Here is a 57671-nt window from a genome sequence, read left to right as displayed (position 1 = left end):
CGCCGCCTGGCATCAGGCCCATGCCGGCCGAGTAAGGCACGACTTTACCGGTCAGGCCCAGGGTCATCATGGTACGGCCGTGGTAAGCGCCGGTGAACGCGATCACGCCGGCACGGCCAGTGGCGGCACGGGCGATCTTGATCGAGTTTTCCACAGCTTCGGAGCCGGTGGTCACCAGCAGGGTTTTCTTGGCGAAATCACCTGGCACCTTGGCGTTGATTTTTTCGCACACTTCTACGTACGGCTCGTAGGCCAGTACCTGGAAGCAGGTGTGGGTCAGCTTGTTCAGCTGCTCGGTCACGGCGGCGATGACTTTCGGGTGCACGTGGCCGGTGTTCAGCACGGCGATACCGCCGGCGAAATCGATGAACTCGCGACCTTCAACGTCGGTCACGGTCGCGTTCTTCGCGGACTCGGCGAAGATCGGGTGAATCTGGCCAACACCACGTGGAACTGCATTGGTACGGCGGGCCATCAAATCAGCGTTAGTCTTGCTCATTACATTCCTCATTCGCCGCTCATCGGTCGGCGTGGTTCAAGGATTAAGCGGCGGGGAAGCAACTGCAGCAGCATGCGATGATCGACTGCTACAGCGTTCCCGGCCACAGAGAAAATTCCTGTTTGAAACGGCGCAAAGGGACAGCGCTCTCGTGCCCTTTGCGTTTGAAGCAATCTCTTACCGGGCTTAGATGCCCAGGCAGAGGTATTTGATTTCCAGGTAATCTTCGATGCCGTACTTGGAGCCTTCACGGCCCAGGCCCGAGGCCTTGATGCCGCCGAATGGCGCGACTTCGTTGGAGATCAGACCGGTGTTGACGCCGACCATGCCGTATTCCAGGGCTTCTGCCACGCGGAACACGCGACCCAGGTCACGAGCATAGAAGTACGAAGCCAGGCCGAACTCGGTGTCGTTGGACATCGCGATCACATCGGCTTCGTCTTTGAAGCGGAACAGTGGAGCCAGTGGGCCGAAAGTTTCTTCCTTGGCCACGGCAGCATTGTTCGGCACGTTGGTCAGGATGGTCGGTTCGAAGAAGTTGCCTTCCATCGGCTTGCCGCCAGCCAATACGGTCGCGCCTTTGCTCAGGGCGTCGGCGATGTGCTCTTGCACCTTGGCCACGGCTTTTTCGTCGATCAGCGGGCCAGTGGTGGTTCCGTCTTCCAGTCCGTTACCGATCTTCAGCTTGGCCACGGCCACTTTCAGTTTCTCGGCGAAGGCGTCGTAGACACCGTCCTGAATGTACAGACGGTTGGCGCAGACGCAGGTCTGGCCGTTGTTGCGGTATTTGGAAATGATCGCGCCTTCGACGGCCTTATCCAGGTCCGCGTCGTCGAACACGATGAACGGTGCGTTGCCGCCCAGTTCCAGGGACACTTTCTTGATGTCCTTGGCGCATTCGGCCATCAGCTGACGACCAATTTCGGTCGAACCGGTGAAGGACAGCTTGCGCACGATCGGGTTGCTGGTCAGCTCGGTACCGATGTCGCCGGCGCTGCCGGAAACAACGCTGAACACGCCAGCCGGGATACCGGCACGCTGGGCCAGTTCGGCCAGGGCGAAAGCGGAGTATGGGGTTTGCGAAGCAGGCTTGAGCACCATGGTGCAACCGGCGGCCAGGGCCGGGCCGGCTTTACGGGTGATCATGGCCGCCGGGAAGTTCCACGGGGTGATGGCCGCGGTCACGCCGATTGGCTGCTTGATCACGATCAGGCGCTTGTCTGGCTGGTGGCCCGGAATCACGTCACCGTAGATGCGCTTGGCTTCTTCGGCGAACCACTCGATGAAGGAAGCGGCGTAAACGATTTCGCCCTTGGCTTCGGCCAATGGCTTGCCTTGTTCCATGGTCATCAGGCGAGCCAGGTCGTCCTGGTTCTCGATCATCAGTTCGAACCAGCGACGCAGTTTGCCCGCACGTTCTTTGGCGGTCAGTGCACGCCAGGCCGGCAGCGCTTTATCAGCAGCTTCGATCGCACGGCGGGTTTCGGCAGCGCCCATTTTCGGCACGGTGCCCAGGATTTCGCCCGTTGCCGGGTTGTTGACCTTGATCGTCTGACCGTTGTCCGCGTCTACCCAAGCGCCATCGATGAAGGCTTGCTGGCGGAACAACTGGGTGTCTTTAAGCTGCATGTCGGCTTTCCTTAACAGCACCGCGCACGCGCGGAGCAAATTATGATTGTAGAAAGGCGCCTCAGTAGGCTGCCGTCAGGGAAATCATTCACCGGGCTGAAGCACATAAATAGCGCACTGATTCAAATCGTGCGGTTCAGCACCCAGACAAGAGCGTTTGAAATCTCAAACGAATCCTAGGATCAAAGGGGGTAAAGGACAATAGCCTGTTCGAAAAAAAGAACGAAAACGCCGCATTTGCTGCTATTTTCTGATCAACGTAGCAAACGCAGGTTACGCTTTTAAAAAACGCATGCGATTCAGCAGCATGGACGCCCGCATTGCATATGCGTATCATGGCGCCCGCTGCACCAGTAGCTCAGCTGGATAGAGTACTGCCCTCCGAAGGCAGGGGTCGTGGGTTCGAATCCCGCCTGGTGCACCATACGTAGAAACGAGAAAGCCTCAGGCCGTAGGGTCTGGGGCTTTTTTGTATCTTTCAAAATGCTCCTGCACACTCTTGGAGCAGCTGGAATCACCAGTTCGCACCGCCAGACTGCGATGCTTGTTTCTCGAACTTGGCGCAGGCGTTGTAGGTATTGACGTCATCAACCACATTGGAAACGCATCGGCCATAAGCGATCAGCTCGTAAACCTGCAGGCCATGGCGCTTGGTCAGGTAATACTCCACAGGTAATAACTGTGCCATGTAGCCCACCTCCAGGTGCGAGTCTTCAATGGCCTTCGATACCTGCTTGCGGTCACCGCTTCGGTCGACCTCCTTGAATAGCATGTTGAACGTCCAGGCAGTGCGCCCAGTGCTCTGCAGGCTTGTGCGCAAATAGGATGCTGCACGCGCGGAGTCGCCAGTGATGGCGTAAGCCATGGCCAGTTTGTTGGTGACTGCGACATTGCCTTGCAGGGTCGCAGGCAAGGGCTGCGCCTCAATGCGAGTCAAATTTGCCTTGAGCTGCTCGCGATTACTGGAAACCAAATCGTTTAGCCGGAACAGGTAGTCGACCGAAGAGAAGTCCGGCAGCGGCCCACCCGGCCGACGACGGCGCTGCTCTGGTGGCAGGCTGGCGGCGAACTTCACGGTCGAATCCAGTCGCTGTTCGGACGATTGGTAGATACTCTCGTCCACATGGCTTAGCTCCTTGCTACAGCCCTTCAGGTTAATCTGGTAGTTACCGCCTTTGCCCGTCAAGCATCGGGCCGTTTTCGGAGCTTGCGCCAACAGAGCTCCTTCACCGTACTTGCCGAGTCGGCGGACAGCCATTTTGAGGCCATCAAGAGAATATCCGGCTTTCACCAGCAACTGCGCGGCGAAGCGATCTGCAGCGATTTCCTGTTCCTGATTCCAGTGCCGGTAGACGAAGCCTTTAGCCATATCATCGACAGTCTCGCCAAAGAGCAGACTGTAACCGCCGGCTCCAGCGGCCCAAGCGCCCAGCTTGGTCATATCCAATGCCGTCTGTTGCAAGCTGCCCTTCGTGGTATCGCCCTGATAGACATGCCCGAGTTCGTGGGCGATGACTGCTGCAACCTCATCTTCGGAGCTGGCTTGGGCTATCAAGCCGGCCGACACCACGATGGTTGTATTAGAGAGCGAATAGGCTTCATACCCGCTGAAGGAGTCCACAACTACTACGCAGTCGCACGATTTTCCCCAGGCACCTTCAAGGCGCTGGCGGACACGCTGCACATATTCGATCAGCGCCGGATCCAAGACCGGGGTGCGATCCATCTGCCGCAATAGTCTCACGTCGTCGATATTGATCTTGCGATCGGCCCCCTCCAACGGCTTGAACGCGCTGTACTTCGGGTCGACAGCGCAACCGGACAGCGCCGCAAGTGCGAGTGCAAACAGGCAGACACCCAGCCTGATCATTTGCATCCCTCGCCCGCGCCTTTAACGCTTGCAGATTTAGCATCGCCAGCCAGGGTCACAGGTATGGTGCTGCAGGCGTCGACCACCAGTTTTTCGTTTACCAACTCCACATCGGCACGAGAAACCCTCCAGGCAGCGGCGCCGTGGCGGAACTCCAGCCGGCTACCTTCCACGGCCTTGGCCGGCAGCGGAAAGGACAATTTGCCCAGCTGCGATATCATCCGATACTCACCACCATTAGTGGCCTGAGCCTCGACTTCTTCGGGATGGGGAATTCTCTGGATCTGCAGCGTATCTGCCGAAACCGGAACAATGTTCAAACTAGCAAGCAGGAGCAAGTGGATCGGAAACCACGTTTTCATTGGATACATCCTTGTGATAGTTCGGCTCACTCGCCGCGATTGCCTCCCACAGAAACGGGATGAAGGCGGATAACGACATCCAGCCTTCGGGAGCCACGCTCAGGCGGTAGCACAGGTAGAAACTCGACGTGACCAGCAGCATTGAGAGCACGGTTAAACCCAATGCTTTGATCACCTTTACGACAACCAAATCGCTCTTGGCATCAGCAGCGATCTTCTTCTGAACCTTCCAACCAAGAGTGCCGTGCCGCCACATCCAGAACAGAATCGCCAGAAACAAACAGAAAAAAATGAATTTTTCAGAGTCGCTTTGGCGTATGTAGTCCTGGCCCTTTTCACTTAAGTTCACCAACGCATTGGCATGCAGGTATACGCCCGCCACCTGCCCATAAAGTGGCGATGCAACGTAGTCGTTCAGGCTGGGCATAACGTTCCCCACCAACACCGCGAATGGTTCGTCGGGCTTGAGGTGGGGCGGCCTGAGGCTGACCGGATGCTCTCCATACAACTGAGACAGCCGCACCTGATGCACGGGCATGCATACAGCTGGCGGGTTTTTGGCCGCTGTAGCGAGACCAGCAAGGCGATAGAAAATTGCTACAACATCTCGCCACGCGCTCTGCGAGCTGGCCGGACAATCATCCCGGGGTGTGATACTCCACTGAATGGCTAGATCTGGGTGGTTTGGGGAGTCGATCCACTGACAATCATCACCGCGTGCTTTGCACAGTTCCTGGTAGAGTGCACTGGCTGCCGTCGCTACAGGTGTATCTCCCTGCGCACCTCCCAGCGGGGCCTGCAACGGGTAAAGGTCGCCAGCACCCTCCCAGGCCGAGACAGCCAGCGAAGCGGGCTGCAACTGCTCAAGGGACTGTGGAGACATCGGCACAAACCTCCCCCCACCGGCCAGATGAATCCTCGATGCAACTGGATTAGCGTCCAGTCGCTTCAAATTACGACCGAGTTGCCCCAAGTTTTCGCTCGTCGCACGCGGGCGCTCAAAGAAGATGTCGTAGAAAATAGCTGCAGGAGCAGCCTCACCGCCTCTAGGTAGAGCGAGGTCTCGCAAAATTCGGCCATGATCTGCGTATGTCAGAGGCCAGTCATTGGCCTCCATCCAGCCCTTTCCTTCATTGTTCAACCCTGCGATGCTGGGGTAATCGATGGCTACAACCGTTACTGGTGCAGGAGCGACGGGAAAAGCGAATGCTCGAAATCGTCCGATCTGATCCGACAATGCCTTGTCAGCAGCAGAAGACAGGCCAAACGGGTCACTGAACAACACCCAGGATGCAAAGCCTAGATAAAGCAATACACGAACCAGCGGGCACCGACGCAACCGCTCAATTGCGCAGTCCAACGCCTTGGTGACGCGCTCAAAGCCTGAGCAAATAAACGACCAGAAAGATAACAAGGTACATAAAGTTTTCACGCCATCACTCCGTGATGTCACTTGGCCATTCCCGGGCGAAGAATATCCAAAGGTTTCATGCTGTGTAAATTCAAATAAAAAATATGCCGCCAATACACCAGCGCAATGCCACGAAGGGTATTTAGGACGAACCCTGGATCAAATCGACTTCGCTAATTTCTTTTTGTCGTCGCTGGCTGCCGACGAAGGAGAGACGTATACCGCCGGATACTGCGGCGCGAGTCATATCCTCACTAGTTAGTATCAATGTATTCGGTACCAACGCAGATCCATGTACGGACCGGACACAGATCCAACACTGCCCCAAATAAAAAAACCGCCGAAGCGGTTTTTTCATTCTGTCGTCCAATCAAACTCGTCGTATTCATCATCCTCATCGTCCTCGGATTCTTCCACTTCAAGAACGTCTTCTTCCTCAGCATCACCCTCTTCCTGCTGGTTCAGCAGAAAATCCTTACGACTCTCGGTAATTGCCCGTCGTAATTCCTCGCCCTTTTCCGGGCAGTTGAGCATTTGGGCGATGCGGTCGATTTTTTTTGTCACGGCATCCTCCAACGCATCGACTATGGCCCGATAGTGCGCGCTTTCGGGCCTTGATGCCAAATTGTCGAGCGTTATGCCGGTCAGTTTTTCTGCAGATCCTTCAGTCGGGCGCTGAGGTTTTCGTCGGGGAAGCGTTTGTGCAAGTCGGCCAGCAGTTTATCGGCGGCTTGCTTGTGCCCGTTTTTTTGCAGGCGAAGCACTTCGCGCAATTGATCATCCAGGGATTTCACAGGGGCCCCGGCGCGCTTGCTGACTTTGGCTTCGTCCGCCATGTCGACACTGAAGGATTCTGCTTGCGCCGGGGCCATCGATTCCGCCATGGGTGCGGCGGGTGCAGGTGCGGAGAGCGCGCCAACCGGGGCCTTCAGGGAACGGGCCGGCCCTGGCGGCGCTGCTTCGGCTTCCTGTTTGACGACCGGTACCGAGGCTTTGGGCGCGGGCGCGAAGTCGTAGCCTGGCACTTGCTCAGGTGTGCGTTGCACCAGCGAGAGCACCAGCGCGATGCCGACGAGGCTGGCGAATGCCACTTGCCAGCGGGGTTGCTGGCAGGCGCGAATCCAGCGTTGCCACAGCCCTGGCTTCGGCGAGGGTGCGGCGTTGCGCGCGGCGGCCAGGATCAAGGCATCGAGATGCGCCGGTGGTTCGCCGGTGGCCTGCTCGCGGTAATGTTCGAGCGCTTGGTGATCCGTGGTGTGCTTGGCGTCAGTCATGTCAGTACCTCCTCGGCCAGCAGCCGACGCAGTTTTTGCTGGGCGTAACGCAAGCGGCTCTTGACGGTTTCCAGCGGAGTTTCGGTGAGGGTGGCGATCTGCGGTAAATCGAGATCGCTGTAGGCGCGCAGCAGGAACACTTCGCGCTGGTCGGCGGGCAAGGCTTGCAGGGCAGCTTCAAGGCGCTGGCTGTCGCGGCTCAGGCTCAGCAGCTGTTCAGGGTCGGCCGCCTCGTCGGGCAGGGCATGGGCCTGTTCGTCGTAGCTGTCGTGCAGCGGTTGATGGGCGCCGTGTTTGCGCCAGTGATCGATCAAGCGGTTGCGGGCAATCTGGTAGAGCCAGGTACGAAAAGTCGCCCGACCTTGTGGCTGACTGCCGCTGCGGATCAAGCTCAACCAGGTTTCCTGATAGACCTCCTCGGCGAGTTCAGCCCTGCCACTCAACCCCAGCAGAAATCGGTACAAGCCCTGACGGTGGCGCGCGTACAAAATCTCGAACGCCGCACCGTCGCCCTCGCGATAACGGGCCAGCAGCGATTCGTCGCTGCTGGCCTCAAGGCTGCTTGCAGGTGCAAACAGCTGGCTGATGAACCCTTTCAATCGGCTCACTATTCAATCCGTCGTTCGGTGGCAGTTGGATTCGACGCCGTGGTGGTGCGCAGGCTCTGCGCCAGTTCCACCAATTGTATGAACTCGCTGCGCAGGCCGAAGCGGTCATCGCCCCGAGCGCCTCGGGCCAGCGTTTCAGTGTCCTTGAGGCTGAATTCGCCGGTGTAGCGTCCGTCCTTGAGTTGTTGGGAAAACGCTGCCACTGCCGCGGCAAACCGCAGGTCATCGCTGGCTTTGCCAGTCGGGGAGTCAACGATCGGGCGCTCGATCAGGCGACTGTTACCACCCTCCGGCATTTGATAACGCACCCGCAGCATCGCCAATTCGCCATGTTTTTCGGAAACAGCGGAGTCCGCTTGAGCGTAGCGCAGCGGCTCCAGCCAACCCTTCTCACCCTTGGGGACAATTTCGTACAACGCAGTCACAGTATGTCCTGCACCGATCTCACCGGCATCGACCTTGTCATTGCTGAAATCCTCACGTTTCAATGCACGGTTTTCATAACCCAGCAGGCGATATTCGCTGACGTGCGCGGGGTTGAATTCCACTTGCAGCTTGACGTTTTTCGCCACGACGGCAAGGGTCGAGCCCAGTTGATCCACCAGCACCTTGCGCGCCTCACGCAGGTTGTCGATGTAGGCGTAGTTGCCATCGCCAGCATCGGCCAGTTGTTCCATCAGGTGTTCATTGTAGTTATCCACACCAAAACCCAGGGTGGTCAGGGATACGCCGGTCTTGCGTTTATCCACAGCCATTTGCTTGAGGCTGTCGAAGTCGCTGACGCCGACATTGAAGTCACCGTCCGTGGCCAGCAGCACACGGTTGATGCCCTTGGGGATAAATGCCTGTTGCGCCTGTTGATAAGCCAGTTCGATGCCCGAGGCTCCGGCGGTGGAACCGCCTGCAGTCAATTGGTCGATAGCTGTACGAATTTTCGCTTTTTCCCGTCCAGAAGTGGATTCGAGTACCACGCGCGATTCCCCGGCGTAGACCACCAACGAAACCCGATCCTGTTCACGCAGTTGCTCGACCAGCAATTTCAGGGTGCTTTTGACCAGCGGCAGGCCCTCGCGGCGATCCATCGAACCGGACACGTCCACCAGGAACACCAGGTTCGCCGGGGCCAGTTCAGCGACCACGCGATCCGAAGCCTTGATGCCGATGCGCAACAAGCGCGTGTGCGGGTTCCAGGGTGACGCTGCCAGTTCCGTGGTCACGCCGAAGGGCGAGCCGTCGGTGGGCAAGGCGTAGTCGTAAGGGAAGTAATTGACCATCTCTTCCAGCCGCACCGCCCCTTCCGGTGGCAGTCGCCCCTGGTTGAGCAAACGGCGGACGTTGGCGTAAGCGCCGGTGTCGACGTCGACGCTGAAGGTCGAGACCGGCGCCTGGGCGACGCTGTGGATCGGGTTGTCTGCCAGGGCCTGATATTGCTCGCGCTGTTCGTCACGGTAGCCCTGTGGATAAGCCTCTCCGGCCGGTATTGGCGCGAAACGGGCCATGGGCGCCGCGCTCACGCTGCGTTTGGCCACCGCGGCATCAGCCATGACGGTTTCATGTTGCACCAAGGCTTCGCTTTTCAGCTCAGACTGAGCCGGTGGCGGTACCGCTGCGGATTCAGGTTTCGAAGAAACGCCGCAACCGGCAATCGCCAGCAACAGCCCGGCGGTGAAACCCTGGGCGACCGGACGTAGAACATGCAGAGGGAGAGACATGGGGCTGACCTCAGGAGGAATTTGATCCATTCATCCTGTGAGACGGACAGCCCGATCGGTTCGGGTTAACCCTCGCTAAAAAACTTTTAGCGGTGGTAGCGCCGGACCACGCTGCTGTTTTTCAGTACGTGACCTTTGATTTTTTCCAGCAGCTGGGTGCGCGTCAGGCCGGCTGGCAGGGCATCGGGGGCCAGGTCCAGGGCGAAGATCTGGATGATGTAATGATGCGCGCTGTCGCCAACCGGAGGGCAAGGGCCGACGTACCCCGTAGTGCCTTTGCTGTTGGTGCCGCCGACACCCTCGAGCCCGGATTTTGTTCCGACACCTGCTGGAATCTGGTGCGTGCCGGCCTTGATGCCGTAATGCACCCAGTTGTCGACGCCCTGGCCTTTTTGGCCATCCGGGTCGTGCATGACGATGGCGTAGCTGAGCGTGCCTGCAGGGCCGGCGTTCCAGTTCAGCGCCGGCGAAACATTGTGTCCGCCACAACCCTGGGCGTCGCTGGCGGCGGCCGAGGTGAACAATCGGTCATCCGAGACGCCCGGGATGTTCAGGGTGAAATGTTCCTGGGCCGCCTGCGCCGGAAATTGCACGCAAAGGGCGACTGCTGCGGCCGCCAGCCAAGGGGTCAGAGAGGTCAATCGGGTCATACCGGGAGTACCTGGTGCGGGTGGGGCCGAGGTCGGCGAGCAAACTATAGCCGGACCGTTCGCGCGGTGGCAGTGGGAATTGGCTGAACCTCGAATTAAGCGCCAGACTCTTAATTGAAACGCCTGTCTGGAGAGCGATCATGACCCTGCATCGCGTTGCCCGTCTCGCCGATATACCCGAAGACCGTGGCCTGGAAGTCAGCATCCAGGACAGCAAAATCCTCCTGCTGAAAGTCGGCGATCAAGTACGCGCCTATCAAGGCGAATGCCCGCATGCCGGCGCGCCGCTGGTCGAAGGCGCGCTCTGCCATGGGCGGCTGACGTGTCCATGGCACAAGGGCCAGTTTCGGATCGAGGACGGCGGACTGTGTGAGCCGCCGGCCCTGGACAGCCTCAAGCGCTACCCGCTTGAAGTGCGCGGGGACGAAGTCTGGGTCGACGATCAGCCGCTGCAGGACGCTCACACGCCACCGGCCGATGACGAGCGCACCTTTGTGATTGTCGGTGCGGGTGCCGCGGGCACGGCGGCGGCATCGGCCCTGCGCGAAAAGGGCTTTGGTGGACGGGTGCTGTTGATCGACCGCGAAACCGGCGCCGGGTACGACCGCACGGTACTGAGCAAATTCGTGATTGCCGGTGAGACGCCGCTGGAGGAAGTCCCGGCCCTGCGCGAGGAAGACTTTTATCGCGAGCAAAGAGTCGAACGAATCAACGCTGAAGTGGCGAGCCTGGATGCCGCGAACAAAACACTGCGACTGGTCGACGGCCAATCGCTGAAGTACGACGCCGCATTACTGGCGACAGGCGGCATCCCCAATCGACTGCAATTGCCCGGCGCAGACCTGCCGCAGGTGTTCGTCTTGCGTTCCAAGGCGGATGCGCAACAGATTCTGCAGACCGCCAGGGCCGGTCAGCGGGCGGTGATCATCGGCGACAGTTTCATCGCCATGGAATCCGCTTCCTCCCTGCGCCAATACGGCCTGGAGGTCACTGTTCTGGCCCGCCATCCGGTGCCGTTTGCCAAACAGTTCGGCGACAGCGTCGGCAAGGCGATCCTGGCGCTGCACCAGGCCAACGGCGTGGTGTACCGGACCGAGGGGCAGGCAGCGCAGATCGAAGGGACTACGCGGGTCGAAGCGGTGCGCCTGGATAATGATCAGCGCTTGCCGGCGGACCTGGTGCTGGTCGGGATTGGCGTTACCCCGGCCACTGCGTCTTTTGCCGATCTGCCGAGGGAAAAGGACCAGTCGCTGCTGGTCGACGGCGGGATGCGCGTAGCCGACGGACTCTGGGCGGCGGGCGATATCGCGACGTTCACACTCAACGGCCAGCCCCAGCGCATCGAACACTGGCGCCTGGCGCAACAACAGGCGCGGATCGCGGCGGCGAACATGCTCGGTGGCGATGAGCGTTACCTCGACGTGCCGTATTTCTGGACCTGGCACTTTGGCAAAAACTACGACTACCTTGGGCACGCGCAAGCCTGGGACGAGGTCGAGTTCAAGGGTGATCCTGGCAACCCGCCGTTTATCGGTCTGTTCGGTAAAAATGGCGTGGTGACGGCGGCAGTGGCCTGCGATGAAGAGCGCACGATGGCGATGCTTGCGGAACGAATGAAGCAGCCGTTGTCCGTGGATGAGGCGTGGCGATTGATTCGCGGCTGAGGTGCACCTGTAGGAGCCAGGCTTGCCGGCGAAGAACGATAACGCGGTGTACCTGCTGCACCGCATTATCGTTCTTCGCCGGCAAGCCTGGCTCCTACAAGGTAGGGTGGGGGTTAGGGCTCTTGGACTACGCCTGGACCGCTGAACTTGTTCATCAGGAAACCGACAAACTCCTCGACGGTCATTTTCTGGCCGTTGAATTCCACCTGGTTATTGGCGAAGTGCAGTTGGGAGACAACGTTGTTGCCGTCCAGTTTCGCCAATTGCGAGCCGACCGCCATGCCGCTGAACATATCGGCGGTGGCTGTGGCCTGATCGGCGATGAGCTTGGCGTCGGTCTGGCCGTCGATTTGCGACTGCACGCTGAGTATGTCGACGAGCATCGGCTTGGACACTTTCAGGTTGACGTCCAGCAGCGCGATCATCTGGCGGACCAACTGGTCGGCCGGCAGGTCGATCGCTTGCGGCTTGGTCAGGTCGAGCACCAGGTTAGCGCGGCTTTCGCCATTGGCGGTGTTGAACGACAGGTTCTCCAGGGCCACCTGCGGACCGGCCGCCAGCAATTGTTCCAGGCCGGTTTTAAGCTGCGCTTCTTCTGCCGGGGTCAGGTTCAGCTCGGGCACCGGTTGACCGGCTTCGGCAGCCTCGGCCGCGGCCTGCTCATAGGGTTGCAATTTGGTCTGGTAGATCTGCATCAGCGACAACGTCGCCGGGATGTCGAGGTTCTTCAGGCTCATGGCCAGCTGGGCAGAACCCACGGCCTTGCCGTTCAGGGACACTTCACCGATCTTGTAATCGGCGCGCCCGGAAGCGCTGGTGCCTGATTCCTCGGTGTGGTTCTTCATTTCGAAGTTTTTGAAGCCCAGTACTGACTGCTTGGGGCCAAAAGTAGTTTTGCTGTTGCTCAGCTCGATAGTGTTGTCGCCGGTGTAATAGCCGTAGGTGCTTTTTGCCAGGTTGCTGGCCAGGGTGAGACCGCTCAACTCGACCTGCACCGGAGCCTGGTCTTCGGAAACCGTGGTCAGCTTGAGGCTGTCCATGTAGCCATCTGCCTTGACCTTCTGCGCCTGGGCGCTGGCCGCGACATCAACCTTCAGACCGGAAAATTTCAGGCTGGACTTGTCATCCAGCGCAGTTTCCAGCGGCAGCAATTCGAGCGTGCCGTTGGTGGAGTTGTCGTAGCCAATGTTGACCACGCCTTTGAGCGGCGAAGCGTCCTTGGTGGCGGCGAACCATTTTTCAGTGAGCGGGGTCTTTTCCAGTTCGTAGTGACTGGTTGCCATGACCGGCAACCACTTCAGCGACACCAGGCGCGAGAACGGCAGCGGGCCGTGTTCGATGTGGTCGGTAAACAGCAACTCGACCGGCGCCTCGCCGAACATTTCGCCTTCACCCTTGAGGCGGTAATGCGCAGTGCTGCTGAACACATGGCGTTCCAGGGACACCAGCTCCAGCGAGGCAGTGCCTTTGTAACCGACCATCGCAGCCTGCAATTGCTTGTTGGCATCCGCCAGGGAGGTGTTGAGCACACCTTCGATCTTGGTGCCGGTAAACCAGGCTCCGCCGGCGCTGATCGCACCAATGGCGACAACGATTCCCAGGAGCACGCCTGCTGATTTATTCATGAATGACCCGTTCAATGTCCGTTGTTGAGGTGTGGTCGTCTTCCCTGAACCCATGACGGGTTGTGGTCACGACTGCGCTGAAAGTGGGGTGCAGGTTAGCATCAGGCGCGACGGGTGGCCCAATGGTTAACGGTGAAAAAGTGTCTGTTTGAGTGCGCATGAGATCGCGTTCGCGGGCAAGCCTCGCTCCTACAGGTCAGCGTGAACCCTGTAGGAGCGAGGCTTGCCCGCGAAGGCGTCGGTACTGCCAACAGTGAATCAGGAATACTGCACTTCAATCTCATCAAGCTGATGATCAAAGGTTTTCAGCCGCGCCGTCCAGGTGTAGATCAACACTTCAAAATCCCGGTTGATCACCGCCCCACCTGTCACTTCCCCCCCGCGTGGGTCGCAGAAGTCCAGCTGATAGCGCTCGCGGGCCATGGCGGTAGCCACGTCGGCCAGCTCGCGGGCATTGTTGAGCCAGTGCCGACCGTCGTCGGCCACTTGTTTGTCCAGCTCAAGGCATTGTTTTTTCAAGCTCTCGAGGCTTTTTTCCAGCGGCGTGCCCGTGAGCTCGCCCATGACTTCCTGGAAGGTCCGGCCCGGTTGCCAGTAGCTGCCCCAGAAATACCGGTCGAAAACCGATTCGACACGCCGTAGCGCCACCTTAGTGTCCCAGATCATCACCAGGGTCTTGCCTTGTTCCAGCTGTCTTTTTTTGATTCGCTGGCCCTGGACCGAGGCCCAGGCCACCACCGCAATGGACATCACGGCGATCAACAGTGCGACGCTGTCGAGGAACGTCAGCGCCGTGTCGATCTGATGGGCCAGCATAATGCCGTAGAAATAGGTGCCCGTGAGCAGCACTAACGCCACAACGGCGCACCAGAAGCCGAGAGCATAAGGGTTTTTCATTATTGGTTTCCCCATGACCTGCGCATGCCTTGTGCGAATCCAGGGCGCTTTTTCAAGAACGCCCTTTCAACACTTCAAAGCATAGCAACGGCCTCAGGGTTTGCCGGGGTTCGACGCTTGCGTTCGTCCGCTTTCCCAACCGCCGCCCAGGGCGAGGAACAAATCGATCTGGCTGATGGCAACCTGGGTATTGGCAGCGGCCAGTTGCGCGGTGACGTCGATGTAGGTGCGGGTCGCCTGCAAGTCCGCCAGGAACGAGGCGCGACCGGCCTGGAAGAAGCGATGGGTCTGGTCGGCGGCGAGCTTCGCCGACTGCTCGGCGTCCGCCAGGGCCTCTCGGCGTTGCAGCAAGGCGGAGTACTGGGCCAGGCCGGTCTGGGTTTCACGAATAGCGTTGAGTACCACGCCATCGAAATGCGCCAGCGTGGCCTGGGTCACCGCTTCAGCCTCGCGAATCCGTGCCCGGGCGCCGTTGGTCGGCACGTTCCAGGTCAGCGACGGGCCGAAGCCCCAACGGTTGGTGGATGGCTCGCCAAGATTTTCCAGGATACCGACCGTGCCGATGGTCGCGCCGATGCGGATGTCCGGGTACAGCTCACCGGTGGCGATGCCGATACCGGCCGTCGCGGCTGCCAGTCGACGTTCGGCCTGCCGGATGTCGGGGCGGCGCTTGAGCAGCGATGCACCGTCACCCACCGGCACCAGTTGCGCGATTTTTGGCAGTTCGGCGCAGCTGTCGGTGCCGGCCGGTAGTTGATCCAGCGGCTTGGCCAGCAGCATCGACAAGCGGAATAGCCCGGCCTGACGCGCCGCTTCATAGCGCGGCATGTCGGCGCGCAAGGACTTGAATTGGGTTTGCGAACGGGTGACCTGTGTTTCATCGCCACGCCCGGCATCGCGCAAACGCTGGATGAGCGTGGTGCTCTGGGCTTGCAGGTCGAGGGAATGCTGGGCGATTTCCCGCTCCTCGTTGGCCGCGCACACCTGGGTGTAGGCCCGGACCACATCGGCCACCAAGGTGATGCGCGCCGTATCGGCGGCCGCCTGGGTCGCATCGGCATTGGCCTTGGCCGCCTCGATGCCGCGCTGCAAGGTGCCGAACAGGTCGAATTGGTAGGACGCGCTGATGCCGATATCGCCAATGTTGGCCACCGGCACCTTTTCCGGCAGCAAGAACGCTTCACCGGATTCCTGCAAACGCTGGGCGCCCATCTTCACCCCACCGCTCCAGCCGCCTGCGGCCTCGGCCGCGTCGACCTGAGCGCGAGCTCGCAGCAGGCTGGCGGCGGCCACGCGCAAATCAGTGTTGGATGCCAGGGCCTGCTGCACCAACTGGTCGAGCCGCGGGTCCTGATACAGACGCCACCAATCGGCAGGCACCGGTGCCGAGACCACCGGCTTGCCGTTCACTGCCAGTTCGCCCTGCAGGTCTTCGCGGTGGATGGCGGCGTCGTCTGGCAAGTGATAATCCGGACCGACCACCTGACACGCCGACAGCAACAAGCCTAATCCGGCAATCGCCAAACCCGAGGCCTTGCTCATTGCGCGGGCTCCCGGTTCTGGTCGTCGATGATTGATACCGTGGCGGTACGCCCGGCGATCATGCGGAAATCTTCAGGCACCTCATCGAACGCGATACGCACCGGAATCCGCTGCGCCAACCGCACCCAACTGAAGGCCGGATTGACGTTGGGCAGCAGGTTGTTGCCACTGGTGCGGTCGCGGTCTTCGATCCCGGCCACGATGCTTTCCACATGGCCGCGCAGGCGCGCGTTGTCGCCGATCACCCGGATGTCGACGCTCTGGCCGATATGGATGCCGTTGAGTTTGGTTTCTTCGAAATAGCCGTCGATATGAAAAGAATTGCTGTCCACGACCGACAATACCGGCCGCCCGGCACTGACGAATTCCTGGGTTCGCGGCGCGCGGTCGTTGACGTAACCGTCCACTGGACTGCGGATCACCGAGCGGTCGAGGTTCAACTGCGCGCTGTCTACTGCAACCTGGGCTTCCATCAACGCCACTTGTGCGCGGGCCACCCGGGACTGGCTTTCTTCCAGTTGCTCGCCCGGCACCAGATTGCCAAGGCCCTTGTTACGCTTGGCTTCGCGCTGGGCCTGGGCCAGGGTTTCCTCGCGGTCTGCCACCGCCGCTTTCGCCTGGCGCAGGGCCAGCTTGAAACGATCCTGGTCGATGCTGAACAGCACCTGGCCGCGCTTGACCAACTGGTTGTCGCGCACTTGCACTTGCTGGATCAGCCCGGAGACATCCGGCGCGATCTGCACGATGTCGGCCCGGATGTGCCCGTCACGGGTCCAGGGCGCGAACATGTAATACATCACCATGCGCCAGACCACGACAACGGCGAAGGTTACGATCAACAGGGTCAGGACCACGCGACCGAGGGTTAGAAACGGCTTTTTCATGTCATCAGGTATCGGCTGAGTGAATCCACGGCGCCAAGCAGCAGGGCGTAGAGGGCCACGTTGAACAATGCCCGGTGCCAGACCAGACGGTAAAAGTGCAGGCGCGTCAGCACCCCGTGCACCAACAGGTACAACACATAGGTAATGCCCATCAGCACCAGCAGCGTGGGCAGGAACACCCCGCTGATATCCAGATCACCGATCATAAAGGCGCTCCATCGATGCCATGGGGAAGCGGTTCTTCGGGCTCGGCAGAACCGACGAATTCGACGCCGGGCAACAACGCCAGGCGCAAGCCACTCAAGGCATGCAGCAAATGCAGGCGGGTTTCGTCATCACCCGCACTGCCCAACGCCCGGCGGGTGCGATCAAGGGTCATCAGCAACGGGCTTGGTGCCGGCAGACGCTCGCCAGCCTTGAGGCAGGCTTTGAAGTATTCGCCGACCTCGGTCACCACCTGACGCAGCAATGCCTGCGGTGCGCCGTGAACCCGCGGCGTATACGCCAGCAGGTCGAGCAGGTTCAGCGCCACACGAACTTCGCGCAAGGCGATGCCGGTGTCCTGGCCGGTCACGGCCAGCCGCGGCAAATGCTGCATCAGTCGATCCAGAACCTGCACGCCCAGGCGCCGGTGATCGGCCAGCGTGGCCGGCTCGGTGAGGCTGACGATGTCGCGCCAGGCGAAACGGGTCAGGCGCTTGGCCGCCAGCTCGGCACCGAACGGCCGGGCGATCAGGGTCCAGACGAACGCGAACAGCAACCCGATCGGGCCGGCCAGGTTGGAGTTGGCGAAGCTGAGGAAATCCGCGTCGTAGGCACCCTGGATACTGATGAACGACGAGGTGTTGACCAGGGTCAGCAACATGCCCAGGTAAAACTGCGGCTTGACCGTCAGGGTGCCGATGCAGATGAACGGCACCGCGAAGGCCAGCACCAGCATCGGGAAATCATGCAGGTTGGGCAGGACGAGAAACAGGTAGAGGCTGGCGAACACTACCGACATCGCGGTCCAGAAAAAGAACCGGTAAATCTGTGGTGCCGGGTCGTCCATCGAGGCAAAGAAGCTGCACGCCACTGCCGCCAGGATCACCGCACTGCCGCCATCGGTCCAGCCCAGCAGAATCCACAGCACCGAGGCGACAATGATCGCCGCGACGGTGGAGGCGGCGGAATAGAACATCAGGCCACGATCCAGAAACGGAGTCAGGCGCCCCAGGCGCCAATGCCGATAGACCGCGCGCCAACTGTCCTGGCTTTCGCACTGGATCGCGTGTTGCAGGCTGCGGCAGTCCTGCCACAAATCGACCCACTCGCCGAGGCGATAAATGGCGTTGGAGAACAGCAGTTGCTTGCGATCATCCAGCGCTTCGGCGCTCGGTTGCAGCGCTTCGAGTTGATCTTTGAGTGCCTGCCAGCGCTCGAGGTCAGCGCTCTTGTGACCGAGCCATTCAGTGGCGGCGGCCAGCAAGGGTGCGAACTTCTCCACCAGCTCAGGGGTGCGCCGTTCCAACGCGTAGAGCGCATCGTCGAGGGCATCGATCACCGGCAACAGGTGAATCATCCGCCCACGCAACTCCTTGGTGTTGCGCACTGTTTGTGGGCGCGCGCCTTCGTGGGGCAGCTGACCGATCATCAGTTCCAGGGTATTGAAGGTGGCAACCATCGAGGCGCGCAAGGCGCTGACTTCCTCGGGCTGCACGTTGCGACCGAGAAAGCGCGCGCTATAAGTCGACGCGTCGGCAAACCATTTGCTCACCGAATCGTTGAACACCGGGGCCAGCCGTCGCGGCCAGAACATCGCGCCAACCACGGCGGCGACGGCGATGCCGAGGAAGATTTCTTCGGTGCGCGCTTCGGCCACGTCCCACACGGCCAACGGGTTATTCACCACCGGCAGGGCGATCAACGGCAGGGTGTAGCCGGCCAGCATCAAGGCGTAATTGTTGGCGGTGCGCAAATGCATGGACAGAAACAACAGGATCCCGGTCCACAGCGCGATGACCAGCACCAGCACATAGGGACTCTGGACAAACATCGGCACGAACAGCACAGCTGCAGCGGCACCAAGAAAAGTGCCGACCGCACGGTACAACGCCTTGGAACTGGTAGGCCCGACAAAGGGGCTGGAAACGATATACACCGTGGCCATCGCCCAATAAGGACGCGGCATTTGCATGAGCAGGGCGATGTACAGCGCGATCATCGAGGCCGCGAAGGTGCGTACGCCGTAGAACCAGTCCCGTGCCGGGGGCATGCCGGAAAAGAAGCCGTTCAAGGGTTGGCTACCGGCAAATGACTGGCTGACTCGAAGGCCTTCAATACGCGCAGCGTCGCTTCAAGATCTCCCTGCTCGATGCCTTCCAGGACTTCATGACGCAAACGCACCAATTCAACCTCTACGGCTTGCACCAGGGTCCGACCGGTATCGGTCAGGCTCAGGCATTTGGCGCGCCGGTCCTGCGCGTCTTCGGTGCGGCAGACGTAGCCGCCCTGGCACAACTGATCGAGCAAGCGCACCAGGGACGGGCTTTCCATCCCCGCCGCCTGCGCCACCGTCACCTGCCGCACGCCCTCCCCCAAGCGCCCGATCATCAGCAGCGGAACGGCACAGGCTTCGGAAATTCCATAGTTGGCCAGCGTGGCCTGGCAGATTTTGCGCCAATGCCGGGCGGCCACCACCATGGTGCTGCTGATGTTCATTTGCAGAGCGTCGAGGTTATTCGGCACGAAGGAAGACACACACTGTTAGTTTGCTAACTATCAATATGACATTGGAAGGGATTTTCAGTCAAGTTTTGAAACAAATTGGCGGCCATCCGTCGTAGGGCTGTCCAAATTGGCCAGACAACGTACTGAAGAGGTATATACTTTTTAATTACCATGATTGAGGAGACAGACCGTGTCAAAACAAGCCGTTTTTACAATGAAACTCGAATCAGATTTGCGCGAACAATTCATGGCGGAAGCAGAAGCCGCTCATCGTCCTGCCTCGCAAATCGTTCGGGAAATGATGCGCCAGTTTGTTCAGGCGCAACGTGAATCCCGTGAGTACGAAGCCTTCCTGCAACGCAAAGTGGACATTGCTCGTGTTTCGATCAGCCGCGGCGACGGTCTGACAAACGATGAAGTGGAAGCAGAATTCGCCTCCAGGCGTGGACGGGCAGCCATACAGGAATGAAGATAATCTGGACGCGAGAAGCAGCACAGGATCGTGCAGACATTTGGGATTACCTGCACACCATTAAACCTCAAGCAGCCATCGACATGGATAACCGCTTCAGCGATGCGATGTCCCGGTTGGCCCAATACCCGCAAAGCGGCCCTGCTGGAATCATTACAGGCACTCGCGAGCTGATTCCACATCCGAGCTATCGCATTGTTTATGAGCAAGCGCTGAGCGCAATCTGGATACTTGCCCTGGTTCATACCTCTCGACAGTGGCCACCGGAGCAATGAACCTCTATACCCCCCGCCCCTTCCTCAGCATCACATCCAACTGATCCACCACCTCCGCCCAATCGGCGTCATCCAGAATTTCATCGCGCAACAGTTCCGCCTGGCTCGGGCTCCAGAAAAAAGCATCCGCCAGATGCAAATCCGGTTTGAGCGGTGAATGGGTGGCGATGAATTTGTCGATGCTCTCGGCGTCGTCAGGAAGGCCGAGTTGTTTGAACAGGGAAGGAAGGCTGTGGGTTGGGTTTTCCATGTCGGGCTCCTTGGTTATTCAAGTGACCGCTGCGCGGTCAATCCGGGCAAACCTCATATTGTAGGAGAGAGGCTTGCCCGCGAAGGCGGCTTCACTGGCGCCGCAAAAAATTAATCACTCAACTCCCGCACCTGCGCATGCGGCACCATTTTCAGGAATTGCGGCATGTCCATGTGCAACAGGTTGATGTGGTTGCCGGCTTCCAGATAGATGTCTTTCTGCCGGGTCAACAGCGGGTCGATGACCACGTCCAGTCCATAGGCTTCGCCCAGAGCAGGCACGGCACCACGTTCGCAGTCTTCAAACAGGTGCGGCAGGTTGCTTTCCCGGGAGACCTGCCATTCACCGGTGCTACGCACTTTGCTCAAGTCCAGGTGACGGCTGGCGGGCAGCACGGCCATCAGGTAATGCCCGTGGTGGTCGTCGAGGATGACCGACTTGGCCACCCGTTCCGCAGGAATACCCGCTAACCGTGCGGTTTCGAGGCTGCTGGCCGAGTGGGGATGGGTGACGATGTCATATTCGCATTGAGCCTTGTCCAGGCTTGTCTGCACGGTTCTTGCCATACGCATGATGCACCTCGGTGTCCGCAAAAACGCCTGGCGGACGATGGTTAAAGCTTTTGTATGTAGTAAAAGTCTAGGCCCGCCGGGGGCAATCCAGCGGGAAATCCGCCCATCGGGCAAGTCGACAACTGAGCAAAATTCATACAAGCGGCGCCTCAACTAGACTGTATACAGAACCACCTGCGACTCTCCCGGAGGGTCACGTGAACACTCGCTGTTGTGCAGTTGCGTTGCTGTTGGCCTTGAGCGGAGCCGCCCTCGCTGCGGACACCGGCGCCCTGCCCGGTCCCAACCCCGCGGGGATCTGGCTGATCACTTTCGGTATCGCGTTCCTGATCGCCGAGGCGGCGCTGCCCAACTATGGCGTGATCGGCTTGGGCGGGATCGTGATGTTCGTGATCGGCGCGGTGATCCTGACCAATGCCGAATTGCCCGTGCCGTTGATGATCGGCCTGGGACTGATCAGCGCGCTGCTGTTGATATTCCTGCTGATCCGCGCCCTCAAGACCCGACCGCGGCACACCGTCAGCGGTGATGCCGGCCTGCTGGGCAGCGTGACTCCGGTGCTGGCCTTGCAGGCCGGCGATGCGTGTCTGGGCTGGGTGCATTTGCAGGGCGAACGCTGGCAGGTATCGAGCGCCAAGCCATTACAGATCGGGCAAAAGGTCCGGGTGGTGGCGCGCAAGGGATTGTTGCTGGAAGTGGCCGCGGCTGACGCGGTAACGGTTGGAGGTTAGCCATGGGTCTGCAAATCGGTTTTGTCGCGCTGCTGCTACTGCTGATCGCATTGGCGGGGGCGACGTTCCGCATCCTGCGCGAGTACGAGCGTGGGGTGGTGTTCCAGCTCGGACGCTTCTGGCAGGTCAAGGGCCCCGGCCTGATCCTGCTGATTCCGGTGATCCAGCAAATGGTCCGTGTCGACTTGCGCACCATCGTCCTCGACGTTCCGCCGCAAGATGTGATCACCCGCGACAACGTCTCGGTCAAGGTCAACGCCGTGCTGTACTTCCGCGTGCTCGATCCGCAGAAGGCGATCATCCAGGTCGAGGATTTTCTCATGGCCACCAGCCAACTGGCGCAGACGACCTTGCGCGCGGTGCTTGGTAAACATGAGCTGGATGAACTGCTGGCCGAGCGCGAACGGCTGAATATCGACATCCAGCAAGTCCTCGACGCCCAGACCGACGCCTGGGGCATCAAGGTAGCCAACGTCGAGATCAAGCACGTGGACCTCAACGAATCGATGATCCGCGCCATCGCCAAACAAGCCGAAGCGGAGCGCGAACGCCGCGCCAAGGTGATCCACGCGGAAGGCGAATTGCAAGCCTCGGAAAAACTCATGCAGGCCGCCGAAATGCTTGGTCGCCAGCCCGGCGCCATGCAGCTGCGTTACATGCAGACGTTGAGCTCGATTGCCGGCGACAAGAGTTCGACCATCGTCTTTCCGCTGCCGATCGAATTGCTCAAGGGCATGGCGGATCTATCGGCAAAATCGTAAGTCGAGGCTGAAACTACAACAGGGCGTAGAAAACCAGAATCGCCACGCCCCAACAACACAAGCCAAATGTAAACCAGACACCATTGGCAAAAGTCAGTGTCGAGTTCGCCGTCCCGGCCACATCGTTCTCCAGATAATTGATTGCTTCCTGTACACGCAAAAAGGAGCAGACCTGCAAGAGCAGTATCAGAAGACTCAGCGCAAAGCTGATGTGCACATCCGGCAACCACATCAGCCCCATGCTCGCTGCAGCAGCCATGATCACGCTAATCGCCAGCAAGCGTGGGTACCAACGATAGTCCCGACCTGAAGCGCGTAATCGCCGATCAATGCTGGTGAACAGCGAGTACATGAAAAACACGCCCAGAAGTTCACGAGCTATGGGTATCACTTTGTTGCCCGTAGCGGCACGGTAAAGCTTCCAGTTTTTATACAGCCAATAGGTGACGTACAAACCAAAGGTCGAAACAATCATCAGCGCAAACTTGCTGGTACCCACAACAAAAAAGGCCGCGCGGGGTGATTCAGTGCAATCAAGTTCGGCCACTGGAGGCGCATAGGGATTGGCATTCATACGGACGCATAACCTTGGTCATGAAGTGGACCAAAATGCTAACCGCAGATAACCATCACGAATGCCCACACAAAATAATCAGGACGCGTCCTACGTCCAGCTTCACGATTTCACTCAATGTTGCGCAGTCAGCGGATAAACCGACTCCCATCCACCACCCAGCGCCTTGTACAAGCCGACTGCGGCCAGCGACACGCCAGTGGAACTCTCCACCCATTGCTCCTGGGTCGCCAGCAACGCGCCTTGCACGGTGAGTACGTTGACGAAATCCACCACGCCTTCAACGTATTGCCGTTGCGCCGTTTGCAGAGCGATCTGGTTCTGGCGCACCGCTTCGGCGAGGCTGTCGCGACGCAGTTGGCTGGCGTTGTAGGCGCTCAATTGGTCGTCGATTTCATGCCAGGCGCGCAACACGGTCTGCTGGTAGGCGATGGCCGCTTCCTGTTGCTGGGCTTCGCGCAGGTTCAGCACGCCGCGCAGGCGGCCGCCGTCGAACAGCGGCAGGCTGAACTGCGGACCGATGCCGAATGTGCGTGAACCCCAGGAACCGAAATCGCCCAGCTGCATGGCTTGCGAACCGACGCTGCCTGACAGGGTAATCCGTGGATAAAAATCACCCTTGGCTACGCCGATGCTCGCGGTCGCGGCATGCAGGCGCGCTTCGGCCTGGCGGATGTCCGGGCGGCGCTCGGCCAGTTGCGACGGCAGGCCGATGGCGACCTGGCGCGGGGTTTGCGGAACCGGCGCATCGGTGGATAACTCGGCCGCCAGCGCCTGGGGCGGTTCGCCCATCAACAGGCTCAAGGCGTTGATCAGTTGGGCCTGGCGCTGCTCCAATGCCGGCAGGCGCGACTCGATGGCGGCGACCTGGGCGGCGGCTTCGGCCACATCAAGGTCCGTAGCGACACCGTCAGCCAGGCGCAGCTGCGAAAGTTTCAGGCTGTGCCGGGCAACGTCGAGGTTTTGTTCGGTCACGGCGCGGGTGTTCTGCACTCCGCGCAGCTGAATGTAGTCCTGGGCGGTTTCGGCCAGCACCGACAACAGTACGCCGCGACGGTCGTTTTCCGCGACTTCAAGAGTGGCATCGGCAGCTTCGGTTTCGCGGCGCACGCGACCCCAGAAATCCAGCTCCCAGGAGGCAGAGAAGCCGGCGTCCCAGAGATTGAACGCCGAATTACCGTTATGCCCCGACGGGTCGCTCAGGCCTTCGCCGCTGTTGCGTTTACGGGCGTAGCTACCGCCGACGGCGCTGGTGGGATAACGATCGGCCGTCACTACCTGGCGCACCGCACGGCTCTGTTGCAAGCGGCTGCTGGCGAGTTTCAGGTCGAGGTTGTCGGTCAGGGCACGTTGAGTGAGGGCCGAGAGTTTCGGATCGTTGAAAACGCGCCACCATCGTTCTTCCATCGTTTCTGAGACAGCCTGGCTAACGGCGAATTGTTGCGGTTTCGACCATTCGGAGATTTGTGGTGCTTGGGGTTTGATGAAATCCGGGCCGACGGTGCATGCGCCAAGGCTCAGGACTAACAAGGCGCACGCAGTGAGTCGAGACTGATGGCCTCTTCGCGAGCAAGCCCGCTCCCACAAGGGATTGCGTTTCAATGTGGGAGCGGGCTTGCTCGCGATGGCGTCGGCACAATCAACGAAGATCTTCATCGCTGCGCAACCTCATTGGCCTTGGCGCCAGCCGTATCGATACTCGCCTCCACCGACATCCCCACCCGCAACCGTTCGGCCAGCGGCTGACCCGGTTCCAGCACGATCTTCACCGGAATCCGCTGCACCACCTTGGTGAAGTTGCCAGTCGCGTTGTCCGGTTTGATTGAAGCAAAGGTCACGCCGGTGGCCGGTGCGATGCTCTCGACCCGCCCGTTCAACGCGGCGCCGCCAAAGGTGTCGACACGCACCTGCACGTCCTGCCCCGGCTGCACACTCGTCAGTTGGGTTTCCTGGAAGTTGGCCACCACATAGGCCTGCGCCAGCGGTACCACCGCGAGCAGTTTGCTGCCCGGTGTGACATAGGCCCCGACACGTACCGCGCGCTCGCCCACCATGCCATCCTGCGGCGCGGTAATCCGCGTGTAAGACAGCTCGTAACTGGCGATTTCCAGCTTCGCCTGGGCTCGTTTCAAACCACCTTCGGCCCCGTCACGCTGGGCCGTGAGGATGTCCACCTGCTTGCGCTCCGCCGCCAGCACCGCTGTCACATTGGTCAACCGGGCACTGGCCTGGTCGATGCGCGTGCGCGCTTGCTGCGCGTTCTGCACCGTGCCGGCACCGACACCGGCCAGATGGTCGTAACGGTTCAGCTCATGTTGCGCAAAGGCCATTTCAGCCTTGGCGGACACCACCTGCGCCTGTGCCTGAGCGATCACCGAGGCCTGGCGCTCAAGCGTTGCCCGGGCATTTTGCAGTTGCGCCTGGGCCACCAGGGCTTCAGCGGCGGCCGCGTCGGCGGCGGCGCGCAGGTCGCGGTCATCGATCAGGGCCAGCAACTGCCCGGCCTTGACCTGTTGGTTGTCTTCCACCAGTACCTGCTTGATGAACCCGGCAACGCGCGGCACCACCAGTGTGTAGTCGGCGGAGACATAGGCATCGTTGGTGCTCTGCTGCGTGCGCTGACCGAACAAACCGGGCGCCAGCAGATAAATCAGTACGCCCATCGCGATCACGACGGCGACGCCAACGGCTACTTTTTGCTTGGATTGAGTCGTCATGAAAACCTTCTGTTTCAGTGATGCATTCAAGTCGGCGCACGGGGCGGATAGATCCGCGTCGGCAGCCAGAAAATCAGCAGGATCAGCGCCAATGCGAGGCCGGCCATGCATAGGTAAAGGTCCGAGGCGGCCAGTACCACGGCCTGCTCATGCAGCCGGTGGGCAAGGCCCGGGGTGTCGTTGTCGACCAGGGGCGAATTGCCAAGGCGGTCCACCAGCATGGTCGAGTGAAAGTGCAGGCGCTGGGTGGTCAGGGTTTCCAGCATGCCGGTGGCGATCACCGCCGCGAGGCCTTTTACGGTGTTGAACCAGGACGACGCGAAGGGGCCATCCATGGGGTTGATGCTGCCAGTCGAGAGCATCAGCAATGGCAAGACCGCCATGGGCTGACCGAAAATCTGCAGCAGTTGCAGGGCATAGAATTCGTCGCGAATCCACATCGAGGTCAGCTGCGAACCGCCGATGCAGGACAACACCAACATGCTCAGGCCGATCCCGAGGACCCAGCGGCAATCAACCCAGCGCAGGTTGCACAACGCCGCCACCAACGGCAGCGCGATCAACTGCGGGAGCGCCGCCAACAAGGTGATGGGTGCAGTCTGCACCGGGCGATAACCCTGGACCTGCGCCAGATAGCTGGACGGAATAATCACCACCGCCAGCAATACCACCAGCACGCCGGCCAGGGTGACCAACGCGAACGAAAGGTTGCGGATGCCGAGCATCTGCATCTTGAAAAACGGAATCGGCTGCGACCACTCGTTGATCAGGAACAGCACCAGCAACAGCGTACCGCCCACCAGCAATGCACAAATCAGGCTCGATTCGAACCAGTCCAGCCGATTGCCCTGCAGGATGCCGATCACCAGCATGCAGATCGCCGGAAAACCCAACAGCAAACCTCGCCAGTTGAACTGTTTGAGACGCTCCAGCCGCAGGGGGTCCTGAGGAATGCCGTAGCTCACCGCGACCATGGCCATCAGGCAGGGCACGACGATCTGCCAGAAGGTCCACTGCCAGCCGACATACTCAGTCCAGAGCCCGGCCAGCGGCGTGCCCAGCCCCGGGCCGAAGGTGGCGGTCAGGGCATAACCGGCCAGGCCGTAGAGTTTTACGTTGGCCGGTAGAAAGCGCAGGGCGACGGTCATCAACATCGGTGGCAGCGCGCCACCGGCCAAGCCTTGCAAGGTCCGCAGCACCAGCAGGCTTTCGTAGTTCGGTGCCCACGGGCACAACACCCCCAGCAGCGTGAAGGCACTGATAGCGCACAGGGTGAAGCGCCGCAGCGAGAACGTGACGGCGCACCATGGCGCAAACGCCATGGCAGCCACCGAGGTCGCGGCGTAGCTGGCAACCAGCCAGGTGCCTTCGTCATAACCGATGGCCAGACCGCCACGGATATCGGCCAGGGCCACCTTGGTCACCATCTCGTTCAGGCCCGACACCAGCACTGCGAGCAATACGCCCACCAGGCCGATGATGATCCGCGGGCCGAAGACCGGTGGCGCGGCGGCGGTCGGGCTGGCCGCGACGAGAGGCGCCGTGACCGTGAGGGAAGTCATTGCTGCGAGCTCCGGGATTTGAACATCGGAGCATTCTATGAAGCGTGTGACCTGACGAAAACTGACTTATCGGCAGGTTATAAGTGCGCTATACGCAATGATTGAGATCCCTGTAGGAGTGAGCCTGCTCGCGATAGCGGGGTGTCAGACACCAATGAGCTGTCTGTCACTCCGCTATCGCGAGCAGGCTCACTCCTACAGTTTTATCGCTCAACCCAAGTCCGGTTGTGCCGCCAGCCACGTCTCGTCACAACAGGTTTTCAGCGTTTCACGCAACCAGCGGTGAGCGGGGTCATTGTCGAAGCGAGGGTGCCAGGCCTGGTTCAGCACGATGGTCGGCAAGGGAATGGGCAGGGTGAACGAGCGCAACTTCAGCCCTAGCCGGCGAACACTCAATAGCGTCTCTCTGGGCACCGGCAGAATCAGGTCGGAATCGGGCAAGGCGAACATCGCCGCGTGGAAACTCGGGGCAATCACCGCGACCCGCCGCTCCAGGCCCAGGGCGTTGAGTGCCGCATCGATCGGTCCGCGGGCGATCCCGCGACGGGACATGCTGATATGCGAATACCCGGCAAAGCGTTCAGGGGTGATTTCTTGATCGAGCAAGGGGTGATCCTCGCGCACCAGGCCGACGAACTGGGTGGAAAACAGATTTTGCACCTTCACTTCCGGCATCAGCGGCCGGTTGTTGCTGACGCTCAGATCGATGCGGCCCTCGCGCAAGGCCTCATCATCGCCATCGCCCTCCGGTGCAAAACGCAACTCACAATAAGGGGCCTGACGCTCCATGGTGTCGAACAGCTTGCCGCCGTAGATGCCGATGAAAAAATCGTTGGCCCGGATACTGAACCGCCGCCGCAAGCTGCCCAGATCCACGACCCTGGCCGAGTGGAACAAGTGCGCGGCCTGCTCCACCACATCGCGCACCTGCTCGCGTAAGTCCAGCGCCTTCGGCGTCGGCACCAGACCACGACCGGCTCGCACCAGGATCGGATCGCCGATGGCCTCGCGGATGCGCGTCAACGTGCGACTCATGGCCGCCGGGCTGAGGTTCATCCGCCGTGCGGCTCCTACTACGCTGCCCTCGTCGAGCAGGGCGTCAAGGGCGACCAACAGGTTCATGTCTGGTAGTTGCATGGGGAGCACTCGTGCCTGAACAGGATTGATTCAGGCGCAATGCTACCAGATCCAAAAATCGTCCGAACGCAGCTCAAGTTTATGCGAGGACCCTAGCAGTTCTGATAGTTCCCACCAGAGAACCTGAGGTGTAAAACTAAATCCCTCGACCATACATCGGCGAAGCCATCAACATGACTCAACTCAAACCTGTTGATCAGGAAACTTCCTCTTGGCAACGCACGACGCTGTTGGCAACCGACAATAGCCTTTCAATCATTGGCGAAATTTTCGATGGCAAGCATAACCCCATCGCCTACACCGCTTACGGAGAGCAATCCGCGCAACAGGAAGACAGGATCCGGCTTGGCTTCAACGGCCAATTACGCGAACCAAAGATAGGTTGGTATTTGTTGGGTAACGGCTATCGCGCTTACAACCCGCGGTTGATGCGGTTCCATAGTCCAGACAGTTGGAGCCCGTTTGGTGGAGGTGGGTTTAATGCATATATGTATTGTATGGGGAATCCAGTAAATCATTCAGATCCAACAGGACATGTAGTTCAGTCGTTGCTCGCTGCATTCAACAATCTGATTGAGGCAACGAGGGATGTATTTTTCCGCACCTATAGAACGCAAGGAACGCTAGGCCTTGCCCCTAACGCTGATCTAGCGCTGTTCAGCAACGCCTTGAACAGGCGAAACAGTGCTTTGGTAAGCTCGATGTTTCCGTCTCGAACAGCCCCTCGACCTGCCGAGCGCCTTGCACAAGCCTATCGCCCTACAGCTCGTGTAACACCAACCGTACGACAGCCGATGGCAAATACAAACCCCACGCCCTCGGGGTCATCAGCACAGCGCTCCGTTCGACCCGATAGACCTATCGAAAGCGATGCAATGCGTGCATCAGCACCGCGCCCCGCTCGACCCGATAGACCTATCGAAAGCGATGCAATGCGTGCATCAGCACCGCGCCCCGTTCGACCCGATAGACCTATCGAAAGCGATGCCGACCTAGCCCTTGCTAACTCATCAATAAGAAGGCGTTCTGTCTAATACAACCGCAAGTAACTATTTATTTGAATCGAAGGGGGCTACCGCTGCATCCCCCACCGCTTCACCGTCACTCGCTCCAACGTATCAAACACCAGGTTCTCCACCAGCAACCCAATCAGAATCACCACCGCCAACCCGGCAAACACCTTATCCGTGTACAGCTCATTTCGGTTCTGGAAGATGTACCACCCCAACCCGCCCTTGCCACTGGTCGCACCAAACACCAACTCGGCAGCGATCAGCGTACGCCAGGCAAAAGCCCAGCCGATTTTCAATCCGGCGAGGATCGACGGCAGCGCCGCTGGGATCAGGATGAACAGCACGAAGCGCATGCCCTTGAGGCCGTAGTTACGCCCGGCCATGCGCAGGGTTTCCGAGACGCCGAGAAAACCTGCGTACGTGTTCAGCGCCAAGGCCCACAGCACCGAATGCACCAGCACGAAAATCAGGCTGTTCTGCCCCAGGCCGAACCACAGCAGCGCCAGCGGCAACAGTGCGATGGCCGGCAGTGGGTTGAACATGGAGGTCAGGGTGCTGAGCAGGTCGCGGCCGAACTGGGTCGAGACCGCCAAGGTGGTCAGGCCGAACGCCAGGACGATGCCGATCAGGTAGCCCTTGAGCAGCACCACCAGGGAAATCCACACCTTGCCCAGCAATTCGCCGCTGAGCAGGCCGTCGTGCAGCGCATGAGAGGTCTGCACGAAACTCGGCAGCAGCAGGTCGTTGTTCTGATAACGGGCAACGGCTTCCCAGAGTACGGCGAGCAAAATCAGGATCAGGCTTTTACGCAGCCAGCCCTGTTGCCACAGGCGTTGACCAAGCGGCAGTTCGCGCTCCAGCGCAACGCTGGTCAGTGGCTGCAATGCGGTTTCGAATTCTTCACGCGGGGATGATAAATGGCTCATCGGGCCCTCCTCTCAATCTGGCTCAATAAGCGATGCGGATGTCGGCGAAATCCAGTTCGCGCTCGGTTTCCGGCGACTGGCCTTCATCGAACAACAACCGATGGATGCGCCGCGCCGACTCCTGGAATGCCACGCCGCCCAGGCTGTGCAGGTCGTATTGATGGCTGTGGACTTCGGCACGTACCCGTCCCGGGTGCGGCGACAACAGCAGAATGCGATTGCCCACCACCAATGCCTCTTCGATGGAGTGCGTGACGAACAGCAGCGTGAAGCGCACCTCCTCCCAGAGCAGCAGCAATTCTTCCTGCATCTTGCGTCGGGTCAGGGCGTCGAGCGCGGCGAAGGGTTCGTCCATCAGGAGGATTTTCGGCTGCATCGCCAACGCCCGGGCGATGGCGACCCGCGCCTTCATGCCGCCCGACAGGGTATGCGGATAGGCATCGGCAAACGCCGCCAGACCGACCTTCTCCAAATAGTGCAACGCCCGCTCTTCGGCTTCTTTACGCTTGAGGGTCTTGGAGGCCAGCAGCGGAAACATCACGTTCTGCTTGACGGTTTTCCACGGTGGCAGTTGATCGAACTCCTGGAACACCACAATTCGGTCCGGCCCTGGCGCATCGACACGTTGGCCTTGCAGACGGATCTCGCCTTCCACTGGCTGGATGAACCCGGCAGCGGCCTTGAGCAAGGTCGACTTGCCGCAACCGGACGGCCCGAGCAGGACAAAGCGGTCCGCCGGATCGACCTCGAAGCTGACCTGGTGGGTGGCCCGCACCACCCGCTGGGGTGTGCGGTATTCCAGGCTGACGTTATCGACCGACAGCAGCGCTTGGGCTGCTGCGTTCGGTTTGCTGACCGTGTGGCCTTGCAAAGGGGCGTTCATGTCGGTCAGCTCCCTTGCAGCGGTTTGGCGTCCTGGAAGAAGTAATCCTTCCACGAATCCGGTTTGTTTTTGATCGCGCCCACACGGAAGAGGAACTCGGCCAGCGGGTAGGTATTTTTCGGCGTGACGCTGAACTCGAACTGCGGGTTGTCGATTATTTTCAGCAATTCGGCGCGGTCGATTTTCGCCTTGGTGACGCGGATGTAGGTGTCCGCCGCAGCGCCTTTATCGTTCTGGGCAAAGGTCGCGGCTTCAGTCAGCGCGTCGATGAAGGCTTTGTAGGTTTTCGGGTTTTCGTTGCGGAATTTTTCGGTGGCAAACAACACCGTCGGCGAGTTCGGGCCGAGCAGGTCATAGGTGTTCAGCACCACGTGCACGTTCTTGTTTTCCAGTGCCTGATCCTGGAATGGCGGGTTGGAGAAGTGCCCGGTCAGCTCGGTGCCGCCAGCGATCAACGCCGCCGTGGCGTCGGGGTGCGGAACGGCGATAGTGTACTTGTCGAGACGGTTGAACTCCTTGTCGCCCCACTGCTTGGCGGCGGCATATTGCAGGAAGCGCGACTGCACCGACACACCCACCGCCGGCACCGCGATACGGTCCTTTTCGGTGAAATCGGCGATGGTCTTGACCTTCGGATTATTGCTCACCAGGTAGTACGGGAAGTTGCCGAGGGAGGCCACGGCCTTGACATTCTGCTTACCGTGGGTGCGGTCCCAGATGGTCAGCAGCGGGCCGACGCCGGCACCCGCGATATCGATGGAGCCGGAGAGCAGCGCATCGTTGACCGCCGCGCCTCCCGACAGCTGGGTCCAGTCGACCTTGATGTCGATGCCTTCCTGCTTGCCGTACTTCTCGATCAGGTTCTGATCGCGCACCACGTTGAGCAGCAGGTAAACGATGCCGAACTGTTCGGCGATGCGGATTTCACCTTCGGCATGGGCCACGGTGGGCGCCACCAGGCTACCGGCGATCAGGCTGAAACCCAGGCCGATGGCCGCGGCCAGCGGTGCAAAGGGAAGACGTTTGGACATGGTCAAATCTCCGACAAATCAGAAAGGCGCGTCGCCCTGGATGGTGGTGCGAAACAACTTGCGGCGCAGATAGCTCGGGCATCCGGCGGCCAGGTGGATCAGCGAACGGTTGTCCCAGAACACCAGGTCATGGGGCTGCCACTGATGGCGGTAGATGTTTTGCGGCAACACGCTGTGGGCGTAGAGCTCGTCGAGCAATTGCTTGCTCTCGTCTTGCGGCAAGCCAACGATGCGGGTGGTGAAACCCTCGCTGACGAACAGCGCCTTGCGGCCGTTTTCCGGGTGGGTGCGCACGACCGGGTGAATGACTTCGGCGACCTGCGCCAGTTGCTCCGGAGTCAGGGTCGGGCGCCAGTTGCCTTCGAATTTGGTCTCGCTGTAGCGCGCCGTGTAGGAATGCGCCGCCGAGCGGCCTTCGACCGCTTTACGCAGCGCCTCAGGCAGGTTGTCCCAGGCTTTGTGCATGTCGGCGAACAGGGTGTCGCCGCCTTCCGATGGCAGCTCCTGGGCATGCAGCATCGAGCCCAGGCTTGGCAGTTCCTTATAGGAGAGATCGGAGTGCCAGAACTTGCCGGCATCGCCCAGGCCGATGTTCTGGCCGTTCTCGACAATGTTGGAAACGATGAGGATTTCCGGATGCCCCACCAGCAGGAACTGCTTGAGCACGTGGATTTGCAACACGCCGAAACGGCGGCTGAAATCGATCTGCTGTTGGGGGGTAATGCGCTGGTCGCGGAACACCACCACGTGATGATCCAGGTGCGCGCGGTGAATGCGGGCGAAGTCCTGGTCATTGACCGGGCGGGACAAATCGAGGCCGATGATTTCGGCACCGACGGCGCCACTGAACGGGCGGATTTCAAATAATTGCGGCGCGATGGTCGCGGCGCTTGGGGTAGCAGTAGCTGCAGACATAAATCACTCCCACGCACGGCACGCTCAAAGGCGCGCGCGTCGATCAGAAACTCACGGAGGTCCCGTGTTGGTTCAAGTCGTGCGGCGCGCCGATTGGTCGGCAGGTACGCAGGGGTGTGACTTTATAGATATAAGAAACTAAATTTAAATACCATTAGCGAATAAGGATATGGCTTTTAGGTTTGCGGTGGTTTTGCGGACGCCTTCGCCGGCAAGTCGGATCGCCGCCCCTGGCTCCTACAGCGAAGAGGCCCTCAGTCGCGCAAAGAATCACCGCTCATGCAACGCCTCGGCGCGAGCCCGGATGATCGGCTTGAGCAGGTAGCTCAGTACGGTCTTCTTGCCCGTGATGATATCCACCGACGCCACCATGCCCGGGATGATCAGCAGTGGCTTTTCATCTGTGCCCAGGTGGCTGCGATCCGTGCGCAGCTTGATGATGTAGTAGGTGGTCTTCTTGTCTTCGTCGGTGATGGTGTCGGCACCGATCTGCTCGAGCCTGGCCTTGAGCCCACCGTAGATGGTGTAGTCATAGGCGGTGAATTTCACGGTCGCTTCCTGCCCCGGATGCAGGAAGGCAATGTCTTGCGGGCGGATCTTGGCTTCCACCAGCAGGGTGTCGTCCAGCGGCACGATTTCCACCAGGTCGCTGCCTGGCTGAATCACACCACCAATGGTGTTCACCAGCAGCTTGTTGACGATGCCACGCACCGGCGATGTGACCATTGTCCGGCTGACGCGATCCTCCAGCGCCTTGCCCGTGGCCTGGGCCTTGTTCAGGTCGGTGCGCGCTTCATTGAGCTGGGTCAGTGCCTCGCTACGGAATTTGCCACGGGTCTCGTCGATCTTGCGCGCCACCTCCTTGATCGCCGACTCTGCACGCGGAATCGCCAGGGTGGTGGCATCCAACTGCCCACGGGTTTCAACCTCGGCGCGCTTGAGGCGCAGTACTTCCACAGGCGAAACGGCACCCTGGGCCACCAGCGGCTCGGACATGTTGATTTCCTGGCGCTGCAACCCCAGTGCGGTGCGGTACTGGGACTGTTTGGAGGTAAATTCGCGCAGTTCTTGCTGACGCTGGATCAACTGCTCCTGCAATCCGCCGATTTCATCGTGCAGTTGCTGACGACGGCTGATGTACAGGGATTCTTCACTCGCGGCCTGACCGGGAACCGCTTTCAAGACGTCAGCCGGGAAATTCAGTGGACGGTCGTCGACTTCAGCACTCAAGCGCTCCACCCGAAGCAGCATCGACAGCCGGTCGGCTTCGGTTTCGCCGACGTTGGAGGCGAATCGCGTATCGTCCAGGCGAATCAGTGGCGCGCCGGCCTCGACGATCTGCCCTTCAGTGACGAACATCTCGGCGACGATACCGCCTTCAAGGTTCTGGATCTTTTGAATCTTGGAGGAAGGAATCGCCTTGCCGTCGCCCTTGGTGACTTCGTCGATCACCGCAAAGTTGGCCCAAAGCATCAGGAAGACGAAGAAGCCGATAACTGCCCAGATAGTCAACCGCACCACACGCGGGGCGTCTTCGATAAGCGCCTTGTTGACCTCGGGCAGGGGCTGGTCCCTGAGCGAGTCGGAGCCTTTGAAGTAACGGCGGATAGAGCCTTTGACGCCGGACTTAAGCAACACTGATCTGCCCCTTCTTCAACGCTTCCATCACGACAGCTTTCGGGCCATCGGCGAGTATCTGCCCGCGGTCGATGACGATCAGGCGATCGACCAGCGACAGCAGCGAAGCACGGTGCGTCACCAGCACCACGGTCTTGCTTTCAATCATCGCGGCGAGGCGTTGCTTGAGGCGTTCCTCACCGGTGTTGTCCATGGCGCTGGTCGGCTCATCGAGCAGCAGGACCGGCGGGTTGAGCAGCAATGCACGGGCCAGGGCCACGTTCTGGCGCTGACCGCCGGACAGGTTCTGCCCACGCTCGCCTACTTGCAGTTCGTAGCCTTGCGGGTGCAGGCGAGCAAACTCATGGACGCCAGCCAGTTCTGCGGCCTGCAGCACCATTTCGTCTTCTACATAGCGTGCGCCCGAGACCAGGTTGTCGCGCAGCGTACCGGCGAGCAGCTGGATATCCTGGGGCACGTAGCCGATGTTGTGGCGCAGTTCGCTGACATCGATCTGACGGATGTCCACACCATCTACCAACAGCGCACCGTCATCCGGTTGGTAGAGACCCACGACCAGTTTGGCCAGGGAGCTCTTGCCCGAGCCGCTGCGGCCGATGATGCCAATCTTCTCGCCCGGCTTGATCGAGAGATTGATGTTTTTCAGCGCCGGGTTTTGCTGGTCCGGGTAGGTGAAATTCAGCTGGCGACATTCGATGGCACCTTGCAGCACCTTGCGACTCAGGGGGCGCTCTTCGAAATTGCGCTCCTGGGGCAACTCCATCATCTGGTCGACCGAAGTCATGGTGACACGCGCCTGCTGGTAGCGGGTCAGCAGGCCGGACAACGAGGCCAGCGGACTGAGCGCGCGACCACTGAGCATGTAGCAGGCGATCAGGCCGCCCATGCTCAGGTTGCCCGCGATGATCTGGTACACGCCAAAGACGATCATGATCACTCCGGCCAACTGCTGGATCAGCAACGTAATGTTCATCGCCAGGCCGGACAGCATTTTCACCCGCAACTCGAGGCGACTGAGGGTGCCGATGGTCTGCTCCCACTGATACTGGCGCTCGCTCTCTGCATTGTTGACCTTAACCGCATCAAGGCCTGCGAGGGTCTCGATCAGGCTCGACTGACGCTCGGCGCCCAGCGCCATGGTGCGCTCCATCGTTGCCACCAGGGGTTTCTGCAAGGCATAGCCGATCAGCAAGGCAATCGGGAACGCCAACACCGGGATCCACACCAGGTGCCCGCCAAGAATGGCGATGACCAGAAAGATCAGCAGCGTGAACGGCAGGTCGATCAGGCTGGTCAGGGTCAGCGACGCAAGAAAATCGCGCAGGCTCTGGAACTCATGGATGTTCTGGGCAAAGCTGCCGACCCGGGCCGGGCGGTACTTCATGGCCATGCCGACGATGCGCTCGAACAGCGTTGCCGAGATGATCAGGTCGGTTTTCTTGCCCGCCAGGTCCAGGCAGAGGCTGCGCAGGCTCTTGAGGATCAGGTCGAACACGTAGGCACCGGTGATGCCGACGGCCAATACCCAAAGGGTCGATTCGGCCTGGTTCGGAACCACACGATCGTAGACGTTCATCACGAACAATGGCGCGGCCATGGCGATGATGTTGATCAGGAAGCTGGCGGCGATGGCATCGGCGTAAAGCCAACGCGAACGCATGAGGGTGTCGCGGAACCATGAGCGCGCGCGCGGGATCAGGGTGCCGTGATTGACGTCGAATTTATGCTGGGGTTGAGCGAAGAACACCTTGCCGCTGTAATCGTCGTTCAGCAGTTCGCGACTGACCAGGCTTTCGCCGCCGTCACTTTCACTGAGCAACAACCGGGCCTGGTCGTCACCTTGCCAGCCAAGCAGCACGGCACTGCGACCGTCCTTGAGCAGCAACAGTGCCGGCATCGCGATCGCCGGGATCTGGTCCAGCTTGCGCACCAGCACCCGCCCTTGCAAACCGGCGCGAGCCGCTGCGCGTGGCAACAATTCGACGCTCAGGCGTTGCTTGGGTAGCGGCAGGCCCGTGGTCAACATCGCCGCGCTGGCGGGTTTTTGATGCAACGTACAAAGGGTCAGCAAGCCGTCCAGCAATGGATCGTCATGCAACGCGCGTGGGTCATGGATGAGATGAACTCGACTGGCTTCTGATTCCACGCTCGGCACTCTTGGCTAACGGATGAACGAAAAAATCCTGCTCAGTTCATACCGGGCAGTTGGACCTTAGGCTTCATGTCGTTCTGCACGACGGATGCCAACGGTGCGACTACACCCTGGCTCTTGAGCAACTCGCCCATGGTCGCCTTGATTCGATACTGAGTAAATAACTGAATGTTCTTGATCTCCGCCAATCGGCGCGAAGCGTTGAACAACTCGTTTTCACTGTCGAGCAAGTCCAGCAGGGTTCGTTCACCGAGGCTGAACTGGCGCTGATACGCCGTGCGTACGCTGGTGCTGTGGTCCACGTATTGTTGGGCGATGGGCACTTGGGCATTGGCATTGTTCAGCGCGTTCCAGGCCAGGCCCAGCTCTTCGTTCAGCTGGCGCAACGCGTTATTGCGGATATCCAGCGCCTGGTTGGACAGGTAGGACTTCGATTCCATGTCGGCCTTGTTGCTGCCGCCGGCATACAGGTTGAAACGCATGCGCAGCATGGCCTGCCATTCGTTGTTGTGGCCGTTCTGGCCATCGATGTCATTGTCGGCGGAACGACCGAGCTCGGCATCGAAACGTGGGTAGAAGCTCGACTTGGCGGCTTCATACTGTTTTTCCGCCGCAGCGATATCGGACTCGGCGGAGCGCAGGATCGGGCTGTTTTCCAGCATCTGCGCACGGGCTTCGTTCAGGTTGGCCGGCAACAGCGCCAGGAACGGGGCGGGACGCTCCAGTTGGTCCGGCATCTGCCCGACAGCACTGAGGAAGTTGGTCTCGGCATCGGCCAGATTGGTTTGTTCGGTGATCAGGTTGTTGCGCGCCTGGGCCATGCGCGCCTCTGCCTGGTCCAGGTCGGCACCGCTGCCGACACCACGCTGGGTGCGCAACTGGATCTGGTCGTAAATCCGCTGGTGGCTCTTGAGGTTCTCTTCGGCCAGGCGCACGAATTCGCGGCGCGTCAGTACATCCAAGTACACCTGCACCACGGTGAGTGCCGTGCGTTCCGATGTGCCCAGCAGGGAATAGGCGCGAGCATTCACAGTGGCTTGTTGACGCCCCACTTCGCTGGACGTCGCATAACCGTCAAAAATCATTTGCGAGAGGCGCAGACTCGATTCGCTGCGGTTCAAGGTTTCCCAATGGTTGTTGCTGCTGTCACCTCGACTGGTGACGCTGTCAGTGCCTTCGCGGCCATAACCGCCCAGCAGGTCAACCCGTGGCAGGTATCCCCCCTGGGCCGCTTTTAACTGATAATCCGCAGCCAATCGACTGTTAACACCTGCCTGGATTTCCGGATGGACATCCAGCGCCTGCTGCATGGCCTGCGGAAGGGTTTGAGCCTGAACAAAACTGGCGGCAACGGCGATGGGTAAAGCCTTGAACAGGTGCAAGCGCATAGTTGGAATTTCCCGGGGAATGCTTGTCTTGAATCACTGCAGAACGCGGCGCTGCATCGGATGATGGCAACCGGTATGGCCGTATGTCGGAAAGTGAAAATTGAGAACTGGCGTCACATCCTGTGTGGCGGTCACCACTTGAATATCAATGTGACATTAATGGGACGATTGTTTAGGATGCCCCCAGGAAGGTCAATAGTTTGGCATAAAGTTAATAGCGAAAAAATATAGTCAATAAATTGACCTTCCATTGCGTCAATATTTCACTCAAGTAGTTTTACAGGTACGACCAGACTGACTCGGCGATTGCCTCTCAGGTCATGGAAGTCAACTGAATGCGTCACCCGGAGAGTCTTCAATGAGCAGCGTTGTGGCCATCGTCAAAAGCATTGTTGGTCAGGTTTTCGTGGTGTCCCCAGAGGGCATCCGTCGTGTACTCGTTGAAGGCGACCGCTTGTTTATCGGTGATCAGGTCGATACGGGCGCGGCCGGGGCCGTGACGCTTGAGCTGGCGGATGGCCGGACCCTTGACCTGGGCCGCGACACTCAGTGGAGTGGCAGCGCTCCGGACTCCAGCACCGACCTGGCCGCAGCCACCGCGCAGGCCGCGCCCTCGGTTGAAGAACTGCAGCAAGCCATCGCCGCCGGTGCCGACCCGACCAAGGACCTGGAACCCACCGCGGCCGGCCCAGCGGCAGCTGGCACTGGTGGCGCGGCTGGTGGCGGTCATAGCTTCGTGATGCTGGACGCCACTGCTGGCCGGGTAGACCCGACCATTGGTTTCCCGACTGAAGGTCTCAATTCCGCGGCCCAGATCACCCGGGAGATCACCGGCGGCCAGTCGACCAACAACAATGCCAATGCCGGTGACCCGCTCGAATCGACGCTGAGCCTGAGTGCCACCCCGACCATTACCGAAGCCGGTGGCATGCTGGTCTACACCGCGACCCTGAGCCAGGCGCCACTGACCGACCTGACCGTCACGCTGTCCAATGGTGCAGTGATCATCATCGGCGCCGGTCAAACCATCGGTACCGTGAACGTTCCGCTCGCGCCGAACGACACTGTCTATAAGGATGCGACTCAGATCGCGGTCACTGTCACCGGCACCACCGGCGGCGCAGTAGTGGTCATTCCTCCAACGGTTCCAGCCGTGACTCAGGTCACCGACACCGTCGACACCACCGGCTTGACGCTCTCTGCGACCGGTAGCGTGGTCGAAGGCGGTTCGATCACCTACACCGCGACTTTGAGCAATCCGGCGGGCACTCCCGTGACCGTGACCTTGAGCAACGGCTCGGTCATCACCATCGAAGCGGGCAAGACCAGCGGCACCGTGGTCGTCGATACCCCGGTCAATGATGTTTACGTGAATGGCAGCACGGTCAGCACCACGATTACGGGTGCGACCGGCGGCAATTTTGAAAACCTGGTGCCCAGCACCACACCAGCCGTTACCAGCATCACCGACTCGCCAGACACCACCGGCCTGACGCTCACCGCGACCGGCGCTGTGGTTGAAGGTGGTTCGATCACCTACACCGCGACTTTGACCAATCCGGCCGGTACTCCGGTGACTGTGACCTTGAGCAATGGCTCGGTCATCACCATCGAAGCGGGCAAGACCACGGGCACCGTGGTCGTTGATACACCGGCCAATGATGTTTACGTGAATGGCAGCACTATCAGCACCACCATCACCGGTGCTACTGGCGGCAACTTTGAAAACCTGGTGCCAAGCACCACGCCAGCCGTGACCACCATCACCGATTCGCAAGACACCACCGGCCTGACGCTCACCGCGACCGGCGCAGTGGTTGAAGGCGGCTCGATCACCTACACCGCCACCTTGACCAACCCGGCCGGCACTCCGGTAACTGTGACCTTGAGCAACGGCTCGGTCATCACCATCGAAGCAGGCAAGACCAGCGGCAGCGTCGTCGTTGATACGCCGGCCAATGATGTTTACGTGAATGGCAGCACTATCAGCACCACCATCACCGGTGCTACTGGCGGCAACTTTGAAAACCTGGTGCCAAATCCTGAGTCCGCTGTCACCCAGATTAACGACAGCGTTGACACGGTCACCGTCAGCATCGAAAGCGCTGGCGACGTCTTGGAAAACGCTGCACCGAAGTTCACCGTCAAGGTCGATCAAGTCCTCAAGCAGGACCTGACCGTCACCCTGAGCAACGGCGATACCGTAGTGATCAAGGCCGGCAGCACCAGCGTGCCCTACGAACTGAAAGCCCAGGGCGACGACGTTTACAAAGACGGCCAGATCGTTGAAGTGGGTGTCAGCAATGCCACCGTTGACGGCAAATCGTTCGAAAACCTGGTGCTGGGCGGCAAAGCCCAAGTCACCATCGACGACACCCTGACTGAAGTAAAAGCCACCCTGAGCGTGGATAAAACCACCGTCGCCGAAGGCGGCCAGATCACCTACACCGTGACCCTGACCAACGCCGCCGGTATGCCGATGGCCAGCCACGGCGAGCTGACCTTCAAGCTCACCGACGGCACCGAGATCAAGATCCCGGCCAACGGCACCACGGGCTCTGCAATCGTCACCGCCAAGGACGACATCTTCACCGGTGGCCAGGATGCCATCGTCAACAAACTCGATTCGGTCTCGGCCAACAACTTCGAGAAGCTGACCCTCGGCCAGGATCAATACACCACCACGGTCACCGACGAGCCAGGCTCGGGCGATCCAAAAGACCCGGCCAACCAAGGCGACAAGATCACCGTCAGCATCGAAAGCAACGGCGACGTCTTGGAAAACGCTGCACCGAAGTTCACGGTGAAAGTCGATCAGGTACTCAAACAAGACCTGACCGTGACCTTGAGCAACGGCGATACCGTGGTGATCAAGGCTGGCAGCACCAGCGTGCCGTACGAACTGAAAGCCCAGGGCGACGACGTCTACAAAGACGGCCAGATCGTTGAAGTGGGTGTCAGCAATGCCACCGTTGACGGCAAATCGTTCGAAAACCTGGTGCTGGGCGGCAAAGCCCAAGTCACCATCGACGACACCCTGACTGAAGTAAAAGCCACCCTGAGCGTGGATAAAACCACCGTCGCCGAAGGCGGCCAGATCACCTACACCGTGACCCTGACCAACGCCGCCGGTATGCCGATGGCCAGCCACGGCGAGCTGACCTTCAAGCTCACCGACGGTACCGAGATCAAGATCCCGGCCAACGGCACCACGGGCTCTGCAATCGTCACCGCCAAGGACGACATCTTCACCGGTGGCCAGGATGCCATCGTTAACAAACTCGATTCGGTCTCGGCCAACAACTTTGAGAAGCTGACCCTCGGCCAGGACCAGTTCACCACCACCGTCACCGACGAGCCATCGGGCCAAGGCGACAAGATCACCGTCAGCATCGAAAGCAACGGCGACGTGCTGGAAAACGCTGCACCGAAGTTCACCGTCAAGGTCGATCAGGTCCTCAAGCAGGACCTGACCGTCACCCTGAGCAACGGCGATACCGTAGTGATCAAGGCCGGCAGCACCAGCGTGCCGTACGAACTGAAAGCTCAAGGTGACGATGTCTACAAAGACGGCGACACCATCAAGCTCAGCGTGACTGACGCGGCTGTGGACGGAAAGTCGTTCGAAAACCTCGCGCTCGGCGACGAAGCCGTGGTGAAAATCGACGACACCCTCACCGAAGTGAAGGCCACCCTGACCGTGGATAAAACCACCGTCGCCGAAGGTGGCTCGATCACCTACACCGTGACCCTGACCAACGCCGCCGGCCTGCCGATGGCCAGCCACGGCGAGTTGACCTTCAAGCTCACCGACGGCACCGAGATCAAGATCCCGGCCAACGGCACCACGGGCTCTGCAATCGTCACCGCCAAGGACGACATCTTCACCGGTGGCCAGGATGCCATCGTTAACAAACTCGATTCGGTCTCGGCCAACAACTTCGAGAAGCTGACCCTCGGCCAGGATCAATACACCACCACGGTCACCGACGAGCCAGGCTCGGGCGATCCAAAAGACCCGGCCAACCAAGGCGACAAGATCACCGTCAGCATCGAAAGCAACGGCGACGTGCTGGAAAACGCTGCACCGAAGTTCACCGTCAAGGTCGATCAAGTCCTCAAGCAGGACCTGACCGTCACCCTGAGCAACGGCGATACCGTAGTGATCAAGGCCGGCAGCACCAGCGTGCCGTACGAACTGAAAGCTCAAGGTGACGATGTCTACAAAGACGGCGACACCATCAAGCTCAGCGTGACTGACGCGGCTGTGGACGGTAAGTCGTTCGAAAACCTCGCGCTCGGCGACGAAGCCGTGGTGAAAGTCGACGACACCCTGACTGAAGTGAAGGCCACCCTGAGCGTGGATAAAACCACCGTCGCCGAAGGTGGCTCGATCACCTACACCGTGACCCTGACCAACGCCGCCGGTATGCCGATGGCCAGCCACGGCGAGCTGACCTTCAAGCTCAGCGACGGTACCGAGATCAAGATCCCGGCCAACGGCACCACGGGCTCTGCAATCGTCACCGCCAAGGACGACATCTTCACCGGTGGCCAGGATGCCATCGTCAACAAACTCGATTCGGTCTCGGCCAACAACTTCGAGAAGCTGACCCTCGGCCAGGACCAGTTCACCACCACCGTCACCGACGAGCCAGGCTCGGGCGATCCAAAAGACCCAGCCAACCAAGGCGACAAGATCACCGTCAGCATCGAAAGCAACGGCGACGTCTTGGAAAACGCTGCACCGAAGTTTACGGTGAAAGTCGATCAGGTCCTCAAGCTGGACCTGACCGTCACCCTGAGCAACGGCGATACCGTGGTGATCAAGGCCGGCAGCACCAGCGTGCCCTACGAGCTGAAAGCCCAGGGCGACGACGTCTACAAGGACGGTCAAGTCGTGGAAGTCGGTCTCAGCAATGCCACCGTTGACGGCAAATCGTTCGAAAACCTGGTGCTGGGCGGCAAAGCCCAAGTCACCATCGACGACACCCTCACCGAAGTGAAGGCCACCCTGACCGTGGATAAAACCACCGTCGCCGAAGGCGGTTCCATCACTTACACCGTGACCCTGACCAACGCCGCCGGCCTGCCGATGGCCAGCCACGGCGAGCTGACCTTCAAACTCACCGACGGCACCGAGATCATGATCCCGGCCAATGGCACCAGAGGCTCTGCTGTGGTGGTTGCCAAGGACGACATCTTCACCGGCGGCCAGGATGCGATCGTCAACAAGCTGGTGTCGGTCTCGGCCAACAACTTCGAGAAGCTGACTCTCGGCCAGGACCAGTTCACCACCACGGTCACCGACGAGCCAGGCTCGGGCGATCCAAAAGACCCAGCCAACCAAGGCGACAAGATCACCGTCAGCATCGAAAGCGCTGGCGACGTGCTGGAAAACGCTGCACCGAAGTTCACCATCAAGGTCGATCAGGTCCTCAAGCAGGACCTGACCGTCACCCTGAGCAACGGCGATACCGTGGTGATCAAGGCCGGCAGCACCAGCGTGCCCTACGAACTGAAAGCCCAGGGCGACGACGTCTACAAAGACGGCCAGATCGTTGAAGTGGGTGTCAGCAATGCCACCGTTGACGGCAAATCGTTCGAAAACCTGGTGCTGGGCGGCAAAGCCCAAGTCACCATCGACGACACCCTGACTGAAGTAAAAGCCACCCTGAGCGTGGATAAAACTACTGTCGCCGAAGGCGGCCAGATCACCTACACCGTGACCCTGACCAACGCCGCCGGCCTGCCGATGGCCAGCCACGGCGAGCTGACCTTCAAGCTCACCGACGGCACCGAGATCAAGATCCCGGCCAACGGCACCACGGGCTCTGCAATCGTCACCGCCAAGGACGACATCTTCACCGGCGGCCAGGATGCCATCGTTAACAAACTCGATTCGGTCTCGGCCAACAACTTCGAGAAGCTGACCCTCGGCCAGGATCAATACACCACCACGGTCACCGACGAGCCAGGCTCGGGCGATCCAAAAGACCCGGCCAACCAAGGCGACAAGATCACCGTCAGCATCGAAAGCAACGGCGACGTGCTGGAAAACGCTGCACCGAAGTTCACCGTCAAGGTCGATCAAGTCCTCAAGCAGGACCTGACCGTCACCCTGAGCAACGGCGATACCGTAGTGATCAAGGCCGGCAGCACCAGCGTGCCGTACGAACTGAAAGCTCAAGGTGACGATGTCTACAAAGACGGCGACACCATCAAGCTCAGCGTGACTGACGCGGCTGTGGACGGTAAGGCGTTCGAAAACCTGGCGCTCGGCGACGAAGCCGTGGTGAAAGTCGACGACACCCTCACTGAAGTGAAGGCCACCCTGAGCGTGGATAAAACCACTGTCGCCGAAGGCGGTTCCATCACTTACACCGTGACCCTGACCAACGCCGCCGGCCTGCCAATGGCCAGCCACGGTGAGCTGACCTTCAAACTCACCGACGGCACCGAGATCAAGATCCCGGCCAACGGCACCACGGGCTCTGCAATCGTCACCGCCAAGGACGACATCTTCACCGGTGGCCAGGATGCCATCGTTAACAAACTCGATTCGGTCTCGGCCAACAACTTCGAGAAGCTGACCCTCGGCCAGGATCAGTTCACCACCACGGTCACCGACGAACCATCGGGCCAAGGCGACAAGATCACCGTCAGCATCGAAAGCAACGGCGACGTGCTGGAAAACGCTGCACCGAAGTTCACCGTCAAGGTCGATCAAGTCCTCAAGCAGGACCTGACCGTCACCCTGAGCAACGGCGATACCGTAGTGATCAAGGCCGGCAGCACCAGCGTGCCCTACGAACTGAAAGCCCAGGGCGACGACGTTTACAAAGACGGCGACACCATCAAGCTCAGCGTGACTGACGCGGCTGTGGACGGAAAGTCGTTCGAAAACCTCGCGCTCGGCGACGAAGCCGTGGTGAAAGTCGACGACACCCTCACCGAAGTGAAGGCCACCCTGACCGTGGATAAAACCACCGTCGCCGAAGGTGGCTCGATCACCTACACCGTGACCCTGACCAACGCCGCCGGCCTGCCGATGGCCAGCCACGGCGAGCTGACCTTCAAGCTCACCGACGGCACCGAGATCAAGATCCCGGCCAACGGCACCACGGGCTCTGCAATCGTCACCGCCAAGGACGACATCTTCACCGGCGGCCAGGATGCCATCGTTAACAAACTCGATTCGGTCTCGGCCAACAACTTCGAGAAGCTGACCCTCGGCCAGGATCAATACACCACCACGGTCACCGACGAGCCAGGCTCGGGCGATCCAAAAGACCCGGCCAACCAAGGCGACAAGATCACCGTCAGCATCGAAAGCAACGGCGACGTGCTGGAAAACGCTGCACCGAAGTTCACCGTCAAGGTCGATCAAGTCCTCAAGCAGGACCTGACCGTCACCCTGAGCAACGGCGATACCGTAGTGATCAAGGCCGGCAGCACCAGCGTGCCGTACGAACTGAAAGCTCAAGGTGACGATGTCTACAAAGACGGCGACACCATCAAGCTCAGCGTGACTGACGCGGCTGTGGACGGAAAGTCGTTCGAAAACCTCGCGCTCGGCGACGAAGCCGTGGTGAAAATCGACGACACCCTCACCGAAGTGAAGGCCACCCTGACCGTGGATAAAACCACCGTCGCCGAAGGTGGCTCGATCACCTACACCGTGACCCTGACCAACGCCGCCGGCCTGCCGATGGCCAGCCACGGCGAGTTGACCTTCAAGCTCACCGACGGCACCGAGATCAAGATCCCGGCCAACGGCACCACGGGCTCTGCAATCGTCACCGCCAAGGACGACTTCTTCATTGGCGGCCAGGCCCCGATCATCAACAAGTTGGTGTCGGTCACCGGTGCTGACAACTTTGAAAAACTGACGCTCAAGGACACCACCCTGACCACCACCGTCACCGACGAGCCTACGGGCCAAGGCGACGTAACCACTGTGGGTATCAGTGGCGCCACATCGGTCATCGAAGGCCAGTCCGCGCACTACACGTTGAACCTGAGCAATACCTCTCAGGCCGAAGTGACGGTGACCTTGAAGTACAGTGGTACTGCGGTCGACGGCTCGGACTTCAATGGTGTCGTGACAGTCAAGATTCCGGCCAACAGCAGCAGCGTCGGTTTCAACATCAGCACCATCAATGACAAGCTGGTCGAAGGCTCCGAGAACTTCATCATCACCATCGACAAAGCCACCGGCGGCAACTTCGAGAACTTGGTGATCGACCCAACCAAAACCTATGTCACCACCACCATCGTCGACAACGACCATGCACCGGTGACCACTGGCGGCGCAGTTACCGGTCTCGAAGACACGACCCTGACCCTGACCTGGGACAACTTCAAGGTCACCGATGTCGATAACGACAGCCCGCTGGGCATCACCATCACCCAGGTAACGGGCGGTGGCGATTTGTTGTTCAACGGCGTGAAAGTGGTGGTCGGGCAGACCATTAGCCAGGCGGATATCGCCTTGGGCAAACTGACCTTCGTGCCGGCACGCAACGAGTCGGGTGCCGATGGTTATGGCGGCACCGGGGTCGGCAACAAGGCAGCGGACTACTCACAGATCAAGTTCAAGCCTACCGACGGCTTCAACCTGGGCAACGAAGCGACTCTGAAAGTCGACATCACCCCGCAAGCCGACGCACCCACCCTGAGTATCGCGGGCAACAACGTGAACTCGACAGGCCTGATCAAGGAGATCTGGACTGGCCTGACCGCCCTCAACACCGGCTACAACGGAGCGGGCAGCGGTGCGCCGACCAACACCCTGAAGTCGGTGATCGATGCGGCTGGCACTGCCAACAGCAAAGGCACCGTGACCGATGTGCAGGAAAGCAGTGTGACGGCGGGTATCGCCTCGAAAACCTCCGGCCTGATCTACCTTGAAGCCGGCAAGGTCTACACCTTCAGCGGCACCGCGGACGACAGCCTGCTGGTGACGATTGGCGGCAAAAACGTGGCCAGCGCCCTGTGGGGTACCGGCGGGACGATCAGTGGCTCGTTCACGCCGACCACCAGCGGCTACTACACCCTGGACATCTACCACCACAACCAGAGCGGCCCGGGTAGCTACGACGTCAACCTCAAGGTGGACAACGGTCCGGTGCTCGACCTGAACAATGCCGGCGTGCCGATCTACACTGGCGTCAACGACCTGATCAATGCCGGCGTGACGGTCTCCGACCTGCATGGCAGCGATGGCGAAGGCTACTACGACGGCTACAAGCTCAACACCGGGCCAGAGGGCGGCAGCATCAAACTGTCGGCCATCAGCACCGAACTGACCGACCGCGATGGCTCCGAAAGCCTGAGCGTGAAGATCAGCGGGATTCCGACGGGCTCCGTGCTCAGCGATGGCGCGGGACATACCTTCACGGCCACCGCGAGCAATGGCGAGGCGAATGTCACCGGCTGGAACCTCGGTTCGCTGACCATCACCCCGCCGCCGTACCACAGCACCTCGTTCAACCTGACGGTGACTTCGACCTCCACCGAAATGCTGGGCGGCTCTGCGCCATCGTCGGCCGTGCTTCCGGTGACCATCTACCCAGCGACCTACAACCCGGTCATGGGCACGACCAAGGACGACAATATCGCCGGTACCGACAGCAACGACATCATCGTTGCCGACATCGCTGGCCTGAACGTGGTTCAGGGCAAGAATTACAACATCGCGTTCATGGTCGACACTTCCGGCAGCATGGACACCTCGATCCAGGCGGCGAAGAACTCGCTGAACCTGATGTTCAGCACCCTCAAGCAAAGCCTGGGTGCGAACACTTCGGGTACGGTCAACATTTTCCTGGCGACCTTCGATGACACCGTGAACACCACCGTTACGGTCAACCTGAATGACTCCGGCGCGCTGGATCAACTGCAGGCCATCGTCAGATCGATGGCGTCTGGCGGTGGTACCAACTACGAGGACGTGTTCAAAACCACGGCCAACTTCTTCCAGAGTACTCAAGCCAAGGGCAATATCGGCGCCACCAACCTGACCTACTTCATCACTGACGGGGTGCCCACCTACTACCAATCCGGCGAATCGACAAACCCGATAGTGGTTGACTACAAAAACTCCAAAGCAGTTGATGGCAGGCTGGATGACTACCTGAACGTCAATAACTACAAGCTGGGCGATACCGCCTATATCACCCTGGGTGGAATCAGCCGCCAGCTGATTACCAGCAGCGGCAAGGTCAACAAGTGGTCCGAAGACTCGCAGGGCAATTGGAGCAAGGACGGCACCATCGGCACGATCCGTGCGCAGGGTGACGGCACCTATGAGATCTCGTCCACCGCCGGCAGAGGCAGCTACACCGACGACGATACGGCCGATAACGCCAGCAGCAGCTTCCTGTTGCTCAGCAAGTTGTCGCAGGTCGAAGCGATCGGTCTGAACGGCGCGATAAAGCCGGCGGACCTGATTCCGTTCGACACGGACAGCAAGCCACAAACCAACATCGATCCGAGCAACCTGGCCAATGCCATCATCGGCCACACCGAGGCGACCCTGCCGGGTGCCGACACGGTCAATGCGGGCGATGGCAATGACATCATCTTCGGTGACCTGGTGAGTTTCAACGGTATTGCCGGCGAGGGCTACCAGGCCATGCAGGCGTTCGTTGCCAGGGAAACCGGTGTTGATGTCAGCAAGGTTACGACCAGCAACGTGCACCAGTACATTACCGAGCACACCGACCTGTTCGATGTGTCGGGTGCTCACGACGGGGACGACACTCTGTTGGGAGGTGCGGGTAACGACATCATTTTCGGTCTGGGTGGCGATGACAAACTCTATGGCGGCAGCGGCAATGACTTCTTGCTCGGCGGCACCGGTAAAGACCTGCTTGATGGTGGCGACGGCAATGACACCCTTCTGGGTGGCGACGGCAATGACACCCTTCTGGGTGGCAAAGGTGACGACACGCTGATTGGCGGCCTGGGTGGCGACACCTTCGTGTGGAAGGCCGGCGACACCGGCAACGACGTGATCAAGGACTTCAATGCCAACCAGGGCGACCGCATCGACCTGCGTGATCTGTTGCAGGGTGAAAGTGGCAGCACCATCGACAACTACCTGAAGATCACCACGGTGGATGGCGTATCGTCCCTGCAGGTCAATTCCGCTGGCAACTTCAACAGTACCAACGCTGCAGCGGCCAAGCCGGACGTGACGATCAAGCTCGAAGGTAACAATTGGTCCAGCGCCAACTTGCACAATCTGATTGCCGGTAGCGATCCGACGATCAAGATCGACCACAACAACAGCTGATGGCTAACGGACGGTCGCCCAAAGCGGGCGGCCGTCACGTTTGCAACAATCACCCCGGTGACGATTTCATCACCACACCGCATACTCGCCTGCAGTTGGCCTATGCTGCTGACAGCATGATGCTGGTCCATTTCTGAGGGATGCCAAATGTTTTACGTGCAACGCGATGCGCAAGGCCAATTGGTTCGCGTGGAAGCCGCCGCCTATGCCGAAGCCACGGAAACGCTGCCGGCCGACCATCATGAAATCCAGGCCTGGTACGCCAACGAAACGATGGAGGTCAGCCTCAAGCAGCTCAAGCAAAGCGACCTGGAAATGATCCGGGTACTCGACGACTTGATCCAGGTGCTGACCAGCAAAGGCGTGATCCGGGTGACCGACTTGCCGCCGGCCGCACAGGCCAAGCTGACGGACCGAACCCAGGCCCGTGAGGCGTTGGGCGGATTAAGTCATTTGATCGATGATGATGAGGCAGGATTGATCTAGACCTGCCGCACCCTTTGTAGGAGCGAGCATGCTCCGGGCGGCGTTCCGACGAAAAACCTGAGGCAGCCGCGGGGCGTCAGGTGTCCCGTGTCATCGCTCCCCTCCATCGCGAGCAAGCTCGCTCCTACAGGCGTTAGCGCCAAGGCTTGGGCTCACCGAACAATTGCCCCTGAACCCCATAAAGCCCCATCTCGCGAATCACCGACAACTCCCCTTCTGTCTCGACTCGCTCGGCGATCAACGGCAGGTCAATGCTGTGCGCCGCCCGCTGGATGGCCTCGATAAACAAACGCTTGTCACTCTCGCGATCAATCGCGCGGAAGTAGCTACCATCGACCTTCAGATACGCTAACCCTAGCCGTGCCAGGTTGCCGATCATGCTGAAACGGCCGCCGAAACGTTGCAGGCTCAACGAGAACCCCAGCTCCCGCAGGCGCCGTGTCAGCTCCTCGAGCACCGTTTGTTCTGGCAATTGCTCCTCGCCGATCTCCAGCGTCAGCCGCGGCCCCAGGTTGGAATGCGAGCGCAATAGCTCAAAGACCTTATTCAGCGCCTGCGGGTCAGACAGGGTTGCCGAAGACAGGTTCAGTGCCAGCGACTCTTCATGGCCAGCCATCTGCTCGAACACCAACTCGAGCATCAGGCGGTCCAGCCGAGCAGTCCAGCCAAAACGCTCCAGCCACGGCAGGAAGCGCCCGGCGGGAATGATCTGGCCATCGGCATCAATCAGACGCGAAAGCACCTTGTAGTGCAGTACCAGCTGGGTGTCCTGGGCAGCAACCACCGGCTGGAAGAACAATTCGAAACGTCGTTGAGTCATGGCCTGGTCGAGCAGGTTGTGCCACGCATGATGGTCATCACCTACACGAGTCGACGCGCCCTGGTCCAGGCACGCCCAGCTCGGCTCACCCTGGCTCTGCGCCTGGGCCAATGCCTGATCCGCCAACCCGAGCACTGCTTGCGGTGAGTCCCCATGGGCAAAGGGGGCCAGTCCGATCGAGGCCACTGAAGCAATGTCCGTGGCACCGGTGGCATGCAGGCTCGCCAAGGCACTGTCGAGGCTGCGTGCCAGTTGCAACGCCTCTTCGCGAACCAGCCCGGGTGCCAAAACGGCAAACTCACCGCCGCGAATTCGCGTGACCAGGTTTTGCGTTTCCGGGTACTTGGCGCACTCGCGAGACAATTGCAGCCCGACCGCCTTCAGCAATTCATCGGTTCGTTGACCACCGAGGCGCTGATTCAAACCCGCCAGATCATTAACCCGCAGCAACAGCAGATAACCCGAGCTGGCCTGTTCGGTGTTGCTCACCCGTGCGTTCAACTGCATCTCGAAATAACGGCGGTTCGCCAGTCCTGTCAGGTTGTCCTGATAAGACTCGACCCGCAGTTTTTCACTGCGCTCGGCCTGCTCCTGAAACAGAGCCTTTAGCTTCTCGACCATCTGGTTCATCGCTTGGACGACACGGCGCAATTCAGGCGTACGCGGCAAATCCGGCAGGCTAAGGAATTCCCGGCGTGCAATCGCATGGGATTGCTTGACCATGTAATCCAGGGGCTTCAATTGCCGACGCAACAGCAACGCACCCAATGCGGCGCTCACCGCACCGCAGAGCAGCAGCCAACCGAGACTGCCCAATGCACTCTGCCAAAGCTTGGCCAAGGCAAACATCGGGTGGCTGACCACCTCGACCCGCGCGGCCTGCTCCCAACCACGGCTGACGATCGCATCGCCACCGGCCGCTTCCAGGCCGATCAGCTTGATGAACCAGTCCGGCACATTGTTGACCGCAGGAATACCGCTGCGCTCAACGATGACTTTGTTGTCGTTCAAGTCGACCACGCGGATACTCGCGTAATAGCCGCTGTCGAAAAGCGAGCTGACCAGCAACTCGATCATCGCCGGATCATCGATGTTCGGCGTCAGGGACACCGCCAATGCCGTCGCGCCATCCTGGGCGTGGGAACGCAACTGGTTGACGTACTGGGTGCGCGAACTTTCCAGGCTGACCATGAAGCTGCCGGTAAAGGCGACCACCAGGAACAGACAGATAGCGATCAACAGCTGTTTGAACAAAGACATCTGAGCGTGAGCTCCTAGTTAGTCGTCTCGACCGGAAAACCTTCGGCCTGCATTTTTTTCAGCACATCCTGCCAACGGGACAGCCGTTTGGTATCACCGACCTTCTTGTTACCCTTGGCGCCGGGCAAGTACAGACCTTCTGCATTGAAGGAGTAGACCGGAAGCAAATCCGTTCGTTGGCTGGCGGGCTGGATGGTGTCGATCAGGCTGTCGAGGACCAACGGCATCGCCTCTGGACTCGAATAGTAAGTCAACACCATGTGCGCCCGGTTCAGACGCAGGGCCTTGACGTAGGTAATGCGCAATTTGTCACTGGAGACGCCAAGGTGGCGCAGGCTGAAATATTTGGCGATAGCGTAATCTTCGCAATCACCGGCACCTTTCCACAGGGCTTCGATTGGCGTTTCCCAATAATCGACCTGCTGCCACAAGTCGATGTCTTCGACGTAACGCATCTGCTTGTTGACGAAGCGGTTGACCACGTTCAACTGTTCCAGCTCGCCGAGCTGCTTCTGGCTGGCCAGCAAATGCTGCCAATCATCTATGCGCTGCTGGCCTGCGCCCAAAGGTCCGTACAATGCCTGCGCCCGACGACTGATCAGGGAAAAATCCCAATCGGCATGCAGCCCGCCAAGCATCACGCCGGCCAGCAGCAATGCGCAGGACAGCCAGCGCAGCATCCGTGGAATCAGGAAAAAACGTGCCGCCAATGCGAGGCATCCAGGGTAGGCAGTTGGAGTCGGTTGATGGTGTACGTAAGTACGGCAAAAAACAATGGCACCGTGAGATCATCGATGGCGCGCTAAACTTCAAATAGGGCACTGTGCTGACCGTTTGACAAGATTTCAGGCAGTCACTAGTGTCAGTTGGATCCAAAAAAATACTCAGTCAATCAGGGTGCGTCGTAGTGACACAAAAACCCAACCCGCTCAGCAGCATCAAGGTCAACGGTCCCATCGCGGCGCACTTGGCGCGCTCGGTCATCGAACAAACCTTGCGCGCGGCTATCCTGGACGGTCGCCTGCCGTGTGGCATCGCACTGCGCCAGCAAGACCTGGCCGATCTCTTCGGTGTCAGCCGCATGCCTGTGCGCGAAGCGTTGCGCCAACTCGAAGCCCAGGCTTTGCTCAACGTGGTCGCCCATAAAGGTGCTGTGGTCGCTCCGCTGGTCCAGGGCGACGCAGTGGAAACCTACGCCCTGCGGATTTTACTGGAGTCCGAAGCCTTGCGCCTGTCGGTGCCATTGCTTGAGGCGGCGGATCTCGAACAGGCCGCGCGTTATATCGACCAGCTGGAGACAGAACACGACTACACCGAAATCGGCCGGCTCAATCGCCTCTTCCATATGTCGCTCTATTGCAAGGCACCCAATCGCCGTTTGCTTAAGCTGGTCGAGGACGGACTGAACGAAGAGGAGCGCTTCCTGCGCTTCAACCTCGAAGCCATGGGCCTTGGCAAGTTGTCCCAGGAAGATCACCGGGCCATGTGGCGGGCCGCCGAGGCGCGAGATGTTGAAGGGTCGGTAAAGTTGCTGGTAAACCATCTAAATCGTGGAGTTGAGGTCATCACCCGTTACCTCGACAGTCCAGAAGCCAAGAACAGAATAATCTCGTAGTAAAGGCAGCGCGAAGAACGATAACGCGGCTCAACTGACATGACTCAGACTGGTTTTTACATCTACGCTTTTGGCAGCCCAAAACGACAAAACCCCTGTCTGCGGTAGCAGACAGGGGTTTCGGAATTGAATCTTGACGATGACCTACTCTCACATGGGGAAACCCCACACTACCATCGGCGATGCATCGTTTCACTTCTGAGTTCGGGATGGGATCAGGTGGTTCCAACGCTCTATGGTCGTCAAGAAATTCTGTGTGCCGGTCCGTCCGTAACGACGTGTCAGCGAATTCTTGATGTTTCTACTTTAAAGACAAAACCCCTACCTGCATGCGCAGATAGGGGTTTTGGAATTTAATCTTGACGATGACCTACTCTCACATGGGGAAACCCCACACTACCATCGGCGATGCATCGTTTCACTTCTGAGTTCGGGATGGGATCAGGTGGTTCCAACGCTCTATGGTCGTCAAGAAATTCGGGTACTGAGTCGTGGCCAGAGGGCCTCGCTTCAGCAAATTGGGTATGTGATAGCTCGGTGTTTTGTGAGATTTCGAACTTTCGGTTCATTGCGTCTTCACACACCGCAATCTGATGCTCTTTCGAGTAGTCAAATTGCTTGGGTGTTATATGGTCAAGCCTCACGGGCAATTAGTATTGGTTAGCTCAACGCCTCACAGCGCTTACACACCCAACCTATCAACGTCGTAGTCTTCGACGGCCCTTCAGGGGACTCAAGGTCCCAGTGAGATCTCATCTTGAGGCTAGTTTCCCGCTTAGATGCTTTCAGCGGTTATCTATTCCGAACATAGCTACCCGGCAATGCCACTGGCGTGACAACCGGAACACCAGAGGTTCGTCCACTCCGGTCCTCTCGTACTAGGAGCAGCCCCTCTCAAATCTCAAACGTCCACGGCAGATAGGGACCGAACTGTCTCACGACGTTCTAAACCCAGCTCGCGTACCACTTTAAATGGCGAACAGCCATACCCTTGGGACCGGCTTCAGCCCCAGGATGTGATGAGCCGACATCGAGGTGCCAAACACCGCCGTCGATATGAACTCTTGGGCGGTATCAGCCTGTTATCCCCGGAGTACCTTTTATCCGTTGAGCGATGGCCCTTCCATACAGAACCACCGGATCACTAAGACCTACTTTCGTACCTGCTCGACGTGTCTGTCTCGCAGTCAAGCGCGCTTTTGCCTTTATACTCTACGACCGATTTCCGACCGGTCTGAGCGCACCTTCGTACTCCTCCGTTACTCTTTAGGAGGAGACCGCCCCAGTCAAACTACCCACCATACACTGTCCTCGATCCGGATAACGGACCTGAGTTAGAACCTCAAAGTTGCCAGGGTGGTATTTCAAGGATGGCTCCACGCGAACTGGCGTCCACGCTTCAAAGCCTCCCACCTATCCTACACAAGCAAATTCAAAGTCCAGTGCAAAGCTATAGTAAAGGTTCACGGGGTCTTTCCGTCTAGCCGCGGATACACTGCATCTTCACAGCGATTTCAATTTCACTGAGTCTCGGGTGGAGACAGCGCCGCCATCGTTACGCCATTCGTGCAGGTCGGAACTTACCCGACAAGGAATTTCGCTACCTTAGGACCGTTATAGTTACGGCCGCCGTTTACCGGGGCTTCGATCAAGAGCTTCGCGTTAGCTAACCCCATCAATTAACCTTCCGGCACCGGGCAGGCGTCACACCCTATACGTCCACTTTCGTGTTTGCAGAGTGCTGTGTTTTTAATAAACAGTCGCAGCGGCCTGGTATCTTCGACCGGCGTGGGCTTACGGAGCAAGTCCTTCACCCTCACCGGCGCACCTTCTCCCGAAGTTACGGTGCCATTTTGCCTAGTTCCTTCACCCGAGTTCTCTCAAGCGCCTTGGTATTCTCTACCCAACCACCTGTGTCGGTTTGGGGTACGGTTCCTGGTTACCTGAAGCTTAGAAGCTTTTCTTGGAAGCATGGCATCAACCACTTCGTCACCTAAAAGGTAACTCGTCATCAGCTCTCGGCCTTGGAATCCCGGATTTACCTAAGATTCCAGCCTACCACCTTAAACTTGGACAACCAACGCCAAGCTGGCCTAGCCTTCTCCGTCCCTCCATCGCAATAACCAGAAGTACAGGAATATTAACCTGTTTTCCATCGACTACGCTTTTCAGCCTCGCCTTAGGGACCGACTAACCCTGCGTCGATTAACGTTGCGCAGGAAACCTTGGTCTTTCGGCGTGGGTGTTTTTCACACCCATTGTCGTTACTCATGTCAGCATTCGCACTTCTGATACCTCCAGCAAGCTTCTCAACTCACCTTCACAGGCTTACAGAACGCTCCTCTACCGCATCACCTAAGTGATACCCGTAGCTTCGGTGTATGGTTTGAGCCCCGTTACATCTTCCGCGCAGGCCGACTCGACTAGTGAGCTATTACGCTTTCTTTAAAGGGTGGCTGCTTCTAAGCCAACCTCCTAGCTGTCTAAGCCTTCCCACATCGTTTCCCACTTAACCATAACTTTGGGACCTTAGCTGACGGTCTGGGTTGTTTCCCTTTTCACGACGGACGTTAGCACCCGCCGTGTGTCTCCCATGCTCGGCACTTGTAGGTATTCGGAGTTTGCATCGGTTTGGTAAGTCGGGATGACCCCCTAGCCGAAACAGTGCTCTACCCCCTACAGTGATACATGAGGCGCTACCTAAATAGCTTTCGAGGAGAACCAGCTATCTCCGAGCTTGATTAGCCTTTCACTCCGATCCACAGGTCATCCGCTAACTTTTCAACGGTAGTCGGTTCGGTCCTCCAGTCAGTGTTACCTAACCTTCAACCTGCCCATGGATAGATCGCCCGGTTTCGGGTCTATTCCCAGCGACTAGACGCCCTATTAAGACTCGCTTTCGCTACGCCTCCCCTATTCGGTTAAGCTCGCCACTGAAAATAAGTCGCTGACCCATTATACAAAAGGTACGCAGTCACCTAACAAAGTAGGCTCCCACTGCTTGTACGCATACGGTTTCAGGATCTATTTCACTCCCCTCTCCGGGGTTCTTTTCGCCTTTCCCTCACGGTACTAGTTCACTATCGGTCAGTCAGTAGTATTTAGCCTTGGAGGATGGTCCCCCCATATTCAGACAAAGTTTCTCGTGCTCCGTCCTACTCGATTTCATGACTAAGAGATTTTCGCGTACAGGGCTATCACCCACTATGGCCGCACTTTCCAGAGCGTTCCGCTAATCTCAAAGCCACTTAAGGGCTAGTCCCCGTTCGCTCGCCACTACTAAGGGAATCTCGGTTGATTTCTTTTCCTCAGGGTACTTAGATGTTTCAGTTCCCCTGGTTCGCCTCTTGCACCTATGTATTCAGTACAAGATAACCATCTTATGATGGCTGGGTTCCCCCATTCAGACATCTCCGGATCAAAGTCTGTTTGCCGACTCCCCGAAGCTTTTCGCAGGCTACCACGTCTTTCATCGCCTCTGACTGCCAAGGCATCCACCGTATGCGCTTCTTCACTTGACCATATAACCCCAAGCAATCTGGTTATACTATGAAGACGACATTCGCCGAAAATTCGAATTTCTCAACTAAGAGAACTCACAAATTTTACCTTAGCCTGATCCGTTACCAGTGAAAGTAACGTTCAGTCTATCTTTCTATCACATACCCAAATTTTTAAAGAACGAACTAGTCAAAGACTAGAAATCAACATTCACCATCGAACCGATGGAATGCTCATTTCTAAGCTTTATACAATCAGAAGCAGTAGTGGTGGAGCCAAACGGGATCGAACCGTTGACCTCCTGCGTGCAAGGCAGGCGCTCTCCCAGCTGAGCTATGGCCCCATATCTCTACA

42 protein-coding genes, 2 tRNA genes, 3 rRNA genes and 1 pseudogene (1 of these 48 running past the window's edge) are annotated in these 57671 nt (G+C 59.2%); 11 read left to right on the top strand and 37 right to left on the bottom strand.

The features are described from left to right. Positions 1-499 carry the 5' portion of a 4-aminobutyrate--2-oxoglutarate transaminase gene (gene gabT, locus OH720_RS00790; protein WP_008055411.1) on the bottom strand. Its footprint begins 779 nt before the window's first position, so the window shows 499 of its 1278 coding nt (coding positions 1-499); its start codon is at positions 497-499; the stop codon falls past the left edge of the window. A 186-nt stretch (positions 500-685) separates the two neighbouring features. Next, positions 686-2128, bottom strand: coding sequence for an NADP-dependent succinate-semialdehyde dehydrogenase (gene gabD, locus OH720_RS00785; protein WP_272604195.1), 1443 nt, complete (start codon positions 2126-2128; stop codon positions 686-688). A gap of 347 nt (positions 2129-2475) precedes the next feature. On the opposite strand from gabD, the gene OH720_RS00780 reads away from it, so the two are divergent. Continuing rightward, a tRNA-Arg gene (locus OH720_RS00780) sits at positions 2476-2552 on the top strand. A 90-nt stretch (positions 2553-2642) separates the two neighbouring features. Here the strand turns inward: OH720_RS00780 and OH720_RS00775 are convergent. The 8 genes from OH720_RS00775 to OH720_RS00740 all read right to left on the bottom strand — a co-directional run bounded on the left by OH720_RS00775 (position 2643) and on the right by OH720_RS00740 (position 10015). Beyond that, positions 2643-3998: a M48 family metalloprotease gene (locus tag OH720_RS00775; RefSeq protein WP_272604194.1), complete on the bottom strand. Its 1356-nt coding sequence runs from the start codon at positions 3996-3998 to the stop codon at positions 2643-2645. Beyond that, positions 3995-4360 carry a hypothetical protein gene (locus OH720_RS00770; RefSeq protein WP_272604193.1) on the bottom strand — a complete coding sequence of 122 codons (366 nt, stop codon included), beginning with the start codon at positions 4358-4360 and terminating at the stop codon, positions 3995-3997. Before OH720_RS00770 ends, OH720_RS00775 begins: the two co-directional genes overlap by 4 nt. Next, a complete protein-coding gene (locus OH720_RS00765; protein ID WP_272604192.1) occupies positions 4320-5792 on the bottom strand; it encodes a CHASE2 domain-containing protein in 1473 nt (490 codons plus the stop codon). Before OH720_RS00765 ends, OH720_RS00770 begins: the two co-directional genes overlap by 41 nt. A gap of 333 nt (positions 5793-6125) precedes the next feature. Next, entirely contained in the window at positions 6126-6395 is a 270-nt protein-coding gene (locus tag OH720_RS00760; RefSeq protein WP_272604191.1) for a hypothetical protein, read from the bottom strand. A 20-nt stretch (positions 6396-6415) separates the two neighbouring features. Then, on the bottom strand, positions 6416-7045 hold the full coding sequence (locus OH720_RS00755; RefSeq protein WP_272604190.1) for a hypothetical protein: 630 nt from the start codon (positions 7043-7045) through the stop codon (positions 6416-6418). Next, positions 7042-7623 carry an RNA polymerase sigma factor gene (locus OH720_RS00750; protein WP_442967301.1) on the bottom strand — a complete coding sequence of 194 codons (582 nt, stop codon included), beginning with the start codon at positions 7621-7623 and terminating at the stop codon, positions 7042-7044. Before OH720_RS00750 ends, OH720_RS00755 begins: the two co-directional genes overlap by 4 nt. Positions 7624-7652: 29 nt before the next feature. Further along, positions 7653-9365, bottom strand: a complete 1713-nt coding sequence (locus OH720_RS00745) for a vWA domain-containing protein (RefSeq protein ID WP_272604189.1) — start codon at positions 9363-9365, stop codon at positions 7653-7655. 86 nt (positions 9366-9451) lie between these two features. After that, positions 9452-10015, bottom strand: coding sequence for a YbhB/YbcL family Raf kinase inhibitor-like protein (locus OH720_RS00740; protein ID WP_272604188.1), 564 nt, complete (start codon positions 10013-10015; stop codon positions 9452-9454). A 140-nt stretch (positions 10016-10155) separates the two neighbouring features. On the opposite strand from OH720_RS00740, the gene OH720_RS00735 reads away from it, so the two are divergent. Beyond that, positions 10156-11679, top strand: coding sequence for an apoptosis inducing factor family protein (locus OH720_RS00735; protein ID WP_272604187.1), 1524 nt, complete (start codon positions 10156-10158; stop codon positions 11677-11679). Between the two features lie 113 nt (positions 11680-11792). Here the strand turns inward: OH720_RS00735 and OH720_RS00730 are convergent, their stop codons facing one another. From OH720_RS00730 to OH720_RS00700, 7 genes are all read right to left on the bottom strand, one after another. After that, positions 11793-13304, bottom strand: coding sequence for a YdgA family protein (locus OH720_RS00730; protein ID WP_272604186.1), 1512 nt, complete (start codon positions 13302-13304; stop codon positions 11793-11795). Positions 13305-13562: 258 nt separating this feature from the next. Continuing rightward, positions 13563-14201 carry an NADH:ubiquinone oxidoreductase subunit N gene (locus OH720_RS00725; protein ID WP_272604185.1) on the bottom strand — a complete coding sequence of 213 codons (639 nt, stop codon included), beginning with the start codon at positions 14199-14201 and terminating at the stop codon, positions 13563-13565. Between the two features lie 93 nt (positions 14202-14294). Further along, the gene (locus tag OH720_RS00720; protein WP_272604184.1) at positions 14295-15743 is read right to left on the bottom strand and encodes an efflux transporter outer membrane subunit; all 1449 of its coding nucleotides are present in this window, start codon (positions 15741-15743) and stop codon (positions 14295-14297) included. Beyond that, positions 15740-16627: an efflux RND transporter periplasmic adaptor subunit gene (locus tag OH720_RS00715; RefSeq protein ID WP_272604183.1), complete on the bottom strand. Its 888-nt coding sequence runs from the start codon at positions 16625-16627 to the stop codon at positions 15740-15742. Before OH720_RS00715 ends, OH720_RS00720 begins: the two co-directional genes overlap by 4 nt. Beyond that, positions 16624-16833, bottom strand: a complete 210-nt coding sequence (locus tag OH720_RS00710; RefSeq protein WP_008059581.1) for a DUF1656 domain-containing protein — start codon at positions 16831-16833, stop codon at positions 16624-16626. Before OH720_RS00710 ends, OH720_RS00715 begins: the two co-directional genes overlap by 4 nt. After that, positions 16830-18902 (bottom strand): FUSC family protein, encoded by a 2073-nt coding sequence (locus OH720_RS00705; protein ID WP_272604182.1) that lies wholly within the window; start codon positions 18900-18902, stop codon positions 16830-16832. Before OH720_RS00705 ends, OH720_RS00710 begins: the two co-directional genes overlap by 4 nt. Further along, positions 18899-19327: a MarR family winged helix-turn-helix transcriptional regulator gene (locus tag OH720_RS00700; protein ID WP_272604181.1), complete on the bottom strand. Its 429-nt coding sequence runs from the start codon at positions 19325-19327 to the stop codon at positions 18899-18901. Before OH720_RS00700 ends, OH720_RS00705 begins: the two co-directional genes overlap by 4 nt. A gap of 199 nt (positions 19328-19526) precedes the next feature. Here OH720_RS00700 and OH720_RS00695 point away from each other — a divergent pair, with 199 nt between their 5' ends. Further along, positions 19527-19805 carry an antitoxin of toxin-antitoxin stability system gene (locus OH720_RS00695; RefSeq protein WP_272604180.1) on the top strand — a complete coding sequence of 93 codons (279 nt, stop codon included), beginning with the start codon at positions 19527-19529 and terminating at the stop codon, positions 19803-19805. Continuing rightward, on the top strand, positions 19802-20083 hold the full coding sequence (locus OH720_RS00690; RefSeq protein ID WP_272604179.1) for a type II toxin-antitoxin system RelE/ParE family toxin: 282 nt from the start codon (positions 19802-19804) through the stop codon (positions 20081-20083). Before OH720_RS00695 ends, OH720_RS00690 begins: the two co-directional genes overlap by 4 nt. A 4-nt stretch (positions 20084-20087) precedes the next feature. Here the strand turns inward: OH720_RS00690 and OH720_RS00685 are convergent, their stop codons facing one another. After that, positions 20088-20333 (bottom strand): DUF2789 domain-containing protein, encoded by a 246-nt coding sequence (locus OH720_RS00685; RefSeq protein WP_207260285.1) that lies wholly within the window; start codon positions 20331-20333, stop codon positions 20088-20090. A 110-nt stretch (positions 20334-20443) separates the two neighbouring features. After that, the gene (locus tag OH720_RS00680; RefSeq protein ID WP_272604178.1) at positions 20444-20905 is read right to left on the bottom strand and encodes an aminoacyl-tRNA deacylase; all 462 of its coding nucleotides are present in this window, start codon (positions 20903-20905) and stop codon (positions 20444-20446) included. Positions 20906-21102: 197 nt separating this feature from the next. On the opposite strand from OH720_RS00680, the gene OH720_RS00675 reads away from it, so the two are divergent. Next, positions 21103-21636 carry an NfeD family protein gene (locus tag OH720_RS00675; RefSeq protein ID WP_272604177.1) on the top strand — a complete coding sequence of 178 codons (534 nt, stop codon included), beginning with the start codon at positions 21103-21105 and terminating at the stop codon, positions 21634-21636. Positions 21637-21638: 2 nt separating this feature from the next. Beyond that, entirely contained in the window at positions 21639-22397 is a 759-nt protein-coding gene (locus OH720_RS00670) for a slipin family protein (RefSeq protein ID WP_272604176.1), read from the top strand. A 13-nt stretch (positions 22398-22410) separates the two neighbouring features. Here OH720_RS00670 and OH720_RS00665 read toward each other — a convergent pair whose 3' ends face one another. The 5 genes from OH720_RS00665 to OH720_RS00645 form a co-directional block, all read right to left on the bottom strand. Continuing rightward, positions 22411-22971, bottom strand: coding sequence for a hypothetical protein (locus OH720_RS00665; protein ID WP_272604175.1), 561 nt, complete (start codon positions 22969-22971; stop codon positions 22411-22413). Between the two features lie 114 nt (positions 22972-23085). After that, positions 23086-24627 carry an efflux transporter outer membrane subunit gene (locus tag OH720_RS00660; protein WP_272604174.1) on the bottom strand — a complete coding sequence of 514 codons (1542 nt, stop codon included), beginning with the start codon at positions 24625-24627 and terminating at the stop codon, positions 23086-23088. After that, a complete protein-coding gene (locus OH720_RS00655) occupies positions 24624-25688 on the bottom strand; it encodes an HlyD family secretion protein (RefSeq protein ID WP_272604173.1) in 1065 nt (354 codons plus the stop codon). The genes OH720_RS00660 and OH720_RS00655 overlap by 4 nt, the downstream gene beginning before the upstream one ends. Positions 25689-25714: 26 nt before the next feature. Further along, entirely contained in the window at positions 25715-27250 is a 1536-nt protein-coding gene (locus tag OH720_RS00650) for an MFS transporter (protein WP_272604172.1), read from the bottom strand. 210 nt (positions 27251-27460) lie between these two features. Then, positions 27461-28387 (bottom strand): LysR family transcriptional regulator, encoded by a 927-nt coding sequence (locus OH720_RS00645; RefSeq protein ID WP_272604171.1) that lies wholly within the window; start codon positions 28385-28387, stop codon positions 27461-27463. Between the two features lie 173 nt (positions 28388-28560). Here OH720_RS00645 and OH720_RS00640 point away from each other — a divergent pair, with 173 nt between their 5' ends. Continuing rightward, positions 28561-29421: an RHS repeat-associated core domain-containing protein gene (locus OH720_RS00640; protein WP_272604170.1), complete on the top strand. Its 861-nt coding sequence runs from the start codon at positions 28561-28563 to the stop codon at positions 29419-29421. A 38-nt stretch (positions 29422-29459) separates the two neighbouring features. On the opposite strand, the gene OH720_RS00635 is transcribed toward OH720_RS00640, so the two are convergent. The 7 genes from OH720_RS00635 to OH720_RS00605 form a co-directional block, all read right to left on the bottom strand. Next, a complete protein-coding gene (locus tag OH720_RS00635) occupies positions 29460-30326 on the bottom strand; it encodes an ABC transporter permease (RefSeq protein ID WP_272604169.1) in 867 nt (288 codons plus the stop codon). Between the two features lie 22 nt (positions 30327-30348). Beyond that, a complete protein-coding gene (locus OH720_RS00630) occupies positions 30349-31209 on the bottom strand; it encodes an ABC transporter ATP-binding protein (protein WP_272604168.1) in 861 nt (286 codons plus the stop codon). A gap of 5 nt (positions 31210-31214) precedes the next feature. Continuing rightward, positions 31215-32240 (bottom strand): ABC transporter substrate-binding protein, encoded by a 1026-nt coding sequence (locus OH720_RS00625; protein ID WP_008059622.1) that lies wholly within the window; start codon positions 32238-32240, stop codon positions 31215-31217. Between the two features lie 18 nt (positions 32241-32258). Continuing rightward, positions 32259-33155, bottom strand: coding sequence for a TauD/TfdA dioxygenase family protein (locus OH720_RS00620; RefSeq protein ID WP_272604167.1), 897 nt, complete (start codon positions 33153-33155; stop codon positions 32259-32261). 270 nt (positions 33156-33425) lie between these two features. Beyond that, positions 33426-34793, bottom strand: a complete 1368-nt coding sequence (locus OH720_RS00615; protein ID WP_272604166.1) for an HlyD family type I secretion periplasmic adaptor subunit — start codon at positions 34791-34793, stop codon at positions 33426-33428. After that, positions 34783-36939, bottom strand: coding sequence for a type I secretion system permease/ATPase (locus OH720_RS00610; RefSeq protein ID WP_272604165.1), 2157 nt, complete (start codon positions 36937-36939; stop codon positions 34783-34785). Before OH720_RS00610 ends, OH720_RS00615 begins: the two co-directional genes overlap by 11 nt. Before the next feature lie 41 nt (positions 36940-36980). Continuing rightward, positions 36981-38333: a TolC family outer membrane protein gene (locus tag OH720_RS00605; RefSeq protein ID WP_272604164.1), complete on the bottom strand. Its 1353-nt coding sequence runs from the start codon at positions 38331-38333 to the stop codon at positions 36981-36983. 358 nt (positions 38334-38691) lie between these two features. Between OH720_RS00605 and OH720_RS31725 the strand changes: the two are divergent. The 3 genes and pseudogenes from OH720_RS31725 to OH720_RS00595 all read left to right on the top strand — a co-directional run. Then, positions 38692-40989 (top strand): annotated as a pseudogene (locus tag OH720_RS31725) (retention module-containing protein); the annotation flags it as partial. 120 nt (positions 40990-41109) lie between these two features. After that, positions 41110-49635 carry an immunoglobulin-like domain-containing protein gene (locus OH720_RS00600; RefSeq protein WP_442967300.1) on the top strand — a complete coding sequence of 2842 codons (8526 nt, stop codon included), beginning with the start codon at positions 41110-41112 and terminating at the stop codon, positions 49633-49635. Positions 49636-49782: 147 nt separating this feature from the next. Beyond that, entirely contained in the window at positions 49783-50121 is a 339-nt protein-coding gene (locus OH720_RS00595) for a tryptophan synthase subunit beta (protein WP_272604162.1), read from the top strand. A 133-nt stretch (positions 50122-50254) separates the two neighbouring features. Here the strand turns inward: OH720_RS00595 and lapD are convergent, their stop codons facing one another. Both lapD and lapG read right to left on the bottom strand, forming a co-directional pair. Then, complete coding sequence (gene lapD, locus OH720_RS00590; protein ID WP_272604161.1) at positions 50255-52201, bottom strand: cyclic di-GMP receptor LapD; 1947 nt, start codon at positions 52199-52201, stop codon at positions 50255-50257. 14 nt (positions 52202-52215) lie between these two features. Beyond that, the gene (gene lapG / locus OH720_RS00585) at positions 52216-52911 is read right to left on the bottom strand and encodes a cysteine protease LapG (RefSeq protein ID WP_272604160.1); all 696 of its coding nucleotides are present in this window, start codon (positions 52909-52911) and stop codon (positions 52216-52218) included. 197 nt (positions 52912-53108) lie between these two features. On the opposite strand from lapG, the gene OH720_RS00580 reads away from it, so the two are divergent. Further along, positions 53109-53816, top strand: coding sequence for a GntR family transcriptional regulator (locus tag OH720_RS00580; protein WP_008064075.1), 708 nt, complete (start codon positions 53109-53111; stop codon positions 53814-53816). Between the two features lie 131 nt (positions 53817-53947). Here OH720_RS00580 and rrf (OH720_RS00575) read toward each other — a convergent pair. The 4 genes from rrf (OH720_RS00575) to OH720_RS00560 all read right to left on the bottom strand — a co-directional run bounded on the left by rrf (OH720_RS00575) (position 53948) and on the right by OH720_RS00560 (position 57660). Next, positions 53948-54063: ribosomal RNA gene (gene rrf, locus OH720_RS00575) — 5S ribosomal RNA — on the bottom strand. A 110-nt stretch (positions 54064-54173) separates the two neighbouring features. Beyond that, a 5S ribosomal RNA gene (rrf, locus tag OH720_RS00570) occupies positions 54174-54289 on the bottom strand. 156 nt (positions 54290-54445) lie between these two features. Further along, positions 54446-57337: ribosomal RNA gene (locus OH720_RS00565) — 23S ribosomal RNA — on the bottom strand. Between the two features lie 247 nt (positions 57338-57584). After that, positions 57585-57660: transfer RNA gene (locus OH720_RS00560), tRNA-Ala, on the bottom strand. Between the last annotated feature and the right edge of the window lie 11 nt (positions 57661-57671).

It is taken from the genome of Pseudomonas sp. WJP1 (assembly GCF_028471945.1).
In the GTDB taxonomy this organism is placed as follows: domain Bacteria; phylum Pseudomonadota; class Gammaproteobacteria; order Pseudomonadales; family Pseudomonadaceae; genus Aquipseudomonas.
Note: the sequence above shows the minus strand (reverse complement) of the source record. Positions and strands in the feature narration are given on the sequence as shown.

What these genes read in the sequence shown, in the direction of transcription:
- OH720_RS00660 (WP_272604174.1), bottom strand. Translation starts at nt 24,627, where the DNA reads ATGAAGATCTTCGTTGATTGTGCCGACGCCATCGCGAGCAAGCCCGCT.
- OH720_RS00620 (WP_272604167.1), bottom strand. Translation starts at nt 33,155, where the DNA reads ATGTCTGCAGCTACTGCTACCCCAAGCGCCGCGACCATCGCGCCGCAA.
- OH720_RS00725 (WP_272604185.1), bottom strand. Translation starts at nt 14,201, where the DNA reads ATGAAAAACCCTTATGCTCTCGGCTTCTGGTGCGCCGTTGTGGCGTTA.
- OH720_RS00735 (WP_272604187.1), top strand. Translation starts at nt 10,156, where the DNA reads ATGACCCTGCATCGCGTTGCCCGTCTCGCCGATATACCCGAAGACCGT.
- OH720_RS00630 (WP_272604168.1), bottom strand. Translation starts at nt 31,209, where the DNA reads ATGAACGCCCCTTTGCAAGGCCACACGGTCAGCAAACCGAACGCAGCA.
- gabD (WP_272604195.1), bottom strand. Translation starts at nt 2,128, where the DNA reads ATGCAGCTTAAAGACACCCAGTTGTTCCGCCAGCAAGCCTTCATCGAT.
- OH720_RS00745 (WP_272604189.1), bottom strand. Translation starts at nt 9,365, where the DNA reads ATGTCTCTCCCTCTGCATGTTCTACGTCCGGTCGCCCAGGGTTTCACC.
- OH720_RS00650 (WP_272604172.1), bottom strand. Translation starts at nt 27,250, where the DNA reads ATGACTTCCCTCACGGTCACGGCGCCTCTCGTCGCGGCCAGCCCGACC.
- OH720_RS00670 (WP_272604176.1), top strand. Translation starts at nt 21,639, where the DNA reads ATGGGTCTGCAAATCGGTTTTGTCGCGCTGCTGCTACTGCTGATCGCA.
- OH720_RS00655 (WP_272604173.1), bottom strand. Translation starts at nt 25,688, where the DNA reads ATGACGACTCAATCCAAGCAAAAAGTAGCCGTTGGCGTCGCCGTCGTG.
- OH720_RS00625 (WP_008059622.1), bottom strand. Translation starts at nt 32,240, where the DNA reads ATGTCCAAACGTCTTCCCTTTGCACCGCTGGCCGCGGCCATCGGCCTG.
- OH720_RS00640 (WP_272604170.1), top strand. Translation starts at nt 28,561, where the DNA reads ATGACTCAACTCAAACCTGTTGATCAGGAAACTTCCTCTTGGCAACGC.
- OH720_RS00680 (WP_272604178.1), bottom strand. Translation starts at nt 20,905, where the DNA reads ATGCGTATGGCAAGAACCGTGCAGACAAGCCTGGACAAGGCTCAATGC.
- lapD (WP_272604161.1), bottom strand. Translation starts at nt 52,201, where the DNA reads ATGTCTTTGTTCAAACAGCTGTTGATCGCTATCTGTCTGTTCCTGGTG.
- OH720_RS00605 (WP_272604164.1), bottom strand. Translation starts at nt 38,333, where the DNA reads ATGCGCTTGCACCTGTTCAAGGCTTTACCCATCGCCGTTGCCGCCAGT.
- OH720_RS00645 (WP_272604171.1), bottom strand. Translation starts at nt 28,387, where the DNA reads ATGCAACTACCAGACATGAACCTGTTGGTCGCCCTTGACGCCCTGCTC.
- OH720_RS00775 (WP_272604194.1), bottom strand. Translation starts at nt 3,998, where the DNA reads ATGATCAGGCTGGGTGTCTGCCTGTTTGCACTCGCACTTGCGGCGCTG.
- OH720_RS00740 (WP_272604188.1), bottom strand. Translation starts at nt 10,015, where the DNA reads ATGACCCGATTGACCTCTCTGACCCCTTGGCTGGCGGCCGCAGCAGTC.
- OH720_RS00700 (WP_272604181.1), bottom strand. Translation starts at nt 19,327, where the DNA reads ATGAACATCAGCAGCACCATGGTGGTGGCCGCCCGGCATTGGCGCAAA.
- OH720_RS00720 (WP_272604184.1), bottom strand. Translation starts at nt 15,743, where the DNA reads ATGAGCAAGGCCTCGGGTTTGGCGATTGCCGGATTAGGCTTGTTGCTG.
- OH720_RS00730 (WP_272604186.1), bottom strand. Translation starts at nt 13,304, where the DNA reads ATGAATAAATCAGCAGGCGTGCTCCTGGGAATCGTTGTCGCCATTGGT.
- OH720_RS00755 (WP_272604190.1), bottom strand. Translation starts at nt 7,045, where the DNA reads ATGACTGACGCCAAGCACACCACGGATCACCAAGCGCTCGAACATTAC.
- OH720_RS00665 (WP_272604175.1), bottom strand. Translation starts at nt 22,971, where the DNA reads ATGAATGCCAATCCCTATGCGCCTCCAGTGGCCGAACTTGATTGCACT.
- OH720_RS00690 (WP_272604179.1), top strand. Translation starts at nt 19,802, where the DNA reads ATGAAGATAATCTGGACGCGAGAAGCAGCACAGGATCGTGCAGACATT.
- OH720_RS00685 (WP_207260285.1), bottom strand. Translation starts at nt 20,333, where the DNA reads ATGGAAAACCCAACCCACAGCCTTCCTTCCCTGTTCAAACAACTCGGC.
- OH720_RS00595 (WP_272604162.1), top strand. Translation starts at nt 49,783, where the DNA reads ATGTTTTACGTGCAACGCGATGCGCAAGGCCAATTGGTTCGCGTGGAA.
- OH720_RS00770 (WP_272604193.1), bottom strand. Translation starts at nt 4,360, where the DNA reads ATGAAAACGTGGTTTCCGATCCACTTGCTCCTGCTTGCTAGTTTGAAC.
- OH720_RS00715 (WP_272604183.1), bottom strand. Translation starts at nt 16,627, where the DNA reads ATGAAAAAGCCGTTTCTAACCCTCGGTCGCGTGGTCCTGACCCTGTTG.
- OH720_RS00635 (WP_272604169.1), bottom strand. Translation starts at nt 30,326, where the DNA reads ATGAGCCATTTATCATCCCCGCGTGAAGAATTCGAAACCGCATTGCAG.
- OH720_RS00710 (WP_008059581.1), bottom strand. Translation starts at nt 16,833, where the DNA reads ATGATCGGTGATCTGGATATCAGCGGGGTGTTCCTGCCCACGCTGCTG.